The 56,461-nt window shown below is 69.9% G+C and carries 50 protein-coding genes (2 of these 50 cut by a window edge); 26 read left to right on the top strand and 24 right to left on the bottom strand.

What is annotated here, in order from left to right; all coding sequences use genetic code 11:
- The 3 genes from BM070_RS04055 to BM070_RS04045 all read right to left on the bottom strand — a co-directional run.
- Nucleotides 1-5,193: the 5' portion of a diguanylate cyclase gene (locus BM070_RS04055; RefSeq protein WP_092937838.1), read on the bottom strand. The gene continues 291 nt to the left of window position 1, outside the view; 5,193 of the gene's 5,484 nt are visible here — the first part of the coding sequence; its start codon is at nt 5,191-5,193; its stop codon lies beyond the left edge, outside the window.
- A gap of 78 nt (nt 5,194-5,271) precedes the next feature.
- Nucleotides 5,272-7,341, bottom strand: a complete 2,070-nt coding sequence (locus BM070_RS04050) for an acetoacetate--CoA ligase (RefSeq protein ID WP_092937837.1) — start codon at nt 7,339-7,341, stop codon at nt 5,272-5,274.
- A gap of 150 nt (nt 7,342-7,491) precedes the next feature.
- On the bottom strand, nt 7,492-7,728 hold the full coding sequence (locus BM070_RS04045; RefSeq protein WP_092937835.1) for a DUF6139 family protein: 237 nt from the start codon (nt 7,726-7,728) through the stop codon (nt 7,492-7,494).
- A gap of 193 nt (nt 7,729-7,921) precedes the next feature.
- Here BM070_RS04045 and ubiM point away from each other — a divergent pair, with 193 nt between their 5' ends.
- The 6 genes from ubiM to BM070_RS04015 all read left to right on the top strand — a co-directional run bounded on the left by ubiM (nt 7,922) and on the right by BM070_RS04015 (nt 16,250).
- Nucleotides 7,922-9,196, top strand: coding sequence for a 5-demethoxyubiquinol-8 5-hydroxylase UbiM (gene ubiM, locus BM070_RS04040; protein ID WP_092937833.1), 1,275 nt, complete (start codon nt 7,922-7,924; stop codon nt 9,194-9,196).
- A 203-nt stretch (nt 9,197-9,399) separates the two neighbouring features.
- Complete coding sequence (locus BM070_RS04035; RefSeq protein ID WP_092937831.1) at nt 9,400-11,136, top strand: ABC transporter permease; 1,737 nt, start codon at nt 9,400-9,402, stop codon at nt 11,134-11,136.
- Between the two features lie 75 nt (nt 11,137-11,211).
- Complete coding sequence (locus BM070_RS04030) at nt 11,212-12,540, top strand: ABC transporter ATP-binding protein (protein ID WP_092937829.1); 1,329 nt, start codon at nt 11,212-11,214, stop codon at nt 12,538-12,540.
- Between the two features lie 269 nt (nt 12,541-12,809).
- Nucleotides 12,810-13,154, top strand: a complete 345-nt coding sequence (locus BM070_RS04025; RefSeq protein WP_092937827.1) for a hypothetical protein — start codon at nt 12,810-12,812, stop codon at nt 13,152-13,154.
- An 8-nt stretch (nt 13,155-13,162) separates the two neighbouring features.
- Nucleotides 13,163-14,218 (top strand): sensor domain-containing protein, encoded by a 1,056-nt coding sequence (locus tag BM070_RS04020; protein WP_092937825.1) that lies wholly within the window; start codon nt 13,163-13,165, stop codon nt 14,216-14,218.
- A 109-nt stretch (nt 14,219-14,327) separates the two neighbouring features.
- A complete protein-coding gene (locus BM070_RS04015; RefSeq protein WP_175518412.1) occupies nt 14,328-16,250 on the top strand; it encodes a B12-binding domain-containing radical SAM protein in 1,923 nt (640 codons plus the stop codon).
- Between the two features lie 60 nt (nt 16,251-16,310).
- On the opposite strand, the gene pdxR is transcribed toward BM070_RS04015, so the two are convergent.
- Nucleotides 16,311-17,825 (bottom strand): MocR-like pyridoxine biosynthesis transcription factor PdxR, encoded by a 1,515-nt coding sequence (gene pdxR / locus BM070_RS04010; RefSeq protein WP_092937823.1) that lies wholly within the window; start codon nt 17,823-17,825, stop codon nt 16,311-16,313.
- A gap of 119 nt (nt 17,826-17,944) precedes the next feature.
- Between pdxR and BM070_RS04005 the strand changes: the two genes are divergently transcribed.
- From BM070_RS04005 to BM070_RS03980, 6 genes are read left to right on the top strand one after another with little or no spacing between them, the layout of a single operon-like run.
- On the top strand, nt 17,945-19,213 hold the full coding sequence (locus BM070_RS04005; protein ID WP_092937821.1) for a 4-aminobutyrate--2-oxoglutarate transaminase: 1,269 nt from the start codon (nt 17,945-17,947) through the stop codon (nt 19,211-19,213).
- A gap of 34 nt (nt 19,214-19,247) precedes the next feature.
- The gene (locus BM070_RS04000; protein ID WP_092937819.1) at nt 19,248-20,384 is read left to right on the top strand and encodes an ABC transporter ATP-binding protein; all 1,137 of its coding nucleotides are present in this window, start codon (nt 19,248-19,250) and stop codon (nt 20,382-20,384) included.
- A gap of 56 nt (nt 20,385-20,440) precedes the next feature.
- Nucleotides 20,441-21,475, top strand: coding sequence for an ABC transporter substrate-binding protein (locus tag BM070_RS03995; RefSeq protein ID WP_092937817.1), 1,035 nt, complete (start codon nt 20,441-20,443; stop codon nt 21,473-21,475).
- Between the two features lie 19 nt (nt 21,476-21,494).
- Nucleotides 21,495-22,808 carry an ABC transporter permease gene (locus BM070_RS03990; RefSeq protein ID WP_092937815.1) on the top strand — a complete coding sequence of 438 codons (1,314 nt, stop codon included), beginning with the start codon at nt 21,495-21,497 and terminating at the stop codon, nt 22,806-22,808.
- Nucleotides 22,809-22,830: 22 nt separating this feature from the next.
- Nucleotides 22,831-23,664, top strand: coding sequence for an ABC transporter permease (locus BM070_RS03985; RefSeq protein ID WP_092937813.1), 834 nt, complete (start codon nt 22,831-22,833; stop codon nt 23,662-23,664).
- A gap of 12 nt (nt 23,665-23,676) precedes the next feature.
- On the top strand, nt 23,677-25,140 hold the full coding sequence (locus BM070_RS03980) for an NAD-dependent succinate-semialdehyde dehydrogenase (RefSeq protein ID WP_092937811.1): 1,464 nt from the start codon (nt 23,677-23,679) through the stop codon (nt 25,138-25,140).
- Nucleotides 25,141-25,270: 130 nt separating this feature from the next.
- Here BM070_RS03980 and BM070_RS03975 read toward each other — a convergent pair whose 3' ends face one another.
- Nucleotides 25,271-27,862, bottom strand: a complete 2,592-nt coding sequence (locus BM070_RS03975) for an ATP-binding protein (protein WP_092937809.1) — start codon at nt 27,860-27,862, stop codon at nt 25,271-25,273.
- A 169-nt stretch (nt 27,863-28,031) separates the two neighbouring features.
- Nucleotides 28,032-29,393: an AsmA family protein gene (locus BM070_RS03970; RefSeq protein WP_092937807.1), complete on the bottom strand. Its 1,362-nt coding sequence runs from the start codon at nt 29,391-29,393 to the stop codon at nt 28,032-28,034.
- A 287-nt stretch (nt 29,394-29,680) separates the two neighbouring features.
- Here BM070_RS03970 and BM070_RS03965 point away from each other — a divergent pair, with 287 nt between their 5' ends.
- From BM070_RS03965 to BM070_RS03955, 3 genes are all read left to right on the top strand, one after another.
- Nucleotides 29,681-30,964, top strand: coding sequence for a solute carrier family 23 protein (locus BM070_RS03965; RefSeq protein WP_092937805.1), 1,284 nt, complete (start codon nt 29,681-29,683; stop codon nt 30,962-30,964).
- A gap of 130 nt (nt 30,965-31,094) precedes the next feature.
- Entirely contained in the window at nt 31,095-32,633 is a 1,539-nt protein-coding gene (scpC, locus tag BM070_RS03960) for a succinyl-CoA:acetate CoA-transferase ScpC (RefSeq protein WP_092937803.1), read from the top strand.
- A gap of 162 nt (nt 32,634-32,795) precedes the next feature.
- Complete coding sequence (locus BM070_RS03955) at nt 32,796-33,218, top strand: hotdog fold thioesterase (protein WP_092937801.1); 423 nt, start codon at nt 32,796-32,798, stop codon at nt 33,216-33,218.
- Nucleotides 33,219-33,251: 33 nt separating this feature from the next.
- On the opposite strand, the gene BM070_RS03950 is transcribed toward BM070_RS03955, so the two are convergent.
- Genes BM070_RS03950 through BM070_RS03935 form a run of 4 tightly spaced genes read right to left on the bottom strand, consistent with a single transcriptional unit; the run spans nt 33,252 to nt 36,515 of the window.
- Nucleotides 33,252-33,881 (bottom strand): SAM-dependent methyltransferase, encoded by a 630-nt coding sequence (locus BM070_RS03950; protein ID WP_092937799.1) that lies wholly within the window; start codon nt 33,879-33,881, stop codon nt 33,252-33,254.
- A complete protein-coding gene (locus tag BM070_RS03945) occupies nt 33,878-34,729 on the bottom strand; it encodes a PIG-L deacetylase family protein (protein ID WP_245785102.1) in 852 nt (283 codons plus the stop codon). Before BM070_RS03945 ends, BM070_RS03950 begins: the two co-directional genes overlap by 4 nt.
- The gene (locus BM070_RS03940; RefSeq protein WP_245785101.1) at nt 34,717-35,832 is read right to left on the bottom strand and encodes an acyl-CoA dehydrogenase family protein; all 1,116 of its coding nucleotides are present in this window, start codon (nt 35,830-35,832) and stop codon (nt 34,717-34,719) included. The genes BM070_RS03945 and BM070_RS03940 overlap by 13 nt, the downstream gene beginning before the upstream one ends.
- The gene (locus BM070_RS03935) at nt 35,829-36,515 is read right to left on the bottom strand and encodes a glycosyltransferase family 2 protein (protein WP_092937795.1); all 687 of its coding nucleotides are present in this window, start codon (nt 36,513-36,515) and stop codon (nt 35,829-35,831) included. The genes BM070_RS03940 and BM070_RS03935 overlap by 4 nt, the downstream gene beginning before the upstream one ends.
- Before the next feature lie 359 nt (nt 36,516-36,874).
- Here BM070_RS03935 and BM070_RS03930 point away from each other — a divergent pair, with 359 nt between their 5' ends.
- Nucleotides 36,875-37,825 carry a YihY/virulence factor BrkB family protein gene (locus BM070_RS03930; RefSeq protein ID WP_092937793.1) on the top strand — a complete coding sequence of 317 codons (951 nt, stop codon included), beginning with the start codon at nt 36,875-36,877 and terminating at the stop codon, nt 37,823-37,825.
- A 38-nt stretch (nt 37,826-37,863) separates the two neighbouring features.
- Here BM070_RS03930 and BM070_RS03925 read toward each other — a convergent pair whose 3' ends face one another.
- The 6 genes from BM070_RS03925 to BM070_RS03900 all read right to left on the bottom strand — a co-directional run bounded on the left by BM070_RS03925 (nt 37,864) and on the right by BM070_RS03900 (nt 43,091).
- Nucleotides 37,864-38,391: a nucleoside 2-deoxyribosyltransferase gene (locus BM070_RS03925; protein ID WP_092938140.1), complete on the bottom strand. Its 528-nt coding sequence runs from the start codon at nt 38,389-38,391 to the stop codon at nt 37,864-37,866.
- Nucleotides 38,392-38,411: 20 nt separating this feature from the next.
- Entirely contained in the window at nt 38,412-38,654 is a 243-nt protein-coding gene (locus tag BM070_RS03920; protein WP_092937791.1) for a glutaredoxin family protein, read from the bottom strand.
- Between the two features lie 11 nt (nt 38,655-38,665).
- Nucleotides 38,666-39,250, bottom strand: coding sequence for a cob(I)yrinic acid a,c-diamide adenosyltransferase (locus BM070_RS03915; RefSeq protein ID WP_092937789.1), 585 nt, complete (start codon nt 39,248-39,250; stop codon nt 38,666-38,668).
- A 668-nt stretch (nt 39,251-39,918) separates the two neighbouring features.
- The gene (locus BM070_RS03910) at nt 39,919-41,427 is read right to left on the bottom strand and encodes a carboxylesterase/lipase family protein (protein ID WP_092937787.1); all 1,509 of its coding nucleotides are present in this window, start codon (nt 41,425-41,427) and stop codon (nt 39,919-39,921) included.
- A complete protein-coding gene (locus BM070_RS03905; protein WP_092937785.1) occupies nt 41,424-42,431 on the bottom strand; it encodes a Bug family tripartite tricarboxylate transporter substrate binding protein in 1,008 nt (335 codons plus the stop codon). Before BM070_RS03905 ends, BM070_RS03910 begins: the two co-directional genes overlap by 4 nt.
- A gap of 24 nt (nt 42,432-42,455) precedes the next feature.
- The gene (locus tag BM070_RS03900) at nt 42,456-43,091 is read right to left on the bottom strand and encodes a TetR/AcrR family transcriptional regulator (protein WP_092937783.1); all 636 of its coding nucleotides are present in this window, start codon (nt 43,089-43,091) and stop codon (nt 42,456-42,458) included.
- 156 nt (nt 43,092-43,247) lie between these two features.
- On the opposite strand from BM070_RS03900, the gene BM070_RS03895 reads away from it, so the two are divergent.
- A complete protein-coding gene (locus BM070_RS03895) occupies nt 43,248-44,672 on the top strand; it encodes an FAD-binding oxidoreductase (RefSeq protein WP_092937781.1) in 1,425 nt (474 codons plus the stop codon).
- Here BM070_RS03895 and BM070_RS25080 read toward each other — a convergent pair.
- Together BM070_RS25080 and BM070_RS25075 are read right to left on the bottom strand one after the other, a co-directional pair.
- A complete protein-coding gene (locus BM070_RS25080) occupies nt 44,614-45,039 on the bottom strand; it encodes a tyrosine-type recombinase/integrase (protein WP_245785100.1) in 426 nt (141 codons plus the stop codon). The genes BM070_RS03895 and BM070_RS25080 overlap by 59 nt on opposite strands.
- Nucleotides 45,014-45,331, bottom strand: a complete 318-nt coding sequence (locus tag BM070_RS25075) for a phage integrase N-terminal SAM-like domain-containing protein (RefSeq protein ID WP_245785099.1) — start codon at nt 45,329-45,331, stop codon at nt 45,014-45,016. The genes BM070_RS25080 and BM070_RS25075 overlap by 26 nt, the downstream gene beginning before the upstream one ends.
- 193 nt (nt 45,332-45,524) lie before the next feature.
- Here BM070_RS25075 and BM070_RS24030 point away from each other — a divergent pair, with 193 nt between their 5' ends.
- Together BM070_RS24030 and BM070_RS03885 are read left to right on the top strand one after the other, a co-directional pair.
- Complete coding sequence (locus tag BM070_RS24030; protein ID WP_139222764.1) at nt 45,525-45,875, top strand: hypothetical protein; 351 nt, start codon at nt 45,525-45,527, stop codon at nt 45,873-45,875.
- A gap of 196 nt (nt 45,876-46,071) precedes the next feature.
- Nucleotides 46,072-47,541 carry an ATP-dependent nuclease gene (locus tag BM070_RS03885; RefSeq protein WP_092937779.1) on the top strand — a complete coding sequence of 490 codons (1,470 nt, stop codon included), beginning with the start codon at nt 46,072-46,074 and terminating at the stop codon, nt 47,539-47,541.
- Between the two features lie 285 nt (nt 47,542-47,826).
- On the opposite strand, the gene BM070_RS24740 is transcribed toward BM070_RS03885, so the two are convergent.
- Nucleotides 47,827-48,003 (bottom strand): hypothetical protein, encoded by a 177-nt coding sequence (locus tag BM070_RS24740; protein WP_175518410.1) that lies wholly within the window; start codon nt 48,001-48,003, stop codon nt 47,827-47,829.
- A 667-nt stretch (nt 48,004-48,670) separates the two neighbouring features.
- Here BM070_RS24740 and BM070_RS03880 point away from each other — a divergent pair.
- From BM070_RS03880 to BM070_RS03865, 5 genes are all read left to right on the top strand, one after another.
- Complete coding sequence (locus BM070_RS03880; RefSeq protein WP_092937777.1) at nt 48,671-49,360, top strand: VIT1/CCC1 transporter family protein; 690 nt, start codon at nt 48,671-48,673, stop codon at nt 49,358-49,360.
- Between the two features lie 109 nt (nt 49,361-49,469).
- Nucleotides 49,470-49,712: a phage tail protein gene (locus BM070_RS03875; RefSeq protein ID WP_092937775.1), complete on the top strand. Its 243-nt coding sequence runs from the start codon at nt 49,470-49,472 to the stop codon at nt 49,710-49,712.
- Between the two features lie 97 nt (nt 49,713-49,809).
- Complete coding sequence (locus BM070_RS24025) at nt 49,810-50,031, top strand: hypothetical protein (RefSeq protein WP_139222763.1); 222 nt, start codon at nt 49,810-49,812, stop codon at nt 50,029-50,031.
- A gap of 217 nt (nt 50,032-50,248) precedes the next feature.
- Nucleotides 50,249-50,665, top strand: coding sequence for an SgcJ/EcaC family oxidoreductase (locus BM070_RS03870; protein ID WP_092937773.1), 417 nt, complete (start codon nt 50,249-50,251; stop codon nt 50,663-50,665).
- A 184-nt stretch (nt 50,666-50,849) separates the two neighbouring features.
- Complete coding sequence (locus tag BM070_RS03865; protein WP_092937771.1) at nt 50,850-51,203, top strand: 50S ribosome-binding protein YggL; 354 nt, start codon at nt 50,850-50,852, stop codon at nt 51,201-51,203.
- A gap of 169 nt (nt 51,204-51,372) precedes the next feature.
- On the opposite strand, the gene BM070_RS03860 is transcribed toward BM070_RS03865, so the two are convergent.
- From BM070_RS03860 to BM070_RS03845, 4 genes are all read right to left on the bottom strand, one after another.
- A complete protein-coding gene (locus BM070_RS03860; RefSeq protein WP_139222762.1) occupies nt 51,373-51,600 on the bottom strand; it encodes a hypothetical protein in 228 nt (75 codons plus the stop codon).
- Nucleotides 51,597-51,902, bottom strand: a complete 306-nt coding sequence (locus BM070_RS03855) for a hypothetical protein (protein WP_092937767.1) — start codon at nt 51,900-51,902, stop codon at nt 51,597-51,599. The genes BM070_RS03860 and BM070_RS03855 overlap by 4 nt, the downstream gene beginning before the upstream one ends.
- A gap of 193 nt (nt 51,903-52,095) precedes the next feature.
- Entirely contained in the window at nt 52,096-53,853 is a 1,758-nt protein-coding gene (locus BM070_RS03850; protein ID WP_092937765.1) for an LLM class flavin-dependent oxidoreductase, read from the bottom strand.
- Between the two features lie 45 nt (nt 53,854-53,898).
- Nucleotides 53,899-54,252 carry a putative quinol monooxygenase gene (locus BM070_RS03845; RefSeq protein ID WP_245785098.1) on the bottom strand — a complete coding sequence of 118 codons (354 nt, stop codon included), beginning with the start codon at nt 54,250-54,252 and terminating at the stop codon, nt 53,899-53,901.
- Nucleotides 54,253-54,586: 334 nt separating this feature from the next.
- Here BM070_RS03845 and BM070_RS03840 point away from each other — a divergent pair, with 334 nt between their 5' ends.
- Both BM070_RS03840 and BM070_RS03835 read left to right on the top strand, forming a co-directional pair.
- Nucleotides 54,587-54,964 carry a PH domain-containing protein gene (locus BM070_RS03840; RefSeq protein ID WP_092937763.1) on the top strand — a complete coding sequence of 126 codons (378 nt, stop codon included), beginning with the start codon at nt 54,587-54,589 and terminating at the stop codon, nt 54,962-54,964.
- 231 nt (nt 54,965-55,195) lie between these two features.
- Nucleotides 55,196-55,564: an HdeA/HdeB family chaperone gene (locus BM070_RS03835; protein WP_092937761.1), complete on the top strand. Its 369-nt coding sequence runs from the start codon at nt 55,196-55,198 to the stop codon at nt 55,562-55,564.
- An 81-nt stretch (nt 55,565-55,645) separates the two neighbouring features.
- On the opposite strand, the gene BM070_RS03830 is transcribed toward BM070_RS03835, so the two are convergent.
- A protein-coding gene (locus BM070_RS03830) for a GntP family permease (RefSeq protein ID WP_092937759.1) crosses the window boundary here: on the bottom strand, nt 55,646-56,461 show its 3' portion. Its footprint extends 588 nt past the window's final position; 816 of the gene's 1,404 nt are visible here — the last part of the coding sequence; its start codon lies beyond the right edge, outside the window — the gene reads right to left on this strand; it ends in the stop codon at nt 55,646-55,648.

Genomic DNA, 56,461 nt, shown 5'->3' with positions numbered 1-56,461 from the left:
GCGGGCGCAGGCATCGGTCACGGCGCGCAGCACGGCGTCGCCGGCGGCGTGGCCGTGGAGGTCGTTCACTTGCTTGAAGTCGTCCACGTCGAGCATCAGCATCGACAGGCGCGACTCCTGGCCGCCCGCCGGCGCGCTGCACGCCTGGGCCAGCGCGGCCTCGGCCCGGGCCATGAAGTGGCTGCGGCTGGCCGTGCCGGTCAGCGCGTCGGTGGTGGCGGCGATGCGCAGCGCGTCTTCCATGGCCTTGCGGCCGGTGATATCCACCACGGTGGCCAGCGCGCAGGGCTCGCCGTCGTAGGCGATGGGCACGATGGAGATCAGCGCCCAGATGTCGCGCCCGCCTGCGGCCACCAGGCGGACCTCGTAGTCGTTCACCCTGCCGTCGCGCTGGAACAGGGCGAAGAGCCGGTCGCGGTCGGCCGGGTTGCGGTAGATGCTGCGCGGGGAGCGGCCCAGCAGCTCGGACTGCGACATGCCCGACAGCAGCTGGGCGCGGTCGTTGGCATAGACGAAGGCGTTGTCGGCGATGCGCGTCACCGTCATGGGCAGCGGCGCGTGGTTCAGGATGGACAGCAGCCGCGATTCGCTCTCGGCCAGCGCCCGCGTGCGCTCGGCCACGCGCTGCTCCAGCGTCTGCGCCAGGCCCCGCCACTGGGCGTAGAGCCGGGCGTTGTCGATGGCGTTGACCACGTTGCCCGAGAGCAGTTCGAGGAACTGCAGGCGCGCCTGCGAGAAGACGCCGGCCGTGGCGTCGTTTTCCAGATAGAGCGCGCCCACGGTGCTGCCCTGGCGCACCAGCGGCATGCAGAGCGCCGAACGCACCGGGCGGTTCGAGAAATACGTGAGCCGGCGCCACACGTGCGCCTGGGCCAGGTCGGGGATGAGCACCGGGCTGCCCAGGTTCAGCACCGTGCGCAGCACCTCCAGCGGCAGCCGGTCGCCGGCCTCTTCGAGCGGCACGCTGGCGTCGCCCGCGCCGGCCTTCACGGCGGCGTCAGCGGCGCTGTCGGCCTGCAGCGACCAGGCGCCCGCGCCGTCGCGCAGCACCACGGCGGCCCGGCCGGCGCCTGCGCTCTCGCGCAGCACCTGCAGCAGGCGCGCCAGCAGCGCATCGAGCGCGATCTCGGCCGTCACCGCCTGGGCGGCCTTCATGAGCGTGGCCAGGTCGAGGCTGTGGCCCGGCGTGGCCGGCAGGGTGGCGGCGGCAGCAACTGCAGCAGCGGCGGGCACGGCAGCGGCGCCAGGCGCCAGCGGCAGGCTCGCGGGCACCGGAGCGCCCGCGAGCGACGCCGCGCCCCAGCGCAGGAAGAGCGCCCGCGTCTGGGCACGTTCGGCCAGCGCCGGTGCCGATACCGCCGCATCGGCCGGCCGGCACAGCGGGCTCGCCCAGTGCACCAGGCCCTGGATGAAGAGGTTGTCCAGCGCCTCGGCGGCCTGCCGGGCGGCGGCGATCTCGGCCTCGGCATCGATCGGCGGGCCGGGCAGCCCGATGCCGGCGACCGCCATGCGCGCGCGCAGCAGGTGCGCCAGCGGACGCACGTCGGAGCAGGTATGCGCCCACAGCTCCAGCCGGTGCAGCGCCGCCTTGCAGCGCGCGGCGGCATCGCCGCGGCGGCTCTGCGGCGCAGACAGGGCCGAGAAGAACACGCAGAACGGCACCATGGCCATGCCGCGCCCGGCCGAAAACAGGGCCTGCGCGGCATCGCCCTCGGCCACGGCCTCGTCGGCGCGGCCGGCCAGCGCGTGCAGCATGCACTGCCAGGCGTGCAGGAACATGGCGCCGGTCTGGTCGGCCCGCGCGGAATAGGTCTGCAGCAGCGCGCGCGCCGAGAAGCCCGCGGCGGGCTGCTCCAGCGGCTCGGGCTCGAACGCCGGGCGGCGCAGCGCGCGCACCACGGCCAGCAGGGCGCTCAGGTAGTCGTGCGCCACGGGCTGGCGGATGCGGCGCAGCGTGGCGGCGTCGGCTTCGAGCTGGGCCTGCAGCTCGGCCAGCGGCATGCCGGCCAGCAGCGCGTGGTAGCCATGCACATAGAGGCCCAGGCCCGCGTGGCGCAGGTTGCCGGTTTCCAGCCCGTTGCGGTGCACGGCCATGAGGCCCGGCAGGCCGCTGGCGATGCCTTCGATCCAGTGCCGCAGGAAGGCGTTGAACGAGAAGCCGGCATGGGCGTGGACGTGGCGCCAGCCGTGGCGCTCCACCAGGTCCATCGACAGGCGGCCGAGCCGGTAGCCGAAGATGTGGTCCTGCAGGAATTCGGCCACCATCAGGCCCATGACCGAATAGGCCGACAGGGCCACCGGCGCGTGGCCGTAGGCCACCATCCAGCGCACCTGCAGCACGGTCAGCAGCGGCAGCAGCGCGGGCCGGGCGATGTAGGCGGCGGCGGTCATCTTGGCGACCACGGCCAGCTGCTGCAGGCAGAGCGCGTCGGTCATCACCGGGCGGGCGGCCAGGGCGTCGAAGCCCAGGGCCTCGATCTCGGCGCGCACCTCGGTCACCAGCTGCACCGTGTCGGCGGGCGATGCGGCCTCGGGCGGGGCCGCCCCCAGCAGGCGCAGCACGGACAGGCCCAGCTCCAGCGTGTCGTCGAGCCGGCCCAGGGCGTAGAAGGATTCGATGCGCACGTCCAGCAGGCGGGCGCGGTCCATGGCGGAGGCGGCGTGCGGCAGCGCGGCGTCGATCAGCGCGTCCATGCCGGCCGTGTCGCCCGAAAGAGCGGCCATGCGCGCGGCATGCACGTGCAGGTCCAGCAGGCCCGCGGCGTCCGCCGCCCAGCCCTGCGCGCCGTACAGGGCGACGGCCTGCGCGGCGTAGTGCGCCGCCAGATCGAACGAGGCGGAGGCGCAGGCCTGCCGGCTGGCATGGGCGTTGTAGCCCGCCAGCTGGGCGCGCTCGGCCGCATCGGCCACCAGCGCCTGGCCCTGGTTGAGATGGTTGATGACGGCGAAGTCCGGCAGCTCGCCCGGCCGTGCGGCGCACAGCAGGCGGCCGATGTGCAGGTGCAGCGCGGGGCGCGCCTCGGCGCTGGAGAGCAGATAGGCAGCCTCCTGCACGCGGTCGTGGGCGAAGGCGAATTCGGCCTGCACGCCCTGGCCCTCGTGCGCGTCCAGCACCGGCAGCCACTTGTAGCGGGCATCGCGCGGCACGACCAGGCCGGCTTCCAGCGCCGGGTGCAGGGCGCGCACCACGCTGGCCGTGGGGCGCGCGCAGGCAACGCCCAGCAGGTGGGCGTCGAAGCGGCTGCCCAGGCAGGCGGCGGTGGTGAGCACGTTGCAGGTCTCGGGCGGCAGGCGGCGCAGCTGCTCCAGCATCAGCGCCACCACGTTGTCGGCCACGCGTTCCTGGCGGATGCGGTCCGCATCCCAGCGCCAGCGCGGCTCGGCCCGGTCCAGCCAGATGAGGCCGTGCTGGTGCAGGTCCTGCAGGAAGCGGCCGAGGAAGAAGGGGTTGCCGCCGGTCTTGGCGTGGCACAGCCGGGCCAGCGCCTGCAGCTCGGACGTGGGCCGGTGCAGCGTGTCGGCCAGCCACTGCACCACGTCCTGCGGGAGCAATGGCTCCAGCCGCAGCGCGCGGTAGCGGCCATGGCCGGTGTCCACCAGCATGGCCAGGTCCTGCAGCAGCGGGTGGCCCTCGGCCACCTCGTCCTCGCGGTAGGCGCCGATCACCAGCAGGTGCTGGAGGCCTTCGTCGAGCACCATCTCGCGCAGCAGCCGGCGCGAGAGGCGGTCGCTCCACTGCAGGTCGTCCACGAACACCAGCAGCGGCGCCTGGGCGCTGCACAGCCCCGCCAGGCACAGCTGCATGGTGCGGATGAAGCGGTTCTCGGCCTCGGCGGGGCCCAGCGCGTGGCCGTCGGGCGCGGCCGGCCCCAGCAGGGCGACGAGTTCGGGCAGCGCCGCCTGCGCCAGCGCCGCGTTCACGCCCAGGAGCGCCCGCAGCCGCTCGGCCCAGACCTGGCGTTCGGCCGGTGGCAGCGCCAGCACCTGGCGGATGCGCTGCGCCAGCGCCTGCACGAAGGCCGCACAGGGCGCGGGCTGGCCGAACTGGTTGAACTTGCCGCTGGCCATGTGGCCCTGGCGCGCCAGCAGGCTGCGCTGCACTTCCTGCACCAGCGCGGTCTTGCCCACGCCGGGGGCGCCGGCCAGCACCAGCACGCGCGCGGCGCCGCCGGCGGCCTCTTCGCAAGACTGCAGCAGCTGCTGCACTTCGGCGGCGCGCCCGTAGAGCCGGGTGGCGACCTGGAAGCGCTCGGAAAGATCGCCCTCGGCCAGCACCAGCGGCTGCAGCGGGTCCGCGTCGCCCAGCCGGGCGCGGATGCGCTGCAGGTCGCGCCGCAGCACGTGGTGGCTCTGGTAGCGCGCCTCGGGCTCCTTGGCCAGCAGGCGCTCGACCAGCGCGCAGAGCGCCGCGGGCGCCTGCGGGCAGGCGGCCTGCAGGGGCGGCGGCAGCAGCGCCAGGTGGGCGTGCAGGGCGCGCAGGGGGTCGTCCAGCGCGCCGAAGGGGGGCGTGCCCGCCAGCAGTTCGTAGAGCGTGGCGCCCAGGGCGTAGAAGTCGGCGCGGTAGTCCACGTCGCGGTTCATGCGGCCGGTCTGCTCGGGCGCCATGGAGGCCAGGGTGCCTTCGAGGTCGCGCAGGCTCACCGCCTGGGTGCGCTCCACCGAGACGCTGGCCGCGATGCCGAAGTCGATCAGCTTGATGAGGTCGCTGCCCGGGCGCACGATGATGTTGCCGGGGGCCACGTCCTTGTGGACGATGTTGCGTTCGTGGATGGCGTCCAGCGCGTCCACCACCGCCAGGGCGACGTCGATCGCCTGGGCCGGATCGAGCGGCCCGCCGGAGCGCAGCCATTCGCGCAGGGAAATGGCGCCGTCGTCGGGCATGGCGATGAACAGCACGCCGTCGTGGCTGCCGAGCGCGGTGGCGCTGACTACCCGCTCGTGCGGCACCCGGCGCGAGAGCTCGTACTCCAGCCGGAACCGGGCGACCTCGCCCGGCCCCAGCCGCGCGCAGCGCAGCAGCTTGACCACCGACGGCACCCCGCCGGGGCCCCGGCAGCGCAGCACGACGGAACGGTCGCCCTCGTACAGGCTGGTTTCCACCGTATAGCCGGCAAAGGACCGCCCGGGGCGGGCGAAGTCGGGGACGGCCACGGTGCCGGGCTCGTCAGCGGCGGGAAAAGGCGGTTTTTGCATGGAGCGAGGCGGGGAGCGCGATCATAGTTCGGCGCTTCGGCCCGTGCGCGCGTCTCCCGCGAGTGCCCGCCCAAGGCCTCAGCCGGCCGAAGCCCCCGTGCCGGCGCGCGCTGCCGCGAAGGCCACGAACCAGTCCAGGCTGCCCGGGTTGGCCATGGCATCGCGGTTGACCACCTTCTCCGCCGGCTGGCCCAGCAGCAGCTTCTTGACGGGCAGCTCCTGCTTCTTGCCGGTCAGGGTGCGGGGCACCTCGGGCACGGCCAGGATGTCGTCGGGCACGAAGCGCGGCGAGAGCGCCGCGCGGATCGCCCCGGCGATGCGCTGGCGCAGGGCCTCGTCCAGCTCCGCCCCGGGCCGCAGCGCCACGAAGAGCGGCATGTAGCTGGGCCGGCCCAGGTATTCCAGATCGACCACCAGGCTGTCGAGCACCTCGGGCAGCCCCTCGACCGCGCTGTAGATCTCGCTGGTGCCCATGCGCAGGCCGTGGCGGTTGATGGTGGCGTCGCTGCGGCCGTAGATGATGCAGCTGCCGGTGGGCGTGACCTTGATCCAGTCGCCGTGCCGCCAGACCGGGCCCATGGCGGCGGGCCCGTCGCCACCGCCCGGGCGGCGGCCGTGGCCGGGCGGGTACATGTCGAAGTAGCTGGCCAGGTAGCGCTTGCCGTCCGCATCGCCCCAGAGATAGAGCGGCATGGACGGGATGGGCTGGGTGCAGACCAGCTCGCCCACCGCGTCCACCACCGGCTGGCCCTGGGCGTCCCAGGATTCGACGGCGGCGCCGAGCATGCGGCACTGCATCTCGCCGGGCACCTGGGGGAGTTCGCGGTGGCCGCCGATGAAGGCGCCGCAGAAGTCGGTGCCGCCCGAGATGTTGTCCCACCAGATATCAGCGGTGCCCAGGCGCTGGAACTGCTGCGTCCCCCACTCCTGCACCTCGGGCGAGAGCGGCGAGCCGGTGGTGCCGAGCGCGCGGATGCGGGAGAGGTCGCCGCAGGCGGCCAGATCGACGCCGGCCTTCATGCAGTTGGCGTAGAAGGCGGCGCCCGCGCCGAAGAAGCTCACGCCGGTCTCGGCCGCGAAGCGCCAGAGCGTGCCCCAGTCGGGCCGCTCCCGGGTGCCGCCCGGGTTGCCGTCGTAGATCACGCAGGTGGTGCCCGAGAGCAGCCCGCTGGCCTGGGCGTTCCACATCACCCAGCCGGTGGAGCTGTACCAGTGGTAGCGCTCGCCGAAGGAGTTGGGCGCGTAGCTGCAGCCGATGTCGTTGTGCAGGCTTTTCAGCTGCAGCGCCACCAGCAGCATGCCGCCGTGGCCATGGACGATGGGCTTGGGCAGGCCGGTGGTGCCGCTGGAATAGACGATCCAGAGCGGATGGTCGAACGGCACCCAGCGCGGCTCGAAGGCCGCGACTTCGGCATCGTTTTGGCCGCTGGCGCTTGCGTAGTCTGTGCAGTCCGCTATCTTTTTAGAAGCATCCAGGTTGTTCACCAGCACCACGTGCTTGAGAGAAGGCAGCTGCGCGCGCAGCTCGGCCAGCACGCCGGTGCGGTCCAGGTCGCGCCCGCCGTAGGTCACGCCGTCCACCGCGATCAGCGCCTTCGGCTCGATCTGGCGGAAGCGGTCCAGCACGGCGGCCGTGCCCATGTCGGGCGCGCACACGCTCCAGACGGCGCCCAGGCTCACGGTGGCCAGCAGCGCGACCATGGCCTCGGGGATGTTGGGCAAATAGGCGGCCACCCGGTCGCCCGGGCCCACGCCCTGGCGCTGCAGGTGCAGGGCCAGCGAGGCGACCTGCCGGCGCAGCTCGGGCCAGCCCAGCTCGCGGTGCAGGCCCTTTTCGTTGCGGCTGATGATGGCCGGCTGGCCGGCGGCATGGGCGGCCTCCACATGCCGCAGCGCCTGCCGCGCGTAGTTGACCTGCGCGCCGGGAAACCATTCGGCCCCCGGCATGGCATTGCGCGCCAGCACCGCGCTGTGCGGCGTGGGCGACTCGACCTCGAAATAGTCCCACACGCTCTGCCAGAAGGCGTCCAGGTCGGTGATGGACCAGCGCCAGAGCGCGTCGTAGCCGTCGAAGGCCAGACCGCGCTCGCGGCGCAGCCAGTCCTGGTAGAGGCGGATCTGGGGGATGAAGGGCGGCGGTCCGGGCATCTGCGTGCCGGCCGCCGGGGTTGCGAGGGCGGTGCTTGTTGTCTCCATCGGCGCAGCGTAGCGCGCACCGCCGGGGGCGTCATCCGGGGAAGGTCCCCGGATTGACAGGCGCCCCCGCCTGTATCAGTCCACCAATGAACAGTCAGTCAGTCAATCGGTCTGCTCGCGCACGCTGGTGATGGCGTAGCCCTTCTCGCGCAGCTGGCGGCCGGGCTCGGGAATGCCGAAGTCGTCCCAGTGCGCGGCGGTCTCGTCCAATTCCTGCCCGGTCAGCTCGCTCTCCCAGTCGGTGTTGGTGGCTTCCTGGGGGATGGTGCGTCCTTCGGGCACCACCAGATGGGAATATTTGCCCTCGGCTTCTGATCGGCGATAGATGTCCACGCGCATGGTCGGTTCCTGGGTCGGGTTGAAAGGACACCCACTCTAGCCGCTGCGCCCGCCCGGCGGCGTAGGAATACGTAGCGGCCCGGCCGATACCCGCGCCACCTTCCTGCTCCTTGCGCCAGGGCAAGCCCGCCGGCCGCCGCCCGGCCCACAATGGCCGCCCCGCCCGCCGCCTGCAACGCCCTGGAGCCGCCCCATGCCCGCACCCGCCCTGCCCCGCCCCCACGGCCACGATGCCGACGCTGACGTGCTCATCGTCGGCGCCGGCCCGGCCGGCCTCTCGCTGGCGGCGGCGCTGGGCCAGGCAGGGCTGCGCGCCACGGTGGTCGAGCGGCAGGACGAGGCCGCCCTGGCGGACCCGGCCCCCGACGGCCGCGAGATCGCCCTGACCCACCCCAGCGGCGATCTGCTGCGCCGCCTGGGCAGCTGGCAGCGGCTGGCCGCGCACGAGATCGGCCGCATCGCCCGGGCGCAGGTGCACGACGGGCCGCTGGGCCGGCATGCTCCGCTGGAAGTGGCGCCGGCCGCCGGCAGCGGCGCCGGCCACCTGGGCTGGATCGTGCCCAACCACGCGCTGCGCCGCAGCGCCTGGCAGGCCGCGCGGGCCACGCCGGGCGTCACCCTGGTCTGCGGCGCGCAGGTGGACCGGGTGGCGGCGCTGCCCACGCAGGCCGAGGTGGACTTCACCCGCGCCGGCAGCGCCCCCGGCACGCCGGCCACGCGGCTGACGGCGCCGCTGGTGGTGGCCGCCGACAGCCGCTTTTCCAGCGCCCGGCGGCAGCTGGGCATCGCCGCGCAGATGACCGACTTCGGCCGCAGCGTCATCGTCTGCCGCATGCGCCATGCCGCGCCCCACGGCGGCGTGGCGCACGAATGCTTCGGCTATGCGCGCACCCTGGCCGTGCTGCCGCTGCCGGACGACCCGGCGGATGGCGCGCCGCAGTGCTCGGTGGTGGTCACCGCCGGCGCGGCCGAGGCCGCCGCGCTGATGGCGCTGGATGCGCAGGCCTTCGCGGCCGAGGTGCAGGCCCAGTTCGGCCACCGCCTGGGCGCGATGCGCCTGGTGGGCGAGCGGCACGCCTACCCGCTGGTCGCCGTCTATGCCCAGCGCTTCGCCGGCACGCGCTGCGCGCTGCTGGGCGATGCCGCCGTGGGCATGCACCCGGTGACGGCCCACGGCTACAACCTGGGGCTGGCGGGGGTCGAGACCCTGGCCCACACCCTGGCCGAGGCCCGCCGGAGGGGCGAAGACATCGGCGCGGCCGGCGTGCTGGCGCGCTATGCCAGCGCGCACCACCGCCGGGCGCTGCCCATCTACCAGGGCACCAACGCCATCGTGCGGCTCTATGCCGACGCCCGGCCCCTGCCCCGGCTGCTGCGCCGCTGGGTGCTGGAGGGCGCGCGCCGGCTGCCGCCGCTGCAGGCGGCCATCGCCGGCCAGCTCACGGGCCGCACCGCCGCCGCCGGCTGAACGGGCTCGGCGGGGGGCAAAAAGGGGGCGAAGGGGCGCCGCGCCCCGTCGAAATGGGGCCGTGCGGCGAAAGAACGCCGATCTTTGGGCGCCGCGTACACACAACGGACAAATTCCGGGATTACCCTTGCGCCCTTTGCCGCCGGCCGCCCGCTTTGCTTTGGGGCAGCCGGCCCGTCCGTTCCTGTTGCCGGCCCCCCGCCATGACCCAGCCCCAGCGCCGCGAGTTCCTCCCCCGCCAGATCGTGGACGCTCCCCCCAATCGCTGGGACTGGGCGCTGCTGCCCCTGGTGCTGGCCGCCATCGTGCTGCTGGCCTACGGCGCGGCCCAGATGGCCCAGCCCTTCCACATGGGCGATGCGCTGCCGCTGTCGCTGGACCCGTGGCAGCTGCCCTATTACCTGCTGCGCACCACGCTGCGCATGTTCATCGCGCTGGGCGCCTCGCTGGTCTTCGCCTGCGTGTTCGCGGTGCTGGCGGCCAAGTACCGGCTGGCCGAGCGGGTGCTGGTGCCGCTTCTGGACATCCTGCAGTCCATTCCCATCCTGGGGTTCCTCTCCATCACGGTGACGGGCTTCATCGCGCTCTTTCCGGGCAGCCTGCTGGGCGTGGAATGCGCGGCCATCTTCGCCATCTTCACCTCGCAGGCCTGGAACATGGCCTTCAGCCTCTACCAGTCGCTGCGCACCGTGCCGGCCGAGCTGCAGGAGGCCGCGCGCGTGTTCCAGCTCTCGGGCTGGCAGCGCTTCTGGCGGCTGGAGCTGCCCTTCGCCATGCCCGGGCTGCTCTGGAACATGATGATGTCCATGTCCGGCGGCTGGTTCTTCGTGGTGGCGTCGGAGGCGATCTCCGTCTCGCACCAGGACATCAAGCTGCCCGGCGTGGGCTCGTACATCGCCATGGCCATCGAGGCGCGCGACCTGCCCGCCATCGGCTGGGCCATCGCCTGCATGCTGGTGGCCATCCTGCTGTATGACCAGCTGCTCTTCCGCCCGCTGGTGGCCTGGGCCGACAAGTTCCGCTTCGAGGAAGGCAGCGCCGACGCCGCCCCGCGCTCCTGGCTGCTGGACTGGCTGCGCCGCGCCCCGGCCACGCAGAGCATGGCCGGCTGGTGCCAGCGGCAGCTGGGCCGCACGCTGACGCTGTTCAAGCGCAGCCACGACGGCACCTCCATCCGCGCGCGCCCGGCCGCCCCGTCGGCCCGCGCCGAGCGGGTGTGGGACGCGGTGATGGCCGCCGGCGTGCTGTTCGCCGTCGCCCGGCTGGTGCAGTTCGTCCACACCGAGGTGGGCTGGCACGAGGTGGTCCACGTCTTCACACTGGGCGGCTACACGCTGGTGCGCGTGATGGTGCTGATCGCGCTGGCGGCCCTGGTGTGGGTGCCCATCGGCGTGTGGATCGGCATGAACCCGCGCTGGGCGGGGCGGCTGCAGGCGGTGGCGCAGTTCCTGGCCGCCTTCCCGGCCAACCTGTTCTTCCCGGTGGCGGTGATGCTGGTGGTGCACTGGAAGCTCAACCCGGACGTGTGGCTCTCGCCGCTGATGATCCTGGGCACGCAGTGGTACATCCTCTTCAACGTGATCGCGGGCGCATCGAGCATCCCCAACGAGCTGCGCCTGGCCGCGCAGAACCTGGGCCTCTCCGGCTGGCTCAAGTGGAAGCGCTACCTGCTGCCCGCCGTGTTCCCCAGCTTCGTGACCGGCGCCATCACCGCCAGCGGCGGCTCGTGGAACGCCAGCATCGTGGCCGAATACGTGACCTGGGGCGACACCACGCTGCAGGCCCAGGGGCTGGGCAGCTACATCGCGCAGATGACCGCCTCCGGCGACTTCCCGCGCATCGCGCTGGGCATCGGCGCCATGGTCGTCTTCGTGATGGGGCTGAACCACTTCCTCTGGCGCCGCCTCTACCGCCTGGCCGAAGACCGCATGCATTTCTGATCCGTCGCCGCCCACTGAAGGCGGCCCGCCCCCAAGACAAGAACAGACTCGAACCGACCCGGAGCCGTTTCCGCCATGACGCAATCCATCATCGAACTCCACGGCGTGGGCAAGACCTTCCGCTCTTCCGACGGCCGCGAGCGCCCCGTGCTGCAGAAGGTCGATTTCACGCTGCGCGAAGGCGAGATCGTCGCCCTGCTGGGCCAGTCCGGCTCCGGCAAAAGCACGCTGCTGCGCATCATGGCCGGCCTGATCGCCGCCGACGAGGGCGAGGTGCGCTACCGCGGCCAGCCCCTGCACGGGCCGGCGCGCGCGATCAGCATGGTGTTCCAGTCGTTCGCGCTCTTTCCGTGGCTCACGGTGCAGCAGAACGTGGAACTGGGCCTGGAAGCGCGCGGCGTGCCGCAGGCCGAACGCGCCACGCGGGCCGAGGCGGCCATCGACCTCATCGGCCTGGCGGGCTTCGAGGGCGCGCTGCCGCGCGAACTCTCGGGCGGCATGCGCCAGCGCGTGGGCATCGCCCGCGCCCTGGTCACCCAGCCCGACGTGCTGCTGATGGACGAGGCCTTCTCCGCGCTCGACGTGCTCACGGGAGAGCGCCTGCGCGAGGACATCCTGCAGCTCTGGCGCAGCGGCAGCATGCCCACCAAGGCCATGCTGGTCGTCTCGCACAACATCGAAGAGGCCGTGATGATGGCCGACCGCGTGCTGATCTTCGCCAGCGACCCGGGCCGCATCCGCAGCCAGATGGCCATCCAGCTGCAGCGCCCGCGCGATGCGGACGGCGCCGAAGTGCGCGCCCTCATCGACGAGGTCTATGCGCTGATGACCGCCGGCTCGCACCGCCCGGCCAGCGCCGCCGGCACGGCCGGAGCCGCAGCGCCCGACGCCGCGGCCAGCCCCGCCACCCACCGCCTGCCCGAAGCCGACGTGGCCCGCATGGACGACCTGCTCGAAATGCTGGCCGATCCGCCCTTCGACGGCCGCGCCGACCTGCCCCAGCTGGCCGAGGAAGCGGGCCTGGCCGACGACGAGCTGCTGCCCACCGCCACCGCGCTATCGCAGCTGGGCCTGGCCGCCCTCGCCCAAGGCGACCTGCAGATCACGGCGCTGGGCCGCCGCTACGTCGATGGCGCCCACGCGCTGCGCCAGGAGCTGTTCGGCCAGCAGCTGATCGCCCATGTGCCGCTGATCGCCCACATCCGCCACAGCCTGGAGCAGGAAGCCACGGGCGAGCTGCCCGAGGCGCCCTTCGTGCGCCTGCTGAGCGAGCAGCTGGGCGAGATCGAGGCCGAGACCGTGCTGCGCACCGCCATCACCTGGGCCCGCCACGGCGAGGTGTTCGAGTACGACTACCTCACCGGCCGGCTGCGCCTGCCGGGCGGCGACGCGGCGCAGGACTGACGCGCGGCCGCAGCCGCCGGGGCGGCGCCACGGGGTCGCTGGCCTGACCGGCCGGACCGCGCGTCGGCGGCAAGCCACAGCCGCATGGCGGCGGGGAAAATTCGTTACGGGCTGCCGTGCTTCTGCTAACCTATCGCAACCTCTTGTTACATAGGTGGCAGCAAATAGCGGAAGGGTCGCCGGCTCATTCTCGGGCGCAGGAACACGCCCGAGCGGCTTCGGCCCCCTCCCATGCGATCTGCCCCCGCACTTCGCACCGGAAAGACCCCGTGAAGCTCCTGAATTCGCTCGCGCTTCAGTTCCGTGCGCTGGCCGGCGCCGTTCTGCTGCTGGCCGCCGTGCTGCCCGCGCTGGCGGGCGTCGGGAACGTACGCCAGCAGGCGCAGCAGGACTTCGCGCAGGTCAGCCCGCACCGCATCGCCCAGGCCGGCGAATCGCCAGGCAGCATCGCCGGGGAGGCCGGGCAGCGCCTGGACCACCTGGCGCAGGCGGCCCAGGTGCGCGCCGCGGACGAGAGCCCGACCGCCGCCCCGTGCATGCACGGGAAAACACCAAGCCATTCCCATCAACTTGACGCATCCGCATCGCGAAACACGATGCTTTGCCTCGGATAATTTCCCGCATGAATCAGCTCTTCGAGCAGTTGTCGCTGTCCGTCTCCACCGCCCAGAACGTGGAAGAGCTCACCAGGCCGCTGCTGGAGATGCTCCAGGCGGTGACGGGTCTCGAATCCACCTTCCTCACCACCGTGGACGAGGCCCAGGGCATGCAGCAGGTCGTGCACGTCCACAACACGGGCAGCCTGCATCTGCACGAAGGCGTTTCCCTGGCCTGGGCCGATTCGCCCTGCCGGCGCGCGATGAAGGAAAACCTGCGCTTCGCCAACGACATTCCCACGCGCTGGCCCGACATGGAAGGCATGCACCAGCTGGGCATCCAGACCTACACCAGCGTGCCGGTGCGCAACAGCGACGGCCAGCTGTTCGGCACCCTGTGCGCCGTCGATACGCAGTCCCTGCCGCAGGCGCCGCAGTCCGAACGCGTGCTGATCCTGTTCGCCAGCCTCATCGGCCGGCAGATGGAGCGCGAGCAGCTCATCCAGCAGCTGCTCGAAACCAACCAGCGCCTGGCATCCTTCGCCGGCACCGACCCGCTCACCGGACTGCCCAACCGCCGCGCGCTGATGAGCGCGCTGCAGCGCATGCTGGAGCAGGGCCAGCGCCGGCAGCTGGAGGTGTACGTCACCTTCCTGGACCTGGACGGCTTCAAGTTCGTCAACGACAACTACGGCCACGAGGTCGGAGACCAGCTGCTGACCGCCATCGCCGAGCGGCTGCGCGGCGCGCTGCGTGCCGAGGACTTCGTCGCGCGGCTGGGCGGCGACGAATTCGTCGCCATCGGCCTGGGCCCGGCGCTGGAAAGCGGCGCGGCCAGCACGCCCGCACCGGAATCCTGGGCACGGCGCCTGGCCGATGCGACGCGCGGCCACTTCGACCTGGCCGGCGCCTCGCTCGACTATGCCGGCGCCAGCGTGGGCACCCTCAGCCTGCACCCCGAGACGGTGCACCAGGCCGACGCCGTGCTGCGCCTGGCCGACGAGGCCATGTACCAGCACAAGATGGCGCGGCGCCTGGCCCGCCAGTGCGCGGGCCAGCCCGCCGCACGGCCCCGGGACTGACGGATTTCCCCGGGAGCGCGTCCGGCCTGCCGCGGCCGGCCATGCCCCCGGCCCGGCGCGGGCAGGCCCTGGCCGGGATAATCGCGCCTTGCCCTCCCCCACGCCGTCCATGTCCGATTCCGCCTGCCGCGTGCTGGCCGTCATCCCGCCGATGACGCAGCTGAACACGCCCTACCCGTCCACCGCCTACCTCACGGGCTTTTTGCGCTCGCGCGGCGTCTCGGCCTTCCAGGAAGACCTGGCGCTGGCCCTGGTGCTGCGCCTGCTCTCGCCCGAAGGGCTCAAGGCCGTGGCCGAGCGCGTGCAGGCCCTGCCCGAGCGCCAGCGCAGCCCCGCCGTGCAGTCCTTCGCGGCGCAGCAGGACCGCTATCTCGCCACCATCGGCCCGGCCATCGCCTTCCTGCAGGGGCGCGACAGCACGCTGGCGCATCGCATCGCGGGCCGCCACTACCTGCCCGAGGGCCCGCGCTTTTCCACGCTCGACGTCTATGTGGACGACGAAGGCGGCGACCCGCTGGGCTGGGCCTTCGGCGCCCTGGGCCTGCACGACAAGGCCAAGCACGTGGCCACGCTCTACCTGAACGACCTGGCCGACGTGCTGCGCGACGCGGTGGACGAGCGCTTCGAGTTCGTGCGCTACGCCGAATCCCTCGCCGGCAGCCAGCCCACCTTCGACCCGCTGGCCGATGCCCTGGCCGCCGCGCACACGCTGGTGGACGACCTGCTCGCGCAGCTCACGCACGAGGCCATCGAGCGCCACCGGCCCACGGTGGTGCTGCTCTCGGTGCCGTTCCCCGGCTCGGTCTATGCGGCCTTCCGCATCGCCCAGGCCATCAAGGCGCGGCACCCGCACATCGCCACCGTGCTGGGCGGCGGCTTCGTGAACACCGAGCTGCGCGAGCTGTCCGACGCGCGCGTGTTCGACTTCTTCGACTACGTCACGCTCGACGCCGGCGAGCGCCCGCTGCTGGCCCTGCTGGAACACCTGGAAGGCCGCCGCGGCCGCCAGCGCCTGGTGCGCACCTTCGTGCGCAACGATGGGGAGGGTGGCGACGGCGCCGTGCAGTACGTCAACATGATGGAAGCCGACGTGGCCTTCGCCGAGGTCGGCACGCCCACCTGGGACGGCCTGCCGCTGGACCGCTACCTCTCGCTGCTGGACATGCTCAACCCCATGCACCGCCTCTGGAGCGACGGGCGCTGGAACAAGCTCACCGTGGCGCACGGCTGCTACTGGAAGAAGTGCAGCTTCTGCGACGTGGGCCTGGACTACATCGGCCGCTACGAGGGCGCCAGCGCCCAGGTGCTGGCCGACCGCATCGAGGCGATCGTCGCCGAGACGGGGCAGACGGGCTTCCACTTCGTCGATGAGGCCGCGCCGCCGAAGGCGCTCAAGGCCCTGGCCACCGAACTCATCGAGCGCAACGCGGGCATCAGCTGGTGGGGCAACGTGCGCTTCGAGAAGACCTTCACGCCCGAACTGGCCGAGCTGCTGGCCGATTCGGGCTGCATCGCCATCTCTGGCGGGCTGGAAGTGGCCTCGGACCGGCTGCTGGCGCTCATGAAGAAAGGCGTCTCGGTGGACCAGGTGGCCCGCGTGACCCGCGCCTTCAGCGACGCGGGCATCCTGGTGCATGCCTACCTGATGTACGGCTTTCCCACGCAGACCGTGCAGGACACGGTGGACGCGCTCGAATACGTGCGCCAGCTCTTCGCCAACGGCTGCATCCAGAGCGGCTTCTTCCACCGCTTCGCCTGCACCGTGCATTCGCCGGTGGGGCAGAACCCGGCGGAATACGGCGTCACCCTCGCCCCGCTGCCGCCCGGCGGCTTCGCCAGGAACGACGTGGCCTTCATCGACCCGACGGGGGTGGACCACGACGCGCTGGGCACGGGCCTGAAGAAGGCCATCTACAACTACATGCACGGCATCGGGCTGGAGGAGGACGTGCGCGCCTGGTTCCCCTTCCACGTGCCGAAGACGACGGTGAACCGGCGCCGGATCGAGAAAGCGCTGGCCGCCCGCGGCTGACCCGGCAGGGCACGGCACGGCGCGGCGCGCGGCGGCGGCGCCCGGCCGCCCCGCGCCGCTCTAGCTCCGCTTCCTGCGCGGCGAAGGCCCCGGCGACGCCACGGCGCCCACCGTTTCCACCGCATCGGCCAGCAGATCGAAGGCCGGGCCGATGCGCTCGTCGGGCACGCAGCCGTAGCCCAGCAGCAGCCCGGCCTGCGCCGACCGGGCCAGGCTGTAATAGGCGCTCAAGGGGCGGGCGACGATGCCGCGCTCCATGGCCGCGCGGCACACCGCCCAGTCGTCGCGCAGATGGGGCAGCCCCAGCACCAGGTGCAGGCCGGCTTCGTCGCCCATCACCGGCAGCGCCTGGCCGAAGCGGCGGTGGATGGCCGCGATCAGCAGGCTGCGCCGTTCGGCATACACGCCGCGCATGCGGCGGATGTGCGAGGAGAGATAGCCCTCGTCGATGAACTCGGCCAGCACCGCCTGCTGCATCAGCTGGCCTTCGCGGTACAGCTCGGCCAGCCCTTGGGAGAAGAGATCCGCCAGCGGCGCGGGCACCGCCATGTAGCCCACGCGCATGCCCGGGAAAAGCGTCTTGCTGAAGCTGCTGAGATAGATCACCTGGCCGTTGGTGTCCAGGCCCTGCAGCGACGCCAGCGGGCGGATGCCGAAGCGGAATTCGCTGTCGTAGTCGTCCTCGATGATCCAGCAGTTGTGCTGGCGGGCGTACTCCAGCAGCATGCGCCGCCGCGCCAGGCTCATCACCATGCCCAGCGGGTACTGGTGCGATGGCGTGCAGATGATGAGCCGGGGCGGGCGCGCCAGGTGCCGGGCCTCGGGGCGAATGCCCTCGGCATCCACCGGGATCGGGGTCAGCTTGAGCCCCGACGACTGCAGGATGCCGCGCAGCCCCCAGTAGCAGGGCTCCTCGATCCAGACATGGTCGCCCACGTCGCACAGCAGGCGCACGGCCAGGTCCACCGACTGGTGGATGCCCGTGGTGATGATGATCTGCTCAGGCTGGCAGTTGGCCAGGCGCGCCACCCGCAGGTAGTCGGCCAGGGCGCGGCGCAGGGGCCGGTAGCCGCCGCCGGGCGCATAGGTCATCAGCTCAGGCTGGGGCTTGCGCCAGATGCGGCTCTGCAGGCGGTTCCATGACTTGAGGGGGAACTCGGTCACGTCGGGCACGCCGGGCATGAAGGCGCCCCACTGCAGCTTCGAGACACCGCTCAGCTCGATGGTGCGCTTGCCGCGTGCGGACAGCCGGTGGCGGTCGCGCACCGCGCGGCGCGGCGTGGCCTCGGGGCCCGTTTCCACGCGGTCGGGCTGGGTATCGGCCACATAGGTGCCGCTGCCGCTTTGCGTCTCCACATAGCCTTCGGCCAGCAGCTGCTCATAGACCTGGATCACCGTGTTGCGCGCGATGGAGAGGTCCGCGCTCAGCGCGCGGGACGAGGGCAGCTGCGTGCCCGCGGCCAGCCGCCCCGACAGGATCGCCTGCTGCAGCAGCCGGTAGAGCTGCCGGTAGGCCGGCTCTTCGGCGCTCGTATCGAGGTTTTCCGCAAGCCAATCCGACAGGATGGAATACATGGCTTACCCGTAGAAAGTGGTTCCATCGAAATGGAAGAAATGGCTCTTCATTGTAGGGCCGAGATTGCACACACTCTGTCCACGTTTCAACCACTCACCGCCCAACCGAGGAGCCGCCCATGGACAACCAGACACTGCAGCAACGCAAGGACGCCGCCACCCCGCGCGGCGTGGGCGTGATGTGCAACTTCTACGCGGACCGCGCCGAGAACGCGGAGCTCTGGGATGTCGAAGGCCGCCGCTACATCGACTTCGCCGCCGGCATCGCGGTGCTCAACACCGGCCATCGCCACCCGAAGGTGGTGGCGGCGATCAGCGATCAGCTCGGCCGCTTCACCCACACCGCCTACCAGATCGTTCCCTATGGCTCCTACGTGGAGCTGGCCGAGCGCATCAACCGCATCACGCCCGGCAGCCACGCCAAGAAGACCGCCTTCTTCAGCACCGGCGCCGAAGCCGTGGAGAACGCGGTGAAGATCGCCCGCGCCGCCACCGGCCGTCCGGGCGTGATCGCCTTCGGCGGCGCCTTCCATGGCCGCACCATGCTCGGCATGGCGCTGACCGGCAAGGTGGTTCCGTACAAGGTCGGCTTCGGGCCCTTCCCCGGCGACATCTACCACCTGCCCTTCCCCAACGCGCTGCACGGCGTGACGGAAGAAGCCGCGCTCAAGGCGCTGCAGCAGGTGTTCAAGGCCGACATCGACGCCGCTCGCGTGGCGGCCATCATCGTCGAGCCCGTGCAGGGCGAAGGCGGCTTCTACATGGTGCCGCCCGGGTTCATGCGCGCGCTGCGCCAGGTCTGCGACGACCACGGCATCCTGCTGATCGCCGACGAGGTGCAGACGGGCTTCGCGCGCACCGGCAAGCTGTTCGCCATGGAGCACTACGACGTGCTGCCCGACCTGATGACGCTGGCCAAGAGCCTGGCGGGCGGCATGCCGCTGTCGGCCGTGTGCGGCCGTGCCGAGATCATGGACGCCGCGCAGCCCGGCGGCCTGGGCGGCACCTATGCCGGCAACCCGCTGGCCGTGGCCGCGGCGCATGCGGTGCTGGACGTGCTCGAAGAAGAGCAGCTGGCCGAGCGCGCGAACCACCTGGGCGGCAAGCTCAAGGAGCGGCTGCAGGCGCTGCGCGGGCAGGTGCCGCAGATCGCCGACGTGCGCGGCCCGGGCGGCATGGTGGCGGTGGAGTTCAAGCACCCCGTCACCGGCGAGCCCGACGTGGATTTCCTCAAGCGCGTGCAGTCGCGCGCGCTGGCCGGCGGCCTGCTGCTGCTGAGCTGCGGAACCTACGGCAACGTGATCCGCTTCCTGTTCCCGCTGACCATCGCCGACGCCACCTTCGACGAGGCGCTGGACGTGCTGGACAACGCGCTGCGCCAGGCCTGAGACCGCAAGACAACCCTGCCGGAGAACCCCGCACATGCCTACCGCGCACACCAGCGAACCGCCCGGAGACAAGGACGTCCTCGTCAGCTTCCGCGGCGTGAAGAAGACCTACGACGGTGAAAACCTGGTGGTCAAGCAGCTCGACCTGGACATCTACCGGGGCGAGTTCCTGACCCTGCTCGGCCCCTCGGGTTCGGGCAAGACCACCTGCCTCATGATGCTGGCGGGCTTCGAGTTCCCGACCAGCGGCGAGATCCGGCTGGACGGCAAGCTGCTCAACCGCGTGCCGCCGCACAAGCGCGACATCGGCATGGTGTTCCAGAACTACGCGCTGTTCCCCCACATGACGGTGGCGCAGAACGTGGGCTACCCGCTGCAGGTGCGCGGCATCGGCGGCGAGGCGCGCAAGCGCCAGGTGGCCGAGGCGCTGCAGATGGTGCGCATGGAAGCCTTCGGCGAACGCTTTCCGGCCCAGCTCTCGGGCGGCCAGCAGCAGCGCATCGCGCTGGCCCGCGCCCTGGTGTTCAAGCCCCAGCTGGTGCTGATGGACGAGCCGCTGGGCGCGCTCGACAAGCAGCTGCGCGAGCACATGCAGCTCGAACTCAAGGCGCTGCACCGCCAGCTGGGCGTGACCTTCGTCTACGTGACGCACGACCAGGGCGAGGCGCTCACCATGTCGGACCGCGTCGCCGTCTTCGACCAGGGAATCATCCAGCAGCTGGACCCGGTGGGCTCGCTGTACGAGACGCCGCGCAACGCCTTCGTGGCCAGCTTCATCGGCGACAGCAACCGCCTGCAGGGCCGGATCGGCCCGAGCGACGACGCCGGCCAGGCCGCCGGCCACTGCACGCTGCAGCTGCCCGACGGGCACGTGCTGCGCGGCGTGCGCGTGGCCGATGCCGCCACGGCCGGCCAGGCGGCGACCGCCAGCATCCGGCCCGAGCGCATGCGGCTCGCGGATGCCGCCCAGGCCGGCGCAGGCAACGTGCTGCGCGGCCAGGCCGCGGGAATCATCTATTTCGGCGACCACGTGCGGCTGCAGTGCGACATCGCCGGCCAGCCGCAGTGCTTCGTCAAGGTGCCGCTGGACACGCCCGCGCTGGCCCAGCTCGCGCCCGGCCAGCCCGTGGCGCTGGCGTTCGAGCCCGAGCACCTGCGCATCTTCGCCTGAGCCTTCCCGTTTCCCCACCCCGCCCCGCCCCTTCCTCCCACTGAAAGGCACCCACCATGCAACGCACTCCCTTCTACGCCGCGGCCACCGCCCTGCTGCTTGCCTGCGGCACGGCCAGCGCCCGGGACCTGACCGTCGTGAACTTCGGCGGCGCCAACGGCAATGCGCAGAAGCAGGCCTTCGTGCAGCCGTTCGAGAAGCAAACCGGCCACAAGATCATCGGGGTCGAATACAACGGCGAGCAGGCCAAGGTCAAGGCCATGGTCGAAGCGCGGCGCGTGACCTGGGACCTGGTCGAAGTGGAGACCGGCGACCTCGCCCGGGGCTGCGAGGAAGGCCTCTACGAAAAGCTGGACTACAGCAAGATCGGCCCCAAGAGCGGCTTCATCCCCGAAGCCACCCAGGAATGCGGCATGGGCATCTTCGTCTGGTCCACCGTGCTGGCCTACAACAGCGACAAGCTCAAGACGCCCCCCACCGGCTGGAAGGACTTCTGGGACGTCAAGAAGATCCCCGGCAAGCGCGGCATGCGCAAGACCGCGCTCTACAACCTCGAATTCGCGCTGATGGCCGACGGCGTCGCCGCCAAGGACGTGTACAAGGTGCTGGCGACCAAGGAGGGCGTGGACCGCGCCTTCAGGAAGCTCGACGAGATCAAGCCCTTCATCCAGTGGTGGGAAGCCGGCGCCCAGCCGCCCCAGTTCCTGGTGGCCGGCGACGTGGTGATGAGCACGGTGTTCAACGGCCGCATCGACGCCGCGCGCCGCGAGGGCAAGGCGCTGAACGTGGTCTGGGACGGCGGCATCTATGACCTGGACTACTGGGCCATTCCCAAGGGCACGCCCAACAAGGACCTGGCGCTCGACTACATCGCCTTCACCGTGGCCCCGGCCCAGCAGGCCGCCTATGCCAAGCAGATCGCCTACGGCCCGGTGAACCAGGCCGCGCTCAAGCTGCTGGACGCCAAGACCCTGGCCGACCTGCCCAACGCGCCGGCCAACAGCAAGAACGCCGTGCTGCTCAACGGCGCCTTCTGGACCGACCACGGCGAGGAGCTGCAGCAGCGCTTCACCGCCTGGGCCGCCAAGTAAGCGCACGGGGCCCGCTGCCATGAACGACGCCGCCGCACTGCCGCCACCGCTGCCCCCGGGCGGCGGCGCCCCTGCCGGGTCTTGCGCCCCGGCCTGCGACGCCCCCTCCGCTGCGGCCGCCGGCCAGCGGCGGCTCAAGCAGGAACTGCACCGCGCCGAGCTGCGCAGGAAGGCCTCCGCGCTCGCGCTGATCGCCCCGCTGGCACTCTTTCTGCTGGTGGTGTTCGCGATCCCCATCGGCGCGCTGCTGCAGCGGGCCGTCTCCAGCCCGGAAATCCCCGACGCGCTGCCGCAGGCCGTGGCCGTGCTGGAGCACTGGGACCGCCGCTCGCTGCCGCCCGACGCCGCCTTCACGGCGCTCGCCGCCGACCTGGCCGCGGCCCGCCAGGGCAACGGCGTGGGCGAGCTCGCGCGCCGGCTCAACAACGAGATCAGCGGCTACCGCTCCCTGATCACCAAGACGGCGCGCGCCCTGCCGGCCGAAGGCGACGCCCGGGCCGCGCTGATCGCCATCGACCCGCGCTGGGGCGAGCTGCCCTACTGGCAGGCCATCGCCAAGAACGGCAGCCGCACCACGCCCTTCTTCCTGCTGGCCTCGCTCGACCTGAAGCAGGACAACCTGGGCCACATCCAGAAGGCGCCTGACGAAGGCGCGATCTACCTGGACATCTTCGGCCGCACGCTCTGGATCGGCGCGCTCACCACGGGCCTGGCGCTGCTGATCGCCTTCCCGCTCGCGTACTGGGCCTCCACCCTGCCCGCGCGGCAGGCCAACCTGGTGATGATCTGCGTGCTGATCCCGTTCTGGACTTCGGTGCTGGTGCGCATCGCCGCCTGGGTGGTGCTGCTGCAGCAGTCGGGCCTGGTGAACGGCGGGCTGCTGGCGCTGGGCGTGATCCAGGAGCCGCTGGCCCTGCTGTTCAACCGCACCGGCGTGACCATCGCGATGGTGCACATCCTGCTGCCCTTCATGATCCTGCCGCTCTACAGCGTGATGAAGGCCATTCCGCCCACCTACCAGCGGGCCGCCATCTCGCTGGGCAGCCACCCGTTCGCAGCGTTCTGGCGCGTCTATGTGCCGCAGACCTATGCGGGCATCGCCGCTGGCGTACTGCTGGTGTTCATCACCGCCATCGGCTACTACATCACGCCAGCGCTGCTGGGCGGGCCCGGCGACCAGATGGTGAGCTACTACGTCGCCTACTTCACCAACCAGGCCGTCAACTGGGGCATGGCCTGCGCGCTCGGCGCCCTGCTGCTGGCCGCCACGCTGGTGCTCTACGCCGTGTACCAGCGCATCGTGCAGACGAACGCCAACGCCAACATCCGCTGACCATCACCGGGGAACGACTTCCATGCGCTCGCTGCTCCACACCTTCCCGCCCTATGCCACGCTGGCCGAACGCGTCTGGTACTACGCGCTACGCGTTCTGTGCGTGCTGGTGCTGCTCTACCTGGCCCTGCCCATCCTCGCCATCGTGCCGCTGTCGTTCAGCGACAGCAGCTTCCTGGCCTATCCGATCAGCGGCTTCTCGCTGCGCTGGTACCGCAACCTGTTCGAGGCCGAGGAATGGATGCGCGCCGCGAAGAACAGCTTCATCGTCGCGCCGGCCGCCACCCTCATCGCGACCGTGCTGGGCACGCTGGCCGCCACCGGGCTGAGCAAGGCGGAGTTCCGCGGCAAGGCGCTGCTGATGGCGGTGCTGATCTCGCCCATGGTGGTGCCGGTGATCGTGGTCGGCGTGGGCATGTACCTCTTCTTCGCGCCGCTGGGCCTGTCGGACAGCTACACCGCGCTGATCCTGGCCCACGCCGCGCTGGGCGCGCCCTTCGTGGTCACCACCGTGCTGGCCACGCTGCAGGGCTTCAACCACAACCTGGTGCGCGCCAGCCTGAGCCTGGGCGCCGGCCGGCTCACCACCTTCTTCCGCATCACGCTGCCGCTGATCGCGCCGGGCGTGATCTCGGGCGCGCTCTTCGCGTTCGCCACCTCGTTCGACGAGGTGGTGGTGACCCTGTTCCTCGCCGGCGCCGAGCAGGTGACGCTGCCGCGCCAGATGTTCACCGGCATCCGCGAAAACATCAGCCCGACCATCGCCGCGCTGGCCACCATCCTGATCGTCTTCTCCACCACGCTGCTGCTGGCGCTCGAATGGCTCAGGGGCCGTGCCGCCCGCCGCGGCGCCTGAGGCAAACCACCCATGCTCACACTGAACAACCCCTCGCTCCTGCGCCAGCAGGCCTTCCTCGCCGGCCGCTGGTGCGACGCCGACAGCGGCGCCACCTTCGCCGTCACCAACCCCGCCACCGGTGAGGTGATCGGCCATGTGCCCGACATGGGCGCGCATGAGACGCGCCGCGCCATCGACGCGGCCCAGGCAGCCTGGGCGGGCTGGCGCCGCCGCACGGCCAAGGAGCGCAGCGCCATCCTGCGCCGCTGGAACGACCTGATGCTCGCGCACGCCGACGACCTCGCGGCGATCATGACCGCCGAGCAGGGCAAACCGCTGGCCGAGTCGAAGGGCGAGATCGCCTACGCCGCATCGTTCATCGAATGGTTCGCCGAAGAAGGCAAGCGCGTGCACGGCGACACGCTGCAGTCCCCGGCCGGCGACAAGCGGCTGCTGGTAGTCAAGGAACCCATCGGCGTCTGCGCCGCCATCACGCCCTGGAACTTCCCGGCCGCGATGATCACCCGCAAGGCCGGCCCCGCCCTGGCGGCCGGCTGCACCATGGTGCTCAAGCCGGCCGAAGGCACGCCCTTCTCGGCGCTGGCGCTGGCGGCCCTGGCCGAAGAGGCGGGCGTGCCGGCCGGCGTCTTCAGCGTGCTGACGGGCGATGCGCGCGCCATCGGCGGCGAACTCACCGCCAACCCCATCGTGCGCAAGCTGAGCTTCACCGGCTCGACCGAGGTGGGCCGCCTGCTGATGGCGCAGAGCGCGCCCAGCATCAAGAAGCTGTCGCTGGAGCTGGGCGGCAATGCGCCCTTCATCGTGTTCGACGATGCCGACCTGGACGCCGCCGTGGCCGGCGCCATGGCCTCCAAGTTCCGCAACGCGGGCCAGACCTGCGTGTGCGCCAACCGGCTCTACGTGCAGGCCGGCGTCTATGACGCCTTCGCCGCAAAGCTGGTGGCGGCCGTACGGGCGCTCAAGGTGGGGCCGGGCACCGAGCCCGGCGTGGAGCAGGGCCCGCTGATCGACGCGGCGGCGCTGGACAAGGTCGAGGCGCACATCGCCGACGCCGTCGCCCAGGGCGGCCAGGTGCTGACGGGCGGCAAGCGCCATGCGCTGGGCGGCACCTTCTTCGAGCCGACCGTGGTGGCCGGCGCCCGGCCCGGCATGCGGGTGGCGCGCGAAGAGACCTTCGGCCCGCTGGCCCCGCTGTTCCGCTTCGAGACCGATGCCGAGGTGGTGCAGCTGGCCAACGACACCGAGTTCGGCCTGGCCAGCTATTTCTTCAGCCGCGACATCGCCCGCGTCTGGCGCGTGGCCGAGGCGTTGGAATACGGCATGGTCGGCATCAACACCGGGCTGATCTCGAACGAGGTGGCGCCCTTCGGCGGCGTGAAGCAGTCGGGCCTGGGGCGGGAAGGTTCGTCCTACGGCATGGACGACTACCTGGTCGTGAAGTACCTGTGCATGGGCGGCCTCGCGAGCCTCTGAACCGGCGCAGGGCCCGGGCGCGAGGGGGCCGCCAGCGCCCTCTCGCCATGCAAATCATAGCTATGAGCGCAGGCGCAACAAGCGCAGAGCGGCATTTTCGCCGCAATCCTGCGGGCCTTGCCGGCGCCCGTCAGTTCTCGATCATCTCCCGCACCTTGCCCGCCAGCGCCTCCATGTCGAAGGGCTTGGTGATCACCTGCATGCCGTATTCCAGCAAGCCGTTGCCCACCGCCGCGTTCTCGGCGTAGCCGGTGATGAACAGCACCTTCAGCTGCGGCCGCGTCACCCGGGCCGCGTCGGCCACCTGGCGGCCGTTGAGGCCGCCGGGCAGGCCCACGTCGGTCAGCAGCAGGTCGATGCGCCGGTCGGACTGCAGGATGTGCAGGCCCGCCTGCCCGTCTCCGGCCGAGATGACCTGGTAGCCCATGTCCTGCAGCTCCTCCACGATCAGGCTGCGGATGGTGCCCTCGTCCTCGATCACCAGCACCACCTCGCCGTCGGCCTGGTGCGCGTAGCGCGTGCGCTCCTGCTCCAGGTCGGGCTCGGCATCGCCCAGATGGCGCGGCAGGTAGAGGCACATGGTCGTGCCCTCGCCGGGCTCGGAATAGATGCGCACCTGGCCGCCCGACTGGCGCACGAAGCCATAGACCATCGACAGGCCCAGCCCCGTGCCCTGGCCCATGGGCTTGGTGGTGAAGAAGGGGTCGAAGGCGCGGGCCACGACGTCGGGCGTCATGCCCGAGCCGGTGTCGGTCACGCAGATGGAGATGTACTGGCCGGGCGGCAGCTCGCGCTCGCTGCCGGCGCGGTCGTCCAGCCACTTGTTGGCGGTCTCGATGGTGAGGCGGCCGCCGTGGGGCGCCATGGCGTCGCGCGCGTTGATGCACAGGTTGAGCAGGGCGTTCTCCAGCTGCGGCGCATCGACCTTGGTGAGCCACAGCCCCCCGGCGCCCACCACTTCCAGCTCCACCGACGGGCCCACCGTGCGGCGCACGATCTCCTCGATGCCGGCCACCAGGCGGTTGACGTCGGTGGGCTTGGGGTCCAGCGTCTGGCGGCGCGAGAAGGCCAGCAGCCGCTGGGTGAGCGATGCGGCGCGGCGCACCGAGGCCTGCGCCATGCCGATGTAGCGCTCGGCGTTGTCGTAGCGCTGCGCGGCCAGGCGCTTTTCCAGCACCTGCAGGCTGGCGCTCATGCTGCCCAGCAGGTTGTTGAAGTCGTGCGCGATGCCGCCCGTGAGCTGGCCGATGGCCTCCATCTTCTGCGCCTGGCGGAAGTGCGCCTCCACCTCCATCAGCTCCTGCGTGCGCTGGGCCACCTTGCGCTCCAGCGATTCGTTGACCTCGCGCAGCTGCGCCTCGGTGCGCGCACGCTCCACGGCCGTGCGCGTGCGGCCGGCCACTTCGCGCATGAAGTCGCAGTCCTCGTCACTCCAGTCGTGCCGGCCGGCATGGCTGGCGAAGAGCAGCGCCACCAGCCGGCCCTGCTCCAGCACCGGCACGTGCAGCAGGGCGGACACGCCGCGCTCCTGCAGGGCGGGCAGCGCGGCGCGGGTGCGCTCGTCGGCCGCCACATCGGCGATGCGCACGATGCGGTCGGCCTTGAGGTCATCGACGAAGCTTCCGTAGTGGCGCAGGTTCAGCCGGCCGGCGACCGAGGCCACGCCCGGCTGCGTCCAGTCGCAGGGCACCGTGGCGTCTTCGGCGCTGTGGTCCACCAGCGCATAGCCGGCGCGGCTCACGCGCAGGGTGCGGCCCAGCAGCTCGGCGGCAGCGGCGCAGATGTCGTTGGCGGAATCCAGCACGCGCAGCAGGTCGGTGAACTGCGCCAGCGCCGCGCGCCGGCGCTCGGCCTTCATGCGGCCGGTGACGTCCACGCCCTCCACGAAGATCCCGGTGACCACGCCCTGCGCGTCGCGGATGGGCTGGAACACGAAGTCCACGTAGTGCTCGCCCTCAGGCGAGTCGTAGCGCGCGCCGTGGGCCGTGAGGGCCTCGCCGCTGCGATAGACGCCGTCGAGCAGCTGCAGATAGCCCTGCGAGACGATTTCGGGCAGCGCCTCGGCGACGGTCAGCCCGATGAGGGCACGCGGGCCCACCAGGCGCCGGTAGCCGGGGTTGGCCATGACGATGCGGTGCTCGGGCCCGTCGAGCATCACCATGAAGCTCGGGGACTGGTCGAAGAGCTGGGCGAAACGCTCGCGCTCGGTGGCCAGGCGCCGCTCGGCCTCCACCTTGGCGGAGGTGTCGGAGACCAGCGCCAGCACGCCGCAGGGGCTGCCCTGCTCGTCGGTGATCGGCGAATAGTGCAGGTTGAACCACACCGTCTCCAGCGTGCCGTGCAGGTTCAGCTCCAGGGCGATGTCGTGGTAGTCCAGCGTGCCGCCCGCCATGCACACGCGCAGCACGTTGTCGTTGAAGTCGCGGGCCTCGGGCCAGGCATCGCCCACCGGCATGCCCAGGATGCCCGGGTGGCGCTGGCGGCTGAACGCGGCATAGCCCTGGTTGTAGAGCAGCGTGCCGCCTTCGCCCCAGATCAGCGCCATGGGCACCGACGAGCGCAGCATGGTGGCCACGGCCACCCGCAGATGCACGGGCCATTGCGCGAGCGCGCCGACCGGCGTGGCGGCCCAGTCGAAGTCGGCGATGAGCTGGCCCATGGAGCCGGTGCCCGTCAGAAAGGGCGGCACGGAAGGTTCTGCGCCCGGTGTGGTGGATGACATGCAGTGTCTGCTTTCCGATATGTCTTTGTTCTTTTGGCTGGCCGGCGGCTCTCAGGGCGCCCGGGGCGGCACGGCATCGACCGCAGCGGCCATGGCGGCAGCGACGCGGCGTGATGCTGGCCACGGGCAGGACGAAGGAAGGCGCGCGCATCGCATGGCTGGCACCTGCTCAATCCGGGTCGCGGTACACGGGCGCGGGCGTGGCCCGCCCGCCCGAGGGGGCCGAGCCAGGACCTGCGCTGCCGCTGCTGCCGCCGCCGAAGAGACGCCGCAGCGTCTCGCCCAGCCGCGCGCCCAGCGCCGTGCCCACCCCGGGCGCCACGGCGGTGCCGACGGCGGCGCCCGCCAGCGCTGCGGGCGGCAGGCTGATGGAGGGGTCGGCCACGGTGCCGGAGAAGGTCAGCGGCACGCCGACCACGCCTTCGACCAGATCGACGGCGATGTCGCCCTGCACCCGGCCGCCCTGCACCACCGCGCTGCCCGTGGCGGTGAGCACGCTGGAGGTGGCGCGCAGGTCCGAATAGCGCACGATGGTGCCGTCGCGGTCGGCCTCGGTGCTCACGACGCCGCTGAAGCGGTCCAGCGGCGTGCTGCCCTTGCGCTGCTGGCCGGCGCTCTTCACGGCGCGCTCCAGGTCGAAGGTGAGCAGCCGCGCCTGGGGCATGTCGAAGCGGGTGCGGGTATGCAGCGAACGCAGGGCCTCGGCCGGATCGGCGCCCTCGGCGATCAGGTCGGCATGGCCGCTGGCCCGGCCCGCCACGAGGGAGCGGCGATCGAACGCGGCCATGAGGCCGACCACATCGACGTTGCGGAAGTCGATGGCGCCGGTGACGCGCCAGCGTTCGCCCAGCACCTGCAGCCGCAGCGTGCCCTGCTCGGTGCGGCCGCCGGCCGTCACGTCGGCGCGCCAGCGGTCTTCGTCGCCTTCGCGGGTGATCTCCAGGCGGGCCGGCTCGGCCGCGCCCTCGCGCTCCAGCACGCCGCTGCGGGGACGCCAGCCGGCGTCGAACCGCACCTGGCCCGCATAGGCCAGCGCCCGGCCGGTCCGCGAGACCCAGCGCACGCCGCGCCATTCGGCCGACTGCAGCGGCGTGGCGGCGAGCCGCAGCGGGCCCAGGCCGGCCTCGGTGGCATCGGCGGCATCGCCCTCACGCGGCTGGATCTGGAATCCGGACAGCGAGGGCTGCGGCACCGTGGCGTCTTCCAGCACCAGCCGGGTGATCGCCAGGCGCAGGTGCAGCAGGTCGGACCAGGCCGCCTCGGCGGTGATGCGCGCGGCGGTCACGGGCTCCGGCTGCTCGGTGGCCACGCCTTCGAGCACCAGCCGGGGCTCGGGCCAGAGCGACCACTGCAGCCGCTGCACGGTGACGGGCACGCCGAGCGCGTCCGAGGCCTCGGCCTCCACCTGGCGCGCCAGGGCCTCGTCGGACGGCAGCCAGAGCCACGCCGCCAACGCAGCCAGCGCAGCCAACGCCGCGACGGCCAGCAAGCATGAGGCCAGTGCGATCCACACGGTGCGGCGCTGAAGCATGGGCGGGGCGGCGGAAAAGGAGAAGGAAGAGAAAGGGGGGAAGCGGAGGGCGACACGAGCCGGCGCAGGCGTCCGGCAAAGCAGGCGCCCTGCAGACGCGATGAAGCTCGATTCGAGGGTACCAGCGGCGCGCCGAATCGGCCCGTCGTCCCCGGCCTACACGGAGTGTGCGGCAAACGCCCGGTTTCTGCTCGCCAGCCCCTACACTTCGCGCCGTCCGGGCGAGCCGCCCGCCGCACACACGCATTCCCCCAGCAACCCCCATCCAAGACCCAGGAGGCCCGCCCTTGTCCCATTACTTCCCCCGCTGGCGCGAAACCCACGCGATCGAAGGCACCGTCGTCGCCCCCGACGAACGCCTGCCCTGGGGCCAGACCACCGTCATGGGCGTGCAGCACGTGATCGCCATGTTCGGCTCCACCGTGCTCGCCCCCATCCTCATGGGGTTCGACCCGAACGTGGCCATCCTGATGAGCGGCCTGGGCACGCTGATCTTCTTCCTGGTGACCGGCGGGCGCGTGCCCAGCTACCTGGGTTCGAGCTTCGCCTTCATCGGCGTGGTGATCGCCGCGTCGGCCTACGCCGGCAAGGGCCCCAACGCCAACATGGGCGTGGCGCTGGGCGGCATCATCGCCTGCGGCCTGATCTACACGCTGATCGGCGCGCTGGTGCAGGTCATCGGCACCGGCTGGATCGAGCGCTTCATGCCGCCCGTGGTCACGGGCGCGGTGGTCGCCGTCATCGGGCTGAACCTGGCGGGCATCCCCGTCAAGAACATGGCGGCCAACAACTTCGAGAGCTGGATGCAGGCCGTGACCTTCGTCTGCGTGGGCCTGGTGGCCGTGCTCGCGCGCGGCATGGCGCAGCGCCTGCTGATCCTGCTGGGGCTGATCGCCGCCAGCATCGTCTATGCCGTGTTCACCAACCTGCTGGGCTGGGGCAAGCCGGTGGACCTGTCCGCCCTGGCGGCCGCGCCCTGGCTGGGCCTGCCCAGCTTCAGCGCGCCCGTCTTCAGCGGCCCGGCCATGCTGATGATCGCGCCCGTGGCCATCATCCTGGTGGCCGAGAACCTGGGCCACATCAAGGCCGTGACGGCCATGACCGGCCACAACCTGGACCGCTACATGGGCCGCGCCTTCATGGGCGACGGCATCGCCACCATGGTGAGCGGCAGCGTCGGCGGCACGGGCGTGACCACCTATGCCGAGAACATCGGCGTGATGGCCGCCACCAAGATCTATTCGACCGCCGTGTTCCTGGTGGCCGGGCTGATCGCGCTGGCGCTGGGCTTCAGCCCCAAGTTCGGTGCGCTGATCCAGGCCATTCCGCTGCCCGTGATGGGCGGCGTCTCCATCGTGGTGTTCGGCCTGATCGCCGTGGCCGGCGCCAAGATCTGGGTGGACAACCGGGTCGATTTCTCCGACAACAAGAACCTCATCGTCGCGGCCATCACCCTCATCCTGGGCACGGGCGACTTCACGCTGAAGTTCGGCGAATTCGCGCTGGGCGGCATCGGTACCGCCACCTTCGGCGCCATCGTGCTCTACGCGCTGCTGAACCGCCGCCGCTGAAGCACGCAGGGCAGACGCCGCCCGCTGCGGCGGCGATCACTTTGCGGCATGGGGGCCAAGCCGGGTGCAAAACCCGGCTGCTACCATCTTGCGCTCCGGCGACCCGCCGCCTTGCGGAAGATCAAGACCCATGCCTGCACAGGCCCCCGACACCCTGTCCGACCGCGTGCGCTACGCGGATTTCCATTCCCGCATCATGACCGCCGAACAGGCGGCCGCCCTGGTGCCCCACGGGGCCAACGTGGGCATGAGCGGCTTCACCGGCGCCGGCTACCCCAAGGCGCTGCCCCAGGCGATCGCGGCGCGCGCCACCGCCGAGCACGCGGCCGGCCGGCCCTACAGGATCAACGTATGGACGGGCGCCTCCACCGCGCCCGAGCTGGACGGGGCCCTGGCCGAGGCCGACGCCATCGGCCTGCGCCTGCCCTTCAACACCGACCCGCGCTGCCGCCAGAAGATCAACGCCGGCAGCATCGACTTCATCGACATGCACCTCTCGCACGTCGCGCAGCAGGCCTGGTTCGGCTTCCTGGGCCCCATGCAGGTGGCGGTGATCGAGGTGCTGGGCGTGACCGAGGACGGCCACCTGATCCCCTCCACCGCCGTGGGCAACAACAAGACCTGGCTGGAGATCGCCGACCGCGTGATCCTGGAGGTCAACACCCGCCCGCCCGCCGAGATGGCCGGCATGCACGACATCTACTACGGCACGGCCATTCCGCCGCGCCGCGTGCCCATCGCGCTCACGCATGCGGACGACCGCATCGGCCAGCCCTACCTGAAGGTGGACCCGGCCAAGGTGATCGCCGTGGTGCCCACCCACCAGGGCGACCGCGACAACACCTTCGCGCAGCCCGACGAGAACTCCAACCTCATCGCCGCAGCCATCATCGACTTCCTCGCGCACGAGATGAAGGCCGGCCGCCTGCCGCAGGAGATGCTGCCCATCCAGTCCGGCGTGGGCAACGTCGCCAACGCGGTGCTGGCGGGCCTGCTCACCGGCCCGTTCGAGAACCTGCTGGGCTTCACCGAAGTGCTGCAGGACGGCATGCTGGACCTGCTGCGCGCCGGCAAGATGAGCCGCGCATCGGCCACCGCCATCTCGCTCAGCCGCACGGCGTATGAAGACTTCGAGCGCAACATCGGCTTCTACCGCGACCGCATCATCCTGCGGCCGCAGGAGATCTCGAACCACCCCGAGCTGGTGCGCCGGCTGGGCGTGATCGCCATGAACTCGATGATCGAGGCCGACATCTACGGCAACATCAACTCCACCCACATCATGGGCTCGGCCATGATGAACGGCATCGGCGGCTCGGGCGACTTCGCCCGCAACGGCTACCTGTCGTTCTTCGTCACGCCCTCGGTGGCCAAGGGCGGGGCCATCAGCTGCATCGTGCCCATGGTCTCGCACGTGGACCACACCGAGCACGACACGCAGATCATCGTCACCGAACAGGGCCTGGCCGACCTGCGCGGCCTCTCGCCGCGCCAGCGCGCGCAGGTCATCATCGACCGCTGCGCCCACCCCGACTACCGCCCCATGCTGCAGGACTACTTCGACCGCGCCCGCGCCGGCGCCGCGCAGCACACGCCGCACCTGCTGGGCGAGGCCCTGAGCTGGCACCAGCGCTGCCTGGAAACGGGCAGCATGCGCAAGCAGCCCTGACGGGGCCCAGCCTGCAGGCGGGGGCCCGGCCCGCCCGCGTCGCCCCCGCGCCTGCACGTTCTGGCGCAGCGCACCATAATTTCCTGCCGACCACCCCGCCCCCTGCGGGCCGGGGCCGCGTGCGGCCCGACAAGACACACGACAACAGGAGATCTCACCGCCATGCCGTCCATCTGGAAACGCCCCATCGAACTCTCGATGCTCAACACCGGCGCACCCACCGCCCTCACCCACCTGGGCATCGAGTTCACCGAGATCGGCGAAGACTTCGTGCGCGGCCGCGTGCCGGTCGATGACCGCACCAAGCAGCCCTTCGGCCTGCTGCACGGCGGCGTCAGCGTGGTGCTGGCCGAGACGCTGGGCTCCATCGGCGCGACCTTCGCTGCGCCCGAAGGCTGGCGCGCCGTGGGCCTGGACATCAACGCCAACCACCTGCGCTCGGCCACCAGCGGCTGGGTGACGGGCACGGCCCGGCCGGTGCACATCGGCCGCACCACGCAGGTCTGGCAGATCGACATGGTCAACGACGAGGGCGAGCTGACCTGCGTCTCGCGCCTGACCATGGCCATGCTCGCACCGCGCTGAAGCGCCCACACATCAAGCGCTTTCAGCTATCGATTAGATAGCAACCTCACCCCGCCGCTCGCGGGCGGCCACCGAGGCCGCGCCGCCTTCGGCCCACACGTCGAGCCGGAAATCCGCCTCCTGCAGCGCCACGGCATGCCCCAGGGCCAGACGCGCGTGCAGGCGGCTGTGGACGGCATCGCCCGCCAGCGCGCAGCCTGCGATGGGGTGGCGCCAGTGGCAGGCGGCCACCACGCCGCCGGGCGCGAGGGCCGCGCGCGCGCAGGCCGCCAGCCGGTCGATGTCGGCGGGCGCCAGGTAATAGACGAATTCGCTCAGCACGATCAGGTCGAAGCGGCCGGGCGGCCAGTCGTCCGGCAGCCAGAGGCGCGCGCAGGCGACATGGGCCTGGCCCGCCAGCCGGGCCGCCGTGGCGGCCACGGCGCGCTCGGCGCCGTCGCTGGCCAGCAATTGGCCGCAGCGCGGCGCAAGTTCCTCGGTGAGCAGGCCGGTGGCGCAGCCGGGCTCGAAGGCGCTGGCGTAGCGCGCATGCGGCAGGCTGGCCAGCAGCAGGCGGCGCTTGCGCGCCTCGTACCAGCTGCCCTCGAAGCGCCAGGGGTCGCCGCTCGCGGCATAGAGCGCATCGAAGTCCTGGGCCGCATGGCGCGGCGGCGAGGCCGTCATGCAGGCGCGAAGAAGGTTTCGAACGGCCAGGCGGCGCGCTGCACGATGGCCGCATCCAGCACCGGGCCTGCGCCATCCACTCCCGCGACGCCGCCGGCACGCGGGGCGAGCTGCGAGCGGTGATGTGCCAGCGCCATCTGCTTGCGGGCCACCGCGCAGGCGGCTTCGGAGCCGCCCAGGCGCAGGGCGCGCAGCCGCTGCCACGGAATCTGCGCATGGGCGGGCTCGGCCCAGTGCCACATCCAGACCGGTGCCTCCCAGAGCGTGGCGCCGGCGGCGCGTGCGGCTTCGGCAGCGGCGGCGCCGCAGGCTTCGTGGTCCGGGTGGCCGTCCAGCCGCCAGGTGCTGACGACCACATCGCCCGGCGCCAGCGCCTCGTGCAGCGCACGCGCCAGCGCGGGCCGCTGCTGCGCCACGCCGCCATCGGGCAGGCCCAGCAGCCGCAGCGGCGTACCCTGCAGGCCCAGGGCGCGCAGGCCGGCCAAGCGCTCCTCGCGCCGGGCGGCGGCCAGCGCGGGCGCGGCCCAGGCAGGGTCGCCCGCATGGCTGGCCTCGCCGTCGGTCACGCCGATGATGAGGCTGCGCCCGCCTTGCTGGGCGTGGGCCTGCATCAGGAGGCCGCAGGCCAGCAGCTCGTCGTCGGGGTGCGGCGCCACCACCACCAGGCGTTGCCGGGCCGGGACGATGTCCGCCACGCCCAGGCGCGCCACCGGGCGGGCGGTGATCCATTCCTGCCAGGCGGCGGGCGCATGCAGCGGCTGCGGGCCGATGTGGCGGGCAGCGGCAGCGAGAGGCGCTGCAGGCGCGGCGGCCGGCAGGCTTCGGAGGTCTTCCATCACAGCGACCATGGCAGGGTCTCCTCGTCGTGGTTCAGGGGCAGGGCGGCCACGCGCTCGCCCAGGGTGGCGTCGTCACGCTCGGCATGGCTTTGCCGGATGAAGACGGGCAGGTCGGCCGCCCGGCGGGCGAAGTCGGCATCGCGGCAGAACGGCGTGGCGCCCAGCGCGCGGCCGACGTCGTCGAGCACGCGGCGGGCACAGGCTTCGGCCGCCTGACGGGCACGCAGCGCGGCGCGCAGGGCGTCGTCTTTCGGGTGCGCATCGATCCACGCGGCGGCCTGCTGCAGCAGCGCGGCGGTGGCGCCCAGCGCCACGTCCACCCGGCCCAGCGCCGCCAGGCGAAAGGGTGTGCGCAGCGCGGCGGGCGACTGGGCCACGGCAGCATGCAGGGCACCGCCCAGCGCCCGCGCGCCGCCCCACCAGCAGGCCGCGATGCCGGCGCCGCCCTGCCAGAAGCCGGGCCGCGAGAGGTAATCGCCCACGCCGCCCACGAGCACGCCGCGGGCCTGGTGGAAGGAAACGTCGCCGCTGGAGCTGTCGGCCATGCCGATGGCGCGCCAGCGCTGGGTGGAGACGCTGATGCCGGTCTGCAGCAGATCGACCGCCACCAGCTGCGGCCCGCGCCCGTCGGGCCACCAAGCGGTGAGCAGCGCGTGCGTGGCGTGCTCGGCGCCCGAGCACCAGGGCTTGGTGCCGGTCAGCCGCACGGTGCCTGCGCCGCCATCCGCATCGGCCTGCAGCGTCACGCGCTCGCCCGGCGGCTCGGCCGCCCAGGTGCACCACATCGACTGCGCGTGGCTGCCGACGATGTCCTGCGGCGCCCGCAGCTCGCTCAGGATGGCGAGCGCATCGGCATGCCCTTCGTAGAGCTTGGCGAGCGAGAGATCGTGGTGCGCCACCTCGGCCAGGGCCTGCCAGCGCTCCAGCGTGCGGCCCTGCGCGGGCAGCGGCAGCTGGGCATGGCCGGCGGCCACGAGCTGCTGCATGCGCACGCCGGGGCTGAGGCGGCGGCCATCGGCCAGCGCGAGCTTGAGGGCCGGCAGCGTGGTCGGCACGGGGGGCGGTTCGGCCGCCGCGCGCCGGGCGCCGGTGTCTTCCATGAGCGCGCTCATGCGAGCGCTCCCGCCGCCGCGCGGGCCGCCGTCGCCGCCCGCAGGCCCACGAGGTGCGCGCCGAAGCCGGCCGGCGCGCGGAAGCGGCTGCGCGCGCTGGTGGCGACGCGGGGCAGGTTGGTCCAGGCGATGCGGGCGCCCGAGGCTTCGAGCGCGCGCACCAGGGCCACGTCCTCGCCCGTGCGCAGCGCGGCGAAGCCGCCGGCCCGCTCATAGGCCGCAGCGCTCACGCCCAGGTTGGCGCCGTGGATGTGGCGGTGCCCCGGCCGGTCGGAATAGCCTGCGTGGTAGAGGCCTTGCACATCGCTGCCGTAGCCGCACCAGTCGCGTACCTCGACCGTGCCGCAGACCGCATCGCTGGCGAGCCAGAGGTGCTGCACGAGCCAGTCGGGCGCCACGGTGGAATCGGCATCGGTGAAGCTCAGCCAGCGCGCACCGGCCTGCAGCGCCTGGCGTGCGCCAGCGGCCCGCGCGGAGCCCACGTTGCGCGCCTCCAGCCGCACGGTCTGCACGCCCAGGCCCTGCGCGATCGACTCCGACGCATCGGAGCAGGCATCGAGCGCGACGACGATGCGCACGCCCTCGCCCGCCAGCGTCGCATGGCGGGCCGCGGCCTGCAGCGACTGCAGGCAGTCGGCGAGGCAGCCCTCTTCATCGTGCGCTGGCACGACGACGCCGATCATGGCCGCCCTCCGGACACCGCCGCAGCCTGGGAGTCATCGTCGTGATGCGCCATGGAGTTCCTCTCTGGTATGGCTTGCCAAGCTAAGCGGCGAGGGCGCACCGGATCGTAGGAAGACAGCGCGCCCTGCCGTAGAAGCCTGGCCGCCACGGCACGGCCATGCGGCGCCGCACGGGGGGCGAGCACGGCTTTTCCCGCAGCGTCCTACAGGCCGCCGCACGGGCCTGGGGCACAGTCGCCGGCATGGGTCCGCACGCCCCCTGATCCGCTGATCCGCTGATCCGCTGATCCGCCCGCACGCCACCACACAACTCACCGAACCGGAAAGCCCCCCATGACCGCCTGCGGAGCCCCTTGCCCATGAACCACTGGGCCGACCGTCTCGCCAAGCGCGTGCGCAGCGCCGCATGGGCCGTGCCGGGCCTGCCGGTGATCGCGCTTGCGGTGCGCAACTACGTCATGCACCAGAGCGCCAACCAGGCCGGCAGCATGGCGTTCTCCACCGTGCTGGCGATGTTCCCGCTGCTCATCCTGCTGTCGGCCAGCGCCGGCTACATCGGCCAGCCCGGCGATGCGGCGGCGCTGGTGCAGCGCGTGCTGGACTACGCGCCCGGCGTGGTGCGCGAGGCGCTGCAGCCCGTGGTGCAGGAGGTGCTGGCGCAGCGCAACCAGGCGCTGCTGACCATCGGCGTTCTGGTCACGCTGTGGACGGCCTCGTCGGGCATGCAGGCCGTGCGCACGGCGCTCAACCGCTCCTACGGCATCCAGCGCGGCATGCCGTTCTGGAAGGCGCGCATCAAGGTCACGCTCTTCACCGTGGTGGTGGGCGGCGGAGTGCTGCTGGCCTTCAGCTCGGTCATCGTCATGCCCTACGTCTGGCAGCTGCTGGAGCAGCAGATGGGCGCCGATCCCGACGCGCCCTGGCTGCGCAACAGCGTGCGCTACGGCACGGCCTTCCTCGTGGTGGCGGTGCTCTATGCGCTGCTCTACGGCGGCCTGCCCGACCTGCGCCAGCGGCTGCGCACCGTGGTGCCCGGCGCCATCGTGGGCGCGGCGCTGTGGGTGGGGGCCGCCGCCACGCTGTCGTACACGCTGCGCAGCGCGGGCAAGCTGGCGCTGATCTACGGCAGCTTCGCGGGCGTGGTGGCGACCCTGGTGTTCCTCTACGCGAGCGCGACCACGCTGATCTTCGGCGCCGAGGTGAACGGCGTGCTGCGCGAGCGGGCGCGCAAGCCGCAGGCCGAAGCGGACGATGCCGCGCCGCAAGGCGCACCCGCGCAACCACGGGCCTCCGCCGATCAGCCAGGATAGAAAACCGCCGCAAGCGCAGGCGCCACCTGCGTCTGCAGCTATTTTTTCAGGAGCAAATCGGCCAGACGCCGGAGCGCTTCTTCGGCCGAGGCTTCCAGCCCGCAGGAGCGCGTGATCATGAGATTGAGCCGCTGGCCCAGCCCCTCGACCATCATGCCGCCGTCCCGCTCGCGCACCATGCCATCGGCGCCCCGCACGCAGGGGATGGCGGCGCTCACGCGCGCTTCGTAGCTGTCCGCAGGCACGTGGTAGGCCACCACCGGCTTGCCGAGGGCGATGGCGTAGCCGACCTCGAACACCGTGCCCGAATCGGGCTCCAGTCCGCGGAAGGCCTGCAGGTTGGCGGCCACGCCGTCGGCCTGGCGCAGCAGCGCGATGTTGCCGTCGTAGATGCCCTGGGCCAGGGCATCGTCCGAGCCGCGCTCCGCATGGGTGTCCACCTGCGTGTCGGTGGGGGCCATGCCTTCCAGGCCCAGGGCGGCGCACTGCGCCTTCAGGCGCGCGAACAGCGCGGGCGCGTCGGGGTGGAAGACGTCGGGGCCCGCCAGATAGATGCGTGGGCGCATGGCGGCTGCGCTGCGCAGCGTCACAGGCCCAGCTGGGCCAGGGCGGCCTGCAGGCCGGCCAGGCCGCCCACGCGCTGGTCGTTGATGAAGACCTGGGGCATCTGGCGCACGGACGGGCCGCACTTCTGGAAGAAGGCCAGGCGCTCGGCCTCGTCGTCGATCTTGATTTCTTCGAAGGGCATGGAGCGCGCCTTCAGCAGCATCTTGGCGGAATCGCACTGCGGGCAGGCGGACTTCGAGTAAATGACGATCTTCAGTTCCATGGGCACGTAGTCTATGCGCCGTCCGATGCCTGCTGCGGCTGCTGCGCTGCCATGCGCTGGCTCCTCCAGTACACGTCGTCGCCGCCGTCCATGCGGTTGAGCACGCGGGCCAGCACGAACATCAGGTCCGACAGGCGGTTCAGGTAGCGGCGCGGCGCATCGCGCAGCGGCTCTTCGGCGCCCAGCGCCACCACCGCGCGCTCGGCACGCCGCGCCACCGTGCGGCAGACGTGCGCCTGCGCAGCGGCGCGGGTGCCGGCCGGCAGGATGAATTCCTGCAGCCGGGGCAGCGTGGCGTTGTGCAGCGCGAGGGCCTCGTCCAGCTGGGCCAGCGCCTCGTCCTTGAGCAGCTCGAAGCCCGGGATCGACAGCTCGCCGCCCAGGTTGAAGAGTTCGTGCTGCACGCTCACCAGCAGCTCGCGCACCGCATCGGGCAGCGGCTCGCACAGCAGCAGGCCGATGTGCGAATTGAGCTCGTCCACATCGCCCATGGCGTGCGGGCGCGGGCTGTTCTTGGAGACGCGGGTGTTGTCCCCCAGCCCCGTGGTGCCGTCGTCTCCGGTGCGCGTGGCGATTTGTGTCAGGCGGTTTCCCATGGCGTGTTTTCTCCTGGATTGGCGTTGTCACGGCGATTTTGCGTTACACGGGCCAACCGATTGTGTGACCGGGCAACGGCCGGCAAAAGTGCTGGCCGGCAGCGCTCCGGCACGCTGCAATAGGGGCCTGTTCAACGCATTTCGAGGAGCCAGACCCCATGCCCCGATCCCCGTCAGGAAGGTCTTTTCCGTTCGATGCCCGCAGCGTGATGCTGTTCGCAGCCATCGCGGTAGGCGGCGTGACAGCGCAGGCGCAAAGCCCCACGCCCACCAGTTCAGCCAGGCTGGCGACGTCGTCATCGACCTCCAGCAGCTCTGCGCCCCGCGCCGCATTGGGCGGCGCAACCCTTGCCGAAACCACCCGGGCGGATCGCTCCGCCAGAACAGGAGGACGCCAACGCTGAAGATCGCACAACCCCTCTTTTCACTCACTCATTCATTCCTCACTGATTGATTGATATTTCATGGCCTGCGGCCCGCCGTCCTCCACCAGGGGCGGCGGGCCTTTTTCCTGGCATGAGCGGGCACGGTCGGCCTCGGGCCTGGCGGCCTCGCGCTTGAACGCTGGCAGATAGCGCCTGCGGCCCACGGATCGGCAGTGCCGGCTCCGCGCCACCGGGTATCCGAGCGGCGCACGGCCCGCTCACCCCCACAGGGAGCGGGCCCTGTCAGGTGGGCGCATCCCAGAGCTGCAGCAGCGCATCGTCCGGCTGGCCGGTGCAGGCCTGATCCGTACCGAACCGCATCGTCCAGGCCTCGCGCTCCGTGAACGCGGGCCAGCCCGGATCACCCGATTCGGCAAATCGGGCCCAGCACCGATGCATGGCCTGCGACAGCGCCGGCGGTGGCGACGGGCCGGTGAATTCCAGGCCCTGGGGCGTGCGCAGGTTGGCGAAGACGAAAGGCAGCTCCACCGCATGCGCGGCCCCCAGGCGGCCGCCGGCCTGGAGCGAGGGCCACTCGAAGCTGTAGCGGTGAGCGCCCCCCGTGCAGCGCGACGCGAGCAGGGCGATGCCGAGCGCCGGCGCGCGGTAGTAGTAGTCGGCCTGCAGGGCCGCCAGCAATGCGCCCGGCGTGGCACGGCCGCCATCCACCCGCGCGCGGTAGGTGGCGACGAGCGCGGTAGGCAGCTCGGCATCCTCGGCGAAGGCATCGACATGCGCGTCCGTGGCCTGGTCCCACAGGCCCGTGGGCAGGTGGTAGAGGCGCATCTCGTCGGCATTGCTGCCCACCAGGATCTGCAGCGCGCGCGCCTGCGCGGGCTGTGCGGCCCAGAGCTGCTGCATGGCCACGAGCGGCGAAGCCGGCAGCACCTGCCCGTCCACCACGGGCCGCAGCGGAAAGAACTGCCGCCCGCCCAGGCCCATGCGCCGGCGCAGCGCCGGGTCCACGGCCAGGCGGTGCACGGCGTGCAGCACTGCGGGCAGCGGGGCCTGGGCCAGGGCCTCACGCTCGGGCGCCACGCCAGCCAGCGCGGCGACGGCTTCCCGCGCTGCGGCCGCTTCTACCGGCGTCTGGCAGGCCACGCTCGGGCTTTGCAGGATGGCCCGCTGGAACAGGCCCTGTGCCTGCGGCATGCCCAGCAGGCAGGCCAGCGCGCCCGCGCCTGCGGACTGGCCGAACACCGTGACGCGTTCCGCATCGCCGTTCCAGGCACCGATGTGCCGGCGCACCCATTGCAGGGCTGCGACGATGTCGAGCAGGCCCCGGTTGTCCGGTGTGCCGGGGATCTGCAGAAAGCCGTCGATGCCCAGGCGGTACTGCACCGACACGAACACCACGCCGCTGCGGGCCCACGCGGCGCCGTCGTAGAGCGGGTCGCTGGCGGCGCCCCGGAAGAAGCCGCCGCCGTGGACCCACACCATCACGGGCAGCGGGCGCCCGGCATCCGTCGGCGCCCAGATGTTGAGCGCCAGGCAGTCCGGTCCGCCCACCACGGGCGTGTGCGCGTGCGCCACACGCGGCAGCTGAGGTGCGGCGGGCGCGAACGCCAGCGCATCGCGTACGCCCTGCCACGCCGGCTGCGGCGCGGGCGGCTGAAAGCGCAGCGCACCGAACGGCGCCTGGGCATAGGGAATGCCCCGGAAGACCCGCAGGCCGGCCTCCACGCGGCCGCGCAGGCGCCCGCCGTGGTCCAGCACGGCTTCGCAGTACGCGGCGGGAGCGGCCTGCGTCATTCGGTGGCCAGGCCCAGCTTGTCGATCAGCGGGCGCCACACGGCGGCATCGCGCTCGGCCCAGGCACGCACGTCGCGCGGCGTGGAGGCGGTGAGGCTCACGTTCATGGCCTCGAAGCGCGCCTGGTAATGCGCGTCAGCGCGGCACTTTTCCGTGGCCGCGTTCAGGCGGTTGATCACGTCGGGCGGCGTTCCGGCGCGGGCTACCACGGCGATCCACGACGGGCGTGCCAGGTCGGCTGCGGCCGGCAGCGCCTCGGCGATGGTGGGCACGCCAGGCAGCAGCGGCGAGCGCTGCGCGCCGAACACGGCCAGCGCGGTCAGCTTGCCGGCCTTGACCTGCGCGGCGGCCGTGCCCATCACCAGGGTCATCGCCTGGATCTGCTGGCCCATGAGGGCCGTGAGCCCCGCGCCCTCGCCCACGAACGGGACGTGCGTGCCGGGCGCGCCCATCTTGTCCAGCAGCGCCGAGGTCAGCAGGTGCGCCGGGCTGCCCTTGCCGGGCGAGCCGAAGTTGACGCCGCCGGGCGTGGCGTGCGCGAGCTTGTCCAGGTCCTGCAGCCGCGCGATGCCGCTGCCCGCGGGCACGGCCAGCACCAGCGGCGAGGTGCCGAGCACCGCCACGCCGTCGAAGTCCGCCAGCGGGTCGTAGGGGCGCTGGCGGTACACGTACGGCGTGATGCTCATCTGCGACATGCCGATGCTCATGAGCGTGTAGCCATCGGCCGGCTGGCCCTTGAGGAAATTCACCGCCAGGATGCCGTTGGCCCCGGGCTTGTTCTGCACCACCACGGGCTGGCCCAGCTCGCGCGCCGCGCAGTCGGCCCAGATGCGGGTCATGGCGTCCGAGCCGCTGCCCGGCGGCTGCTGCGCGACGATCTGGAGGAGCTTGGCCGGGTACGCGGCCGGCGGCTGGGCGTGGACTGCAGGCAGCAGGGCGGCGCAGGCCAGCAGCGCTGCGGCCGGCACCCGGCCATGGGTGCGGAAAGCATGGAACGGCTTCATGGGATGTCTCCTGGTACTTGTTTGCTATGTGCCGGGCTGCGCCGCGGCCTCGCAGCGGCTGGCGATCAGGCCGGCCAGGCACGGCAGCTGCGCCTGCGGCCCGGCGGCCGACACGTCGGGGAACAGCTGCAGAAACCCCATGCCGCGCAGCGTGGAAAACACCAGCCCCAGGAAGGCCTCGCGGTCGGGTGCCGCGGCCAGCTCGGGGAACGCGTCGAAGAAGCCTGCGCGCATCTGCGCGTTGATCTGCTGGCGCAGCTGCGCGATGTGGCCCAGCACCTCCGGCTGCTGGCGGCAGCCCAGGTAGATGTTCCAGGCCACGACGAACCGGGGCTGGGCGTAGATCAGCTCCCAGGCGGTCTGCACGAAACGCTCGGCGCGTTGCGCCGGCGCCAGCGTGTGCGGCGGCCACAGCTGCCCGGCATCGATGCGCTGCGCGACCAGCTCGCTGAGCACCTGCATCATGAGCACCGCCTTGGATTCGAAATGGTGCTGCACCGCGCCGGACGTCATGCCCGCGGAGCGCGCCAGTTCGTGGATGGACATCTCTTCCAGGCTGCGGCGCTGGATCACGTCGATGGCGGTGGCGATCAGGTGCCGGCGCGTGGCCGCGCTGCGTTCTGCATGGCTACGGCGCTCAGGGATGTTCCGGGTGTTCATGCAGCGGGGAAAATATACATTTCGAACGTAATGTAATTACGGCATCCCGGCGCCCCATACGGAGATACCCGCGGCCGCCCCGCCCACCTTAGACTGCGGCCTGCAACCAGCCCGGCCACCCGGAATGCCTTGCCCACGCCGACCGAAGGAGACTCCATGAACGCCCCCGCCACCCACGCCCACCTGCAGCCCGGCGCGCCGCTGCGCCCCGTGCCCGAAGCGTTCCTGGACGCGCTGCGCGCCCGCTTCGGCGCGCAGTGCTCGACGGCACAAGCCGTGCGCGAGCAGCACGGCCGCGACGAAGGCTCGATCCAGGCGCCGCCGCCCTCGGCCGTGGTGTTCGCCGAAAGCACGCAGGACGTGGCTGACGCCGTGCGCCTGGCCGCGCAGCACGGCGTGCCGGTCATCCCCTACGGCGCGGGCTCCTCGCTCGAAGGCCACCTGCTCGCCATCCAGGGCGGCATCAGCATCGACGTCTCGCGCATGAACCGCCTGCTGCGCGTGGATGCCGACGACCTCACCGTCACCGTGCAGCCCGGCATCACCCGCAAGCAGCTGAACGAAGCCATCAAGGACACGGGCCTGTTCTTCCCCATTGACCCCGGCGCGGACGCCAGCATCGGCGGCATGGCCGCCACGCGCGCCAGCGGCACCAACGCCGTGCGCTACGGCACCATGCGCGAGAACGTGCTGGCGCTGGAAGTCGTCACGGCCGCGGGCGAGGCCATCCGCACCGGCACCCGCGCCAAGAAGAGCGCCGCCGGCTACGACCTGACCCGCCTGCTGGTGGGCAGCGAAGGCACGCTGGGCGTCATCACCGAAGTCACGCTGCGCCTCTACCCCCTGCCCGAAGCCGTGAGCGCCGCCATCTGCTCCTTCCCGAGCATCGAGGCCGCCGTGCGCACCGTCATCCAGACCATCCAGCTGGGTGTGCCCATCGCCCGCGTGGAACTGATCGACGCCAACACCGTGCGCATGGTCAACGCCCACAGCAAGCTGGGCCTGCGCGAAGAACCCATGCTGCTGATGGAATTCCACGGCTCCCCCGCCGGCGTGCAGGAACAGGCCGAGACCGTGCAGTCCCTCGCGCAGGAGTGGAACGGCAACGCCTTCGAATGGGCCACCACGCCCGAAGAGCGCACCCGCCTCTGGACCGCGCGGCACAACGCCTACTTCGCCGCCGTGCAGAGCCGCTCCGGCTGCCGCGCCATCAGCACCGACACCTGCGTGCCCATCAGCCGCCTGGCCGACTGCCTGCTCGATTCCGTGGCCGAAGCCGACGCCAGCGGCATCCCCTACTTCCTCGTCGGCCACGTGGGCGACGGCAACTTCCACTTCGGCTACCTGATCGACCCGGACAGCCCCGCCGAACGCCAGACCGCCGAAGCCCTGAACCACCAGCTGGTCGCACGCGCCCTGTCCCTGGGCGGCACCTGCACCGGCGAACACGGCGTGGGCATCCACAAGATGGGCTTCCTGCTCGACGAAACCGGCCCCGGCGCCGTGGCCATGATGCGCGCGATCAAGCAGGCGCTGGACCCGCAGAACATATTGAATCCGGGGAAGATCTTTGCGCTTTGATGGGCGCTGACCGCTGTCGGTGAGATAGCGAACCAGGCCGGTCGGCGCCCGGGTACTTCACCGCCAGCGCATGCGGCAAATACACCCGGCCCCGCCCTGCCGCCGCATCCTTGTCGTGCAGGGCTCGCGCCTTGTGGAGCTGCGCCTGCAGGGTTGCGATCAAATTTTCAGGCAGCACCGTAACCCGGTCCTTGCCGCCCTGGCCCTCCCTCACGACCACCTCGCGCCGCGCGAACTCCACATCCTTCACCCGCAGCCGCAGCGCCTCCAGCAGACGCATGCCCGTGCCATAGAGCCATTGCGCAACGAGCCCCGGCGTTCCATCCACATGCAAAAGCAGCTCACGGACCTCGGTCGGCGTGAGCACCACCGGCAAACGCTGCGGCCGCCTGGCCTGCACCACCTCGTCCAGCCACGCCAGTTCTATCCCTAAAACCTGCTTGTATGAATAAATACAGAATCGACGCCTTGGCCTGGTTCTGCGTGGATGCGGAAACCTGCCTTTCCACAGCCCAATGGCTCAGGAATGCTTCGACCTCGGCTGCACACATATCCTGCGGGTGGCGCTTGCCGTGAAACAGGATGAAGCGGCGCACCCAGTCAATATAGGCTTGCTCCGTGCGCAGGCTGTAATGCCGCGTGCGAAGGTGGGAGCGCATGCGCTCCAGCAACTTGGGCTGACGCGCTTCAGCAAGCGATTCAGAAGTCGGAGCTGGACCAGGGCTCATCCGCCAAATTTTAGGTTTGCCTAACCGGCGTGATGCTGGGGTCTTCCTGGGGATGGGACGAACGGTGTTGTGTTGGCAGACTGCGGCCGGTAGGATGACTGTCGTCTAAATCTAGTTAGGCCACATGAACAAGGCTGAAGCACTTGCCGCAATTCAAGCCTCTTTTAAGAGAGGCTCAAACACGCCTTGCTCATGGGCAACAGATCCTGCCACGTACATCACTCAGAAGCAGAGTGAGTTACTCGAACTGGTCATCGAACCTATTACTGCCAAAATCACAGACGAAACATATCGCTATGGCGTCAAGCAAGAACTTGCGTCTACACCAGACTTCGCCATCGCACGAAGGGCAAGTACTTGGCTGCTGTATGCGCCAACAACTGAGGTGTTCTCACTAGCGCATGGCGACAGTCCAGAAAATATGTCCATCCTCGGCTTTTCAAGCAGCGATGCACTCGCTGAATGGCTAGGCTAGGCAAATGCGCGGGCAAACCAAAATGTGGCCTAACAGGTCGGTCAAGCGAACGCCAAGAAGGCCCATGGCTTCGCCATTTTCATGGGCCTTGTTGGTGCCCTGCACTCGCTGCGCTCCTTCCGGCGCCGCTTACCTTTAGCGTTAGGCTTCAAAGCCCACGCCCCAATGCACTCCTCGAATCAGAAAGCCCTTCTCGATGGCAACAAGTGAGATCCGCGATTCTACGAAGACTGCGCTCCTCGAAAAGGTGCGAAGACATGACTATGGGAAATACCTACTGAAGGCGAGCATCGCCAAGATTCGAGGATTCGAAGGCGAAGACATAACCTTTGACTTCCCTGTAACCGCTCTGATCGGCCCCAACGGCAGTGGCAAGTCATCTGTACTAGGGGTCGCAGGCTGCGCCTACAAGCCAATCAAGCCTGGCATGTTTTTTCCGAAGAGCACTGTCGGTGACGAGTCAATGTCCGGTTGGCGTGTCGAATACGACCTCATCGACAAGGACCTGAATCCTCGACAGGTCGTCAAGCGCAGCTCCAGTTTCCGACAGGCAAAATGGGTCCGGGCCGAAGTAGCCGATCGAACGGTTGTGTTCTTTGGAATTGATCGAACCGTACCTGCGGGCGAGAAGACACGATACAAGCTACTGATGCGCTCGACCTATGTCCATCGAGCAGCGCTTGAGCCACTTGGCGCAGAAGTCGCGCGTCAGGTCGAGCACATTCTTGGCAAGTCCGTCGCCGACTATCGAGTCACCCGCTATGGCGTTGATGACACCTTTTTGGTCGGACGAACAGGCCCAAACCAGTTCTCCGAGTTTCACTTCGGCGCTGGCGAATCTTCAATCATCCGGATGATCACGGAAATCGAGCGCGCCCCTGAGAACAGTCTCCTTCTCATCGAGGAAATTGAGAATGGGTTGCACCCAGTGGCAGCAAAGCGAATGGTCGAGTACTTGATTGACGTTGCTGCTCGAAAGTCAATTCAAACCGTATTCACCACACATAGCGACTACGCTCTCTCGCCACTCCCGAACGAAGCGATCTGGGCAAGCATCGCAGGTCGCCTACGCCAAGGGAAACTGTCAGTTGAAGCTCTGCGCGCAGTAGCCGGCCGCGTCGACAAGAGACTTGCCGTATTCGTAGAAGACGAATTTGCCAAGACCTGGGTGGATACCATTCTCAGAGAGAAGCTTGGCGCGGACTACGATCAAGTCGAAGTCCACGCGGTGCACGGAGACGGCAACGCGGTCGCCACGCATCGTGGCCACATGGCAAACCCCGCAGTCACCTTCAAGTCGCTGTGTGTAATCGATGGCGATTCGCAGCAGCGAGAAGATCCTGCGCAGGGAATCATCCGACTTCCTGGCGCGATGCCGGAGCTATCCGTCTATGAAGCAATTCAGGCCCGACTGACTCATGACATAGCAATACTGACTGTGTCATGCCAACGTGCACCCGAAGCCCAGGACCAAGTGGGCAGAGCCATCGAAGAAGTCTCCAGAACCAATCGCGACCCACATCTCCTATTCAACCAACTGGGGATGAAGATCGGCTTTGTTCCTGAATCGATTGTTCGAGGTGCGTTTCTGGCGCTCTGGGTCAGAGCGAACGGATCCTTCTGCGACGAGCTTTCCAACCGAGCACGAGCGCTCATTGAAGCCTAACCCCTCGTATATAGACTCCCCTACAACAGAAAGAGCCTGACCGATTGGGGATCAGAGGGTAGAGCAGCTGCAGTCGTATATCCGCCATCTGTAGTGGACTCTGCGGTGGTCCGTGCCGACATAGAATCTGCGTCATCGCGTCGCCACACGATACAAGCGGCAGGCAAGCTGCCGGAATATTTATCGGCGTAGTGCGGTGTGGGAGTAACCCGGTTGGCCATGATGGCCGATCAAACCCATCGCAAGTGGTGAATCAATTCTGGCTTTGGCGTGGAGTACATTTTATCAGTTTGGCATCGCAAAGCTTTGGCGGCTTTCTTTCCGGATCAACCTGGCTGCCTCATCAAACGGCTTGTGATCGCGCAGCGTCGTATAGCAGATGCGCGCGAGCTTATTGGCCAGCGCGCAGATAGCCTCGTTGTGGTTGTTTCGCCCCTGCCCCTCCAGCGCCCATTGGCGCACCCCCTGTATCTCTTTGCCCGCACCTGAATCGCCCCGAGCTTACTAGACACATCTGAGCATCAAAACCAAGACAAAATCATCCGCTCGCACAACAATGATTTTCGAACTACTTGACACCTTAATACTCATAGGTTTACCGGCCATATTTGCGCTAGCTGCTTCAAGGATTGTGAGGCAGCAAACATCAAAAGCACGATTATTCTTTATATCTAGCACTATCGCGCTTTACGTGCTGTACGGTGCAGTCTTCTACCTAGCCGCACCCACCGTCGTCAGCATGGATTTAATAGTCTCTCCAGGCAACTCAACGTCCACCGATGGACATTTCAGAACCGGAGGCGAAAGCCTATTGCCCCTGGTCACAGCATATCTTCGGCCCATTGCATTGTTCTCCGCCGCAGCACTTCCAATGCTCTGGTTCTCCGTTCGGTACATTCGAAATGCCTCGACCAAAATCTGACCGGAATTTCCAGCCAAAAGCCAAAGACAGAGATAAACGACATCACCGGAACATTTGCCGCCAGCGCTGACTGGCGCAGATCAAGCCCATACTCCGAACTTCGCTGAGGGCTGCTAGCTCGTACGGCGGCAAGTGCAGTACGGCAAGATGCGGCGACGACGCCAGAAGCGTTTCGTGAGCCATTCACCCAACCAACCAGGGGCTCCCATGAGGCACAGCGAACGGCACAGAACGCACCGAACCGGCTGGCTGCGCGCTGCCGTTCTCGGTGCCAATGACGGAATCGTCTCCACGGCCAGCCTGGTCCTGGGCGTCGCGGCGACGGGGGCCGGCACCCGGACGATTCTCATGACAGGCGTTGCCAGCCTCGTGGCGGGGGCCATGTCGATGGCGGCGGGCGAGTATGTGTCCGTCAGTTCCCAGGCCGATACCGAGAGCGCCGATCTGATCCGCGAGCAGGCGGAACTGGCGGACAACCCCGCTCAGGAGCATGCGGAGCTGGTCGCGATCTACATCAAGCGCGGGCTCGATGAGGCGCTGGCGTCGCGCGTTGCGACGCAGCTGATGGCGCATGACGCGCTGGCCGCGCATGCGCGGGACGAGCTCGGCATCTCGGACACCTTGTCCGCCAAACCCGTGCAGGCGGCGCTCGCCTCGGCCAGTACCTTTGCTGCGGGCGCCTTGCTGCCCCTGCTGATGGTTCTGCTGCTGCCCGCTGCCGCGCTCATGTGGGGGCTTGCGGCGAGCTCGCTCTTCTTCCTCGCGTTCCTCGGGGTGATTGCGGCGCGCGCCGGAGGTGCGCCTTTGCTCGCATCGGCCCTGCGCGTGAGCTTCTGGGGCGCCTTGGCCATGGGGCTGACCGCTGGAGTGGGCGCCCTGTTCGGGGTGGCCGCCTGAAGGTTACCGAGCTTGCGGCGGCGGGCCGCTGACCGTACAACCCAGGCACCCCGCACAAGGGGCGCTCGGCGGCATTTGCATCCGTGCATGACGACACAAAGGAAACCCCATGGACCCGATTCTTGGACAAATCCAGCTCTTCGCCTTCGGCTTCGAACCCAGCGGCTGGATGATCTGCGACGGAAGAAGCCTTCCGATCAACCAATACATGGCGGTCTTTTCCCTGCTGGGGACGACCTACGGGGGTGACGGAAAAACCCATTTCGCGCTGCCCAACCTGAAGGGCAAGGAACCGGTCGCCGGCTCCGTGTATTGCATCTGCATGGAAGGCATCTTCCCGAGCAGGCAATAGTTGGCGGGGATGGCGTGGGGCCCGAAGGCCGTCATCCCCGCGCCAGGGCTGCTTTCGATTCGGCAAGCGAGCCGGGGCCCATGACGCTCGCCCGGCCATGCAGCCCGTTGACGACCTGCCCAGATTCGGCACCTGCCTTGCGCTGTGTCGATTGTCATTTCCGCAGGCCCTTGACGGCCCTGCTGCCGAATCATTCAATGGCGTGCCGCCCCTGATGCACCAGCCTTGCTGGCTGGCTGCTCCGTTCAGCGTCGATGCGCCTTTCTTCTTCTCCATAGAAGTGCGCATGGCTTTGCCATGGGCTTCTTCCTGGATGTAGTGACAAGGCCCATCGCACTGCAGAGCCTGCGAGTTGGGGCATGGGGTGGCAAGAAAAGCCGTGCATTTCCGCGTCGGCAACAACAACAGCCTTTGTTGAGAGGTATCCCATGCATCACCCACTCCTTCGGATCATCCCGCTGATCTGCACCGCGTCCCTGGTGGCCTGCGCGTCAGCGCCGGGGTCGAGCAGTTCCGGATCGGCAGCCCCTGCAGCCATGAAGACCGCTGCAGCGAGCACGACCACCGAGACCTGCGAGCACATCACCCCCGAACAGGTGGCCGCCCTCTTCGACCGCTGGAATGCGTCGCTGGCCACCGGCGATGCCCACAAGGTGGTGGAGAACTACGCGCCGAACTCCATCCTGCTGCCGACGGTGTCCAACAAGCCGCGGATGACGGCGGCGGAAGAGGAAGACTACTTCGAGCACTTCCTGCACGACAAGCCGAGCGGCAAGATCAACCAGCGCTTCATCAAGACGGGTTGCAACACCGCGGTGGATGCAGGCCTCTATACCTTCACCTTCGCCAAGACCGGGGCCGTGGTGAAGGCCCGCTACAGCTATACCTACGATTACATCGACGGCCAATGGCTCATCACGAGCCACCACTCCTCGGCCATGCCGGAAAAATAAGGCGCGCCCCGCGGATGCGGCGGCAAGGGAGAGCACGAGGCAAACGCCACGCGGCGTTGACGCTCTTCATATCTTGCCGCCAGGGGCCAGCCCGACGTCTTCAAAACGTCATGCTCACCTCGCATCCTGCAGGCGTTCACCCGTTCCGCCATCGCAAGAAGGCACCCAGCCCAGGAGCAACGCCATGAAATGGAACCCGCCCCCGTCCCGCCACCGCAGCCGGCGCCTGAGGAAGAAGCTGCGCATCGGCGAGTTTCGTGAATGGGGCTTTCGGGTGGACGTGGAACTGCACCGCCCGCTGGCCTTCGAGGAGCAGAACGCCTTGCTGTCGGCGCTGCTGGATGAGTCGATCGAGGCGCGCGGCCTGGCCTATGGCGGCAGCGTGGGCGGGGGCTTCGTCTCGCGCTGGGGACGCGGCTCCGCCACCGAGGACGACCGCGAAGCCGTGTCGGCCTGGCTGTCGGCCCGGGAAGAGGTCAAGGCCGTCACGGCCGGCCCGCTGCGGGACGCGTGGCACGACGGCCCGCACTATGCGTAGCGATGCGGTGATGCTCTGAGGCACTGCGCGGCCGTGGCGGTGTGGCAAAGCGGCAAGGCGCCGCCGGGATGCCGCGTGATGCATATTTCCGCGGTGCCCCTGTGAACCTGGCGGAGCGCACACACGCCACGCTGCCGCCAGGCAGATGCTCAGGAACGAATCATGGGGATCAATCGCGATGGCTGGCGCACTTGCCGTTGGCCTTGCGGTAGCCCGGGCCGCCACGCGAGCCGCAGCCCCCGCCGCTGCCACCGCCGCCACCCCCGCCGCCCGCGAACGAGGCCCGGCCACGGTGGGAAGACGAGCCGCCGCGCCGGCCGCCGCGGGCCTGGGCCTCACCCGCCACGGCGCCCAGCAGCCCCGCGATCAGCGCCACACCGAGGAAGCGGCGCTTCATGGCTCCCTCGTCCCGTCTTTGCCGGTGTAGGGGTTTGTGTTGCCCTTCGTGGTCCAGTTGTCGTGCGCCGTCTGGTTCGGGTTCGTGGCATGGCTGGGTGCCACATAGGTGCCGTCCTTGCGGGTGTAGCCGCTGACCGAATGGCTGCTGCCGATCGACGATGTGCCGGCATGGCTGGAATGGCTGCCGCCGTGGCTGCTGCTGCCATGGCTGCCGTAGTGGCTGCCGCCACCGCCGTGGCCCTTGGCCGAAGCGATCGCGCACAGCGACATGGCGGCGATCAGGATCAACTTTTTCTTCATGTGGGGAGTCCTCCATAGCGCCTGCATGGGCGCTCCCGGAGGGTAAGCCCGCGTGCCTGCGCCGCGTTTGCGGCAACGCAAAAAGCGATTCAGGACAAACCCGCATGCCCCTCTTGCGGGGGCTCGCAGCCTCACACGCCGATCGGCATCCGCCGCCCACGCGCGGGCGTGGTGGGCGGATGGAGCAACGGCCTCAAACGCCCAGGCCCCAGGCCGGCGCGCTCTTCACCGCCAGCAGGTCCACCTGCCGGATCTCGGGCGGCACGGCCAGCATGTCGTGCTGCTCCTTGCGCAGCGACTTCACGATCTGCCCGTGGACGTGCTGCTCGCGCCCTTCTTCGGAGAGGAAGGTGTCGTAGATGCCGTAGGTGTGCTCGTCGATCTTGAAGGCGTACCACGAGGTGGTGCCCTGCTCGTCCAGCGCGTGGCCCTGCATGTCCTTGAGCCAGCCTTCGAGCTGCTGCACGGTGTCGGGCTTGGCCTTGAGGGTGACCAAGAGGCCGACGTTGCGCGGCGAGGTGCGCAGGGTGACGGGGGCGTTGGCGCGCCGCGCGGCGGGGCGCGCCGGGCCGTGCTTGAAGAGCGAGCCGGGGTGGTCGTCGCGCAGGCGCGGCTGGCCATAGATGCGCTCGCGCAGGGTCTGGTTGCGCAGATCCGATTCCTGCGGGATCAGGCCGCGCTTGCGCAGTTCGGGCGTGATCAGGTCGCGGAAGTCTTCGAAGGTGCCGAAGTTGGTGACGCGGGCGATGTTGAAGCCGTCCACGTCGGCCACTTCGAGCCATTCCTCCATGTGATCGACGATGGTCTGGGGCGAGCCGACGCAACTGGCGCTCATGCCGCCTACGCAGAGCCATTCGGCCAGGCGGCGCGGCGTCCAGACGAGTTCGCTGTCCACGCGGGTGAGCATGTCGCTGAAGGCGCGGATGCCGTCGCCGCGGAACTGGTCCAGCGGCTTGTCGGGGTCGGCGCCGGAGAGGTCGATGCCCGTCCAGCCGCCCCAGAGCGCCAGGGCCGCATCCACCTGGGCGCTTTGCTTGATGGTGGCGAGCTTCTGCTGCGCGAGCTCGTCGGTCTCCGCCACGATGGGCGTGAGCATGATGATGATCTTCAGGCTGCGCGGATCGCGCCCCTGCTGCGCGGCCATCATGCGGTACTGGTCCACGATGGGGCGCAGGTCCTTGGGGTTGGTGCCAATCAGGAACACGGCCTCGGCATGCGTGGCGGCGAAGTTGCGGCCCCGCGCGGAGGCGCCGGCCTGGAAGAGGAAGGGCGTGCGCTGCGGCGAGGGCTCGCACAGGTGCGCGCCGGGCACCTTGAAGTACTTGCCTTCGTGGCGGATGTCGTGGACTTTCGACGGCTCGGTATAGACGCCGCGCTCCACGTCGCGCACGACGGCATCGTCTTCCCACGAGCCTTCCCAGAGCTTGTAGCAGACCTCCATGAATTCGTCGGCGATGTTGTAGCGCTCGTCATGCTCGATCTGCTGGTCGAGCCCGAGGTTGACGGCGGCGCTCTGCTGGTAGGAGGTGACGATGTTCCACGCCACGCGGCCCTTGGTGAGGTGGTCCAGCGTGGTCATGGTCTTGGCGAACTTGTAGGGCAGCTCGTAGGTCAGCGACACGGTGGCGCCGAAGCTCAGGCGCTTGGTGGCGGCGGCCATGGCGGCGATGGTCATCAGCGGATCGCCGACCGGGGCCTGCGCGGCGGTGCGCAGGGCCGCATCGCGGTTGCCGCCATAGACGTCGTAGAAGCCCAGCACGTCGGCGATGAACAGGGTGTCGAAGCCGCCCTGCTCCAGCACCTTGGCCATATCGACCCAGTACTCGATGTCCTTGTAGTTGTGCGTCTGGTCACCCGGGTAACGCCACATGCCGGGGTTTTGGTGCACGACGCAGTGCATGTCGAAGGCACTCAGCAGGATGGGGTCGCGTTGGCTTGTCTTCTGGGACATGGTGTTTTCCGGGGAGAGGCGCAAAGGGGTTCAGGGAGAGGCCGCTCAGATCTTGGCGGCGACGATGGAGATGGGCTGGATCTGCGGCGCGCCGTCGAGCACGTCGGCACCGACCTGTTCGAGCGCCCTGGCGATGTCGCCCTGCAGGTGGGCATGCCGCGAGTGCTCATCGACGAAGGTGTCGAAGATGCCGAACTTCGTGTCGGTGATGCGGTAGGCGTACCAGGTGACGGTGCCGGATTCGCGCGCCGCCGCATTCAGCGCATTGCTGAGCAGCGTGGCGACCTGGTCCTGCTTGCCGGCCTTGGCGTCGAGGGTGACGAGCAGGCCGTGGTTCAGTGCCTGGGCCTTCTTGCCCTGGGCGGATGCGGCGGTCAGCGATTGCGAAGAGCTGGACATGTCGGGGGTTTCCTTTACGAACGATGGGACTCCGGCCGGCCCCTGGCTGCCGCGAGGGCGGCGCCGGTACGGCCATGGGGCCTGGCGACTTCATGCATATGGATCGGAGCGTAAGTGCGGCGTGCGCGGCATGGTTAGAACGATTGGGCGCACCCAAGCACGTTTTCTGCATATGGCCGGAGCCGGCGCGAGAGGCAGGGAAAGAAGACGACCGGGAGCGGCCGGGTGCCGCGGCCGCACAATGGCTGCGCCCGCCCAGCGACCGGCGATCGGCTATCGCCGATGGCGCAGGGCCAGCGCCCTTCTTTCCAACCCACTCCAAGGACAACGCACCATGGGCCTTCTCGACGGCATGCTCGGCAACGCTTCCAAGATCGATCCGCAGACCATCCAGCAGGAGTTCGCGCAGATCCTGGCGCCCGGCGAAAAGGTGGAACACGCCTATCAGCTGATCCGCGACTACTTCGTCTTCACCGACAAGCGCTTCGTGCTCGTGGACAAGCAGGGGCTCACGGGCAGCAAGGTGTCCTACCACTCCATCCCCTACCGCAGCATCACGCATTTCAGCGTGGAGACGGCCGGCACCTTCGATCTGGATGCAGAGCTGAAGATCTGGATCTCGGGCACCGCCGTGCCCGTGCAAAAGCAGTTCAACAAGCGGCTCAGCATCTACGAAGTGCAGGCGGTGCTGGCCAGCTACGTGCTGCGGTGATGCGCCGCCGCGCCGACGGTTCGACGCGATGAGCGAGGGCACCTGCGCTGTGCCTTCCTTTTAAGTCCGGTCTAAGTCGCCGCTCCTACGATGGACTCGTCGCTGAAAAGTCGTCGATAGCCAGCCCGCCAGGGGACAGCCCCTCGCGCACCGCACGACGGCTCCAGGCGGCAAGGCCACGGGGCACCAGACGGCGCTCCGCCAACACCATCGATCCCAAGGAGTGACATCATGCGAGTTCTTCCCTACATCACCGCACTGGCCCTGACCGCAGTGACCGCCACCGCCGCGCTGGCCCAGACGCCCGCACCGGCAGCCGCACCTGCCAAGCCCATCGTGAAGACGACCTGCGCCGACTACATCGCGCTGAGCGAGACCGTCAAGCCCAAGTTCATCTACTACGCCGTGGGCCACTCCAAGAAGGGCAACAAGGAAGCGGTGTTCGAGGAAGAATCCATCGACAAGATCAAGCCGCAGCTGGACGAGTTCTGCGCGGTCAACCTGACCAAGTCGGCCTACGAGAAGGTGATCGCCAGCAGCATGGCCACCGACCCGGCCAATGCGGCCCACCACGCCCACCCGGCCAAGCACGCCAAGTAAGGGGGCCCTCGTCCCGGCGTAGAAAAGGCCTGCATTGCAGGCCTTTTTTGATGGGGACGCGGAGAAGGCTGGAATGCCGGCTCAGACCAGGGGCGGCAGCAGGTTCATCAGCATCACCATCGCCAGCCCCACCAGCGCCACGATGGACTGCACGACCGAGATGGTCTTGGTGGCCTCGCCCATGCTCATGCCGAACGATTCCTTCACCAGCCAGAAGCCGGCGTGGTTGGCGTAGTTGAAGAAGAGCGACCCGCAGCCGATGGCCAGCGCCAGCAGCGGCTGGTTCACCGCCGTGCCGGAGGCCGCCAGCGGCGCGAGCAGGCCCGCGGCCCCCACGATGCCGACGGTGGCCGAGCCCGTGGAGACGGACAGCAACATGGAGATGAGCCAGCCCAGCAGCAGCGGCGACACCGGCAGCTGGTGGCTCAGGTGGACGATGGCGTCGCCCACGCGCGCATCGGTCAGCACCTGCTGGAAGGCGCCGCCGCCCGCGATGATGAGCAGCACGTTGGCGACGGGCTTGATGCTGTCGCTCAGCGCGCGGCGCACCGCCTCGGGCCGGCCCGGGCGCAGCACCAGCACGGCGAAGATCACGCCCAGCAGCATGGCGATGATGGGGTGGCCCACGAAGGCTGCGAAGTGCAGCAGGGGCGAGCTCTTGGGCAGCAGCATCTCGCCCACGGCGTGCAGCAGCATGAGCAGCGCGGGCGCCAGGGCGGCCAGCACGCCCACGCCGATGCCGGGCGGCGCCGGGCGCGATCCCTGCGCGGCCGCGTCGCCATCAGCCCCTTTGAGTTCGGGCGCGTACTGGGCGATCAGGGCGTCGTCGGGGCGCACCGTCAGGCGCCGGGCGATGAAGCTGCCGTACACCGGGCCGGCCAGCACGATGGCGGGAAT

This window comes from Paracidovorax wautersii (assembly GCF_900113035.1).
In the GTDB taxonomy this organism is placed as follows: Bacteria; Pseudomonadota; Gammaproteobacteria; order Burkholderiales; family Burkholderiaceae_C; genus Paracidovorax; species Paracidovorax wautersii.
This window is presented reverse-complemented; position numbering and strand designations above follow the sequence as displayed.

Bases quoted from the DNA above. Each gene is read 5' to 3' on its own strand.
- BM070_RS04050 (WP_092937837.1), bottom strand. From the start codon at position 7,341: ATGCCCGGACCGCCGCCCTTCATCCCCCAGATCCGCCTCTACCAGGAC.
- BM070_RS04045 (WP_092937835.1), bottom strand. From the start codon at position 7,728: ATGCGCGTGGACATCTATCGCCGATCAGAAGCCGAGGGCAAATATTCC.
- ubiM (WP_092937833.1), top strand. From the start codon at position 7,922: ATGCCCGCACCCGCCCTGCCCCGCCCCCACGGCCACGATGCCGACGCT.
- BM070_RS04035 (WP_092937831.1), top strand. From the start codon at position 9,400: ATGACCCAGCCCCAGCGCCGCGAGTTCCTCCCCCGCCAGATCGTGGAC.
- BM070_RS04030 (WP_092937829.1), top strand. From the start codon at position 11,212: ATGACGCAATCCATCATCGAACTCCACGGCGTGGGCAAGACCTTCCGC.
- BM070_RS04020 (WP_092937825.1), top strand. From the start codon at position 13,163: ATGAATCAGCTCTTCGAGCAGTTGTCGCTGTCCGTCTCCACCGCCCAG.
- BM070_RS04015 (WP_175518412.1), top strand. From the start codon at position 14,328: ATGTCCGATTCCGCCTGCCGCGTGCTGGCCGTCATCCCGCCGATGACG.
- pdxR (WP_092937823.1), bottom strand. From the start codon at position 17,825: ATGTATTCCATCCTGTCGGATTGGCTTGCGGAAAACCTCGATACGAGC.
- BM070_RS04005 (WP_092937821.1), top strand. From the start codon at position 17,945: ATGGACAACCAGACACTGCAGCAACGCAAGGACGCCGCCACCCCGCGC.
- BM070_RS04000 (WP_092937819.1), top strand. From the start codon at position 19,248: ATGCCTACCGCGCACACCAGCGAACCGCCCGGAGACAAGGACGTCCTC.
- BM070_RS03995 (WP_092937817.1), top strand. From the start codon at position 20,441: ATGCAACGCACTCCCTTCTACGCCGCGGCCACCGCCCTGCTGCTTGCC.
- BM070_RS03990 (WP_092937815.1), top strand. From the start codon at position 21,495: ATGAACGACGCCGCCGCACTGCCGCCACCGCTGCCCCCGGGCGGCGGC.
- BM070_RS03985 (WP_092937813.1), top strand. From the start codon at position 22,831: ATGCGCTCGCTGCTCCACACCTTCCCGCCCTATGCCACGCTGGCCGAA.
- BM070_RS03980 (WP_092937811.1), top strand. From the start codon at position 23,677: ATGCTCACACTGAACAACCCCTCGCTCCTGCGCCAGCAGGCCTTCCTC.
- BM070_RS03975 (WP_092937809.1), bottom strand. From the start codon at position 27,862: ATGTCATCCACCACACCGGGCGCAGAACCTTCCGTGCCGCCCTTTCTG.
- BM070_RS03970 (WP_092937807.1), bottom strand. From the start codon at position 29,393: ATGCTTCAGCGCCGCACCGTGTGGATCGCACTGGCCTCATGCTTGCTG.
- scpC (WP_092937803.1), top strand. From the start codon at position 31,095: ATGCCTGCACAGGCCCCCGACACCCTGTCCGACCGCGTGCGCTACGCG.
- BM070_RS03955 (WP_092937801.1), top strand. From the start codon at position 32,796: ATGCCGTCCATCTGGAAACGCCCCATCGAACTCTCGATGCTCAACACC.
- BM070_RS03950 (WP_092937799.1), bottom strand. From the start codon at position 33,881: ATGACGGCCTCGCCGCCGCGCCATGCGGCCCAGGACTTCGATGCGCTC.
- BM070_RS03945 (WP_245785102.1), bottom strand. From the start codon at position 34,729: ATGGTCGCTGTGATGGAAGACCTCCGAAGCCTGCCGGCCGCCGCGCCT.
- BM070_RS03940 (WP_245785101.1), bottom strand. From the start codon at position 35,832: ATGAGCGCGCTCATGGAAGACACCGGCGCCCGGCGCGCGGCGGCCGAA.
- BM070_RS03935 (WP_092937795.1), bottom strand. From the start codon at position 36,515: ATGATCGGCGTCGTCGTGCCAGCGCACGATGAAGAGGGCTGCCTCGCC.
- BM070_RS03930 (WP_092937793.1), top strand. From the start codon at position 36,875: ATGAACCACTGGGCCGACCGTCTCGCCAAGCGCGTGCGCAGCGCCGCA.
- BM070_RS03925 (WP_092938140.1), bottom strand. From the start codon at position 38,391: ATGCGCCCACGCATCTATCTGGCGGGCCCCGACGTCTTCCACCCCGAC.
- BM070_RS03920 (WP_092937791.1), bottom strand. From the start codon at position 38,654: ATGGAACTGAAGATCGTCATTTACTCGAAGTCCGCCTGCCCGCAGTGC.
- BM070_RS03915 (WP_092937789.1), bottom strand. From the start codon at position 39,250: ATGGGAAACCGCCTGACACAAATCGCCACGCGCACCGGAGACGACGGC.
- BM070_RS03910 (WP_092937787.1), bottom strand. From the start codon at position 41,427: ATGACGCAGGCCGCTCCCGCCGCGTACTGCGAAGCCGTGCTGGACCAC.
- BM070_RS03905 (WP_092937785.1), bottom strand. From the start codon at position 42,431: ATGAAGCCGTTCCATGCTTTCCGCACCCATGGCCGGGTGCCGGCCGCA.
- BM070_RS03900 (WP_092937783.1), bottom strand. From the start codon at position 43,091: ATGAACACCCGGAACATCCCTGAGCGCCGTAGCCATGCAGAACGCAGC.
- BM070_RS03895 (WP_092937781.1), top strand. From the start codon at position 43,248: ATGAACGCCCCCGCCACCCACGCCCACCTGCAGCCCGGCGCGCCGCTG.
- BM070_RS25075 (WP_245785099.1), bottom strand. From the start codon at position 45,331: ATGCGCTCCCACCTTCGCACGCGGCATTACAGCCTGCGCACGGAGCAA.
- BM070_RS24030 (WP_139222764.1), top strand. From the start codon at position 45,525: ATGAACAAGGCTGAAGCACTTGCCGCAATTCAAGCCTCTTTTAAGAGA.
- BM070_RS03885 (WP_092937779.1), top strand. From the start codon at position 46,072: ATGGCAACAAGTGAGATCCGCGATTCTACGAAGACTGCGCTCCTCGAA.
- BM070_RS03880 (WP_092937777.1), top strand. From the start codon at position 48,671: ATGAGGCACAGCGAACGGCACAGAACGCACCGAACCGGCTGGCTGCGC.
- BM070_RS03875 (WP_092937775.1), top strand. From the start codon at position 49,470: ATGGACCCGATTCTTGGACAAATCCAGCTCTTCGCCTTCGGCTTCGAA.
- BM070_RS24025 (WP_139222763.1), top strand. From the start codon at position 49,810: ATGCAGCCCGTTGACGACCTGCCCAGATTCGGCACCTGCCTTGCGCTG.
- BM070_RS03870 (WP_092937773.1), top strand. From the start codon at position 50,249: ATGAAGACCGCTGCAGCGAGCACGACCACCGAGACCTGCGAGCACATC.
- BM070_RS03865 (WP_092937771.1), top strand. From the start codon at position 50,850: ATGAAATGGAACCCGCCCCCGTCCCGCCACCGCAGCCGGCGCCTGAGG.
- BM070_RS03860 (WP_139222762.1), bottom strand. From the start codon at position 51,600: ATGAAGCGCCGCTTCCTCGGTGTGGCGCTGATCGCGGGGCTGCTGGGC.
- BM070_RS03855 (WP_092937767.1), bottom strand. From the start codon at position 51,902: ATGAAGAAAAAGTTGATCCTGATCGCCGCCATGTCGCTGTGCGCGATC.
- BM070_RS03850 (WP_092937765.1), bottom strand. From the start codon at position 53,853: ATGTCCCAGAAGACAAGCCAACGCGACCCCATCCTGCTGAGTGCCTTC.
- BM070_RS03845 (WP_245785098.1), bottom strand. From the start codon at position 54,252: ATGTCCAGCTCTTCGCAATCGCTGACCGCCGCATCCGCCCAGGGCAAG.
- BM070_RS03840 (WP_092937763.1), top strand. From the start codon at position 54,587: ATGGGCCTTCTCGACGGCATGCTCGGCAACGCTTCCAAGATCGATCCG.
- BM070_RS03835 (WP_092937761.1), top strand. From the start codon at position 55,196: ATGCGAGTTCTTCCCTACATCACCGCACTGGCCCTGACCGCAGTGACC.